The sequence below is a fragment of the Micromonospora sp. NBRC 107095 genome (assembly GCF_030269705.1).
GTDB lineage: Bacteria > Actinomycetota > Actinomycetes > Mycobacteriales > Micromonosporaceae > Micromonospora > Micromonospora parva.
In genome coordinates this window covers 1867362-1925032 of sequence record NZ_BSTU01000001.1, presented here as the reverse complement: position 1 = coordinate 1925032, position 57671 = coordinate 1867362, and the positions used below count along the sequence as shown (strand labels likewise).

Here is a 57671-nt window from a genome sequence, read left to right as displayed (position 1 = left end):
GCACCGTCTGATTGACTGGTCGGCGTGGACCTGCCGATCAACCCGCCGGTCGAGCCGATGCTGGCCAAGAGCGTTCCCAAGCTGCCCACCACGCCCGGGGTGACCTACGAGCCCAAGTGGGACGGGTTCCGGTGCATCGTGTTCCGCGACGGCGACGAGGTCGAGTTGGCCAGCCGGGGCGGCAAGTCGATGACCCGATACTTCCCCGAGGTGGTCGAGCAGGCCCGCCGGCAGTTGCCGCAGCGGTGCGCGGTCGACGGGGAGTTGATCGTGATCCGGCGCGACGGGCCGAGCGGCCAGCCCCGGCTGGATTTCGAGCTGCTGGCCCAGCGCGTCCACCCCGCCGCGTCCCGGGTGAAGATGCTGGCCGAGACCACCCCGGCCGACTTCGTCGCCTTCGACCTGCTGGCCATCGGAGACGAGGCGCTGCTCGACCAGCCGTACCCGCGCCGCCGGGAACGGCTGGTCGAGGCGCTGGCCGGGGTGCGTCCGCCGGTGCACGTCACCCAGGTCACCACCGATCCGGACACCGCCCGGCGCTGGTTCGACGTCTTCGAGGGCGCCGGGCTGGACGGGCTGATCGTCAAGCCGGCCGACCTGCCGTACGAGCCGGGCAAGCGACTGATGTTCAAGGTCAAGCACGCCCGCACCGCTGACGCCGTGGTGGCCGGCTTCCGCTGGCACAAGTCCGGCCCGGTGGTCGGTTCGCTGCTGCTCGGCCTGTACGACGACGCCGGGGTCCTGCACCACGTGGGCGTGAGCGCGTCGTTCAGCATGGCCCGCCGCGCCGAGTTGCTCGACGAGCTGGCGCCCTATCGGGACACCGGCGGCGAGCACCCGTGGGTGCACGGCGACCACGAGCGCGGCCAACGCATCCCGGGTGGGGTGAGCCGGTGGACCGGCACGAAGAACCTGGAGTGGGAGCCGGTGCGCCCGGAACTGGTGGTCGAGGTGGGCTACGACGCGATGGAGGGCGAACGCTTCCGGCACACCGCCCAGTTCGTCCGGTGGCGCCCGGACCGCGACCCCCGGTCCTGCCGCTACGACCAGCTCGACCGGCCGATCCGCTTCGACGTCGACCAGGTGCTACGCGGCGACCCGACGGCCACCGTGGACCGCGCCGCCACCGGCCCGGCGTAGCCTGGCCGTCGACCCGATCCCGGAGGACCACGTGACCCGCACCGCCGACCAACCTCGGATGGCGACCAGCCGCCGGGTCCGTCGCACTCTCGCCGCCTTCGGCGTCGCCGCGCTGCTCACCGCCGGTTGCACGCTGCCGGCGTTCGCGCCGCGCACCGAGGTGGAGGGCGCGGCTGCCCCGACCGGCAGCGCACCCACCTGGCGGCCGTGCCCGGAGGTGCCCGACGAGCTGGTCGGGCGGAGCGCGCCGAACATGCGCTACGAGTGCACCCGGATCGCCGTGCCCCGTGACTGGGGCACCGGCGGTGGGGCGAGCACCGGCCCGGGCGCCGGGGAGACCTTCGAGATCGCCCTGCTGCGAGCCCGGTCCACCAAGCAGCGCGACCGGGTGGGCTCGCTGGTGGTCAACCCGGGCGGTCCGGGCGGGTCCGGCGTCGACACCGCCGTCTACCTGTCCTTCGGCAGTCAGTTCGGCGGGCTGCCCGCGTCGATCACCGAGCGCTTCGACATTGTCGGCTTCGATCCGCGCGGGGTGTCCCGGTCCAGCCCGGTGAAGTGCATCTCCGACGCCGACCTGGACGCCAGCTTCGGTTACGACCCGGACCCGGCGAGCCAGGCGGCATTCGACGGCTTCGTCGGCCTGAGCCAGCGGATCGGGCGCGGCTGCGGCGACCGGTACGGCGACCAGTTGCCGCTGTACGGCACCGAGCAGGCCGCCCGTGACATGGACGCGGTACGCGCCGCCGTGGGCGACGACAAGCTCACCTACCTGGGCTACTCGTACGGCACCCTGCTCGGCGCCACGTACGCCCAGCTGTACCCGCAGCGGGTGCGGGCGCTGGTGCTCGACGGCGCGGTCGACCCACAGCAACGGTTGATCGAGGGCTCGGAGAGCCAGGCCCGCGGCTTCGAACGGGCCTTCACCAACTTCACCACCTGGTGCGCGGCGAACGCGGGCCGCTGCCCGATCGCTCCGGACGCCCGCGCGGCCGTCACCTCGGCCATCGACAAGGCCAAGGTCTCCCCGGTACGCGGGGCGGACGGGCGGGAGGCCACCGCCGGCTGGGTGTTCTACGCCGTCATCTCCTCGCTCTACACCGAGTCGGGTTGGCAGGAGCTGGCACAGGCGATCGACAAGCTTGCCGAGGGCGACCCGAAGGACGTGTTCCGGCTCGCCGACGCGTACGCCGGCCGGGAGGACGACGGGCGCTACTCGAACCTGTTCGACGCCAACCTGGCCATCAACTGCGCCGACGAGACGGAGAAGCCGAGCCGGGAGCAGATCCGGCAGTTGCAGTCCGAGTGGCGCGGGAAGTACCCGCTGTTCGGGCCGGCGCTGGCGGTCGGCATGCTGAGCTGCGTCGAGTGGCCGGGCGGGCGTGACCCGTACCCGACCGGGAAGGCGAACGGCGCGCCGCCGATCGTGGTGGTCGGCACCACCGGCGACCCGGCGACACCGTACGAGCAGACCCCCCGGCTCGCGTCGATGCTGGGCGTCGGCCGGGTGCTGACCTGGGAGGGCGAGGGGCACACCGCCTACCCGCAGACCTCCTGCATCACCGAAGCGGTCGACGCCTACCTGCTCGACCTCACGGTTCCTCGGGAGGGCCTGCGCTGCCCGCCCCGCTGAGCGTTGTGACAGGCTCCCGGCATGACCGATCTGATCTACCGGGAGGCGGTCCGGGCTGACCTGCCCGCCGTCATCGCCCTGCTCGCCGACGACGTCCTGGGCAAGGCCCGCGACTTCACCGAGGTCGACGAGGCGTACGAGCGGGCGTTCGCGGCCATCGACGCCGACCCGCGCAACCAGCTGATCGTGGCCGAGCAGGGCGGCGACCTGGTCGGCTGCCTCCAGATCACCTACATCCCGGGTCTGGGTCGGCACGGCAGCGAGCGGTCACTGATCGAGTCGGTCCGGGTCCGCTCCGACCGACGTGGCCAGGGGTTGGGCCGGGACCTGATGACCTGGGCGATCGACCAGGCCCGGCAGCGCGGCTGCGCGCTGGTGCAGCTCACCACCGACAAGACCCGCACCGACGCGCACCGCTTCTACCTGAGCCTCGGCTTCGTCTCCAGCCACGAGGGCATGAAGCTCGCCCTCTGACCGCACACGGGCTAGGTTCGCCGCCATGAGCCAGCCGAGGAGCCCCGGCAGCCCGCAGCAGCGCCCACCACGGCGTCGGCGTGGTCTGCTGCTCCTGGCGGTCGGGGTGGTGCTGCTGGTGGCGGCGTTCTGGCTGCCCGGGTGGCGCAGCGTATACCCCGACCGGACCGAGGTCGTCCCGGGCGCACGGCTGGCCGGTTGGGCGTTGCCCTTCGCGGTGATCGCCGCCGGGTGCGCGGTGCTCTCGCTGACCACCACGGGGGGTCCCGCTCGTCGGCTGTGGCGGCAGGCCAGCCGCGGGCTGCTCATCGCCAACGCGCTCGCCTGCGGCAGTCTCACCGGCGTGTACTGGTACTTCGAGGCCGAGGATCCCTTCGTCGGGCACGAGCTGCTCTCGACCGCGCCGGGCCCCGGCATCGTGCTGGCCCTGGTGGGCTGCCTCCTGATCCCGCTCGCCGGCGCGCTTCCCGAGCGCCACCAACCCACCAACCAGTTCGGGGGCAAGCAGCCCGGGGGCGACCAGCCCTGACCGGGCGGGGCCGGCGTCGATGCCGGACGGGGCCAGCGCCTCTCCCCCGGGCCCTTTGGAGCTGATGTCGTAAACGATTCACCGCCGCGATTCGGCTACGACATCAGCTCCACAGTGGGCGCGAACACCATGCCCTTCCCGTCGCGCCGGCCGCCCGACCAGCCGACAGCAGCCCTCCGACAGCGGCCAGCCCCCGACAGCGGCCAGCGCCCGACAGCGCCAGCCCTAGGCAGCGCTCAGCCCTCGACCAGGCGTCCGTCGCGCAGCACGAGGACCCGGTCGGCAAGGTCGATCAGGGCCGGGTCGTGCGTGGCCACCAGGGCGGTCATGCCGCGGGCGTGCACCACCGCGCGCAGCAGATCCATGATGGACCGTCCGGTCTCCGAGTCGAGCTGACCGGTGGGCTCGTCGGCGATGAGCAGGTCCGGCTCGTTGGCCAGCGCGCGGGCCACCGCGACCCGCTGCTGCTGCCCGCCGGACAGCTCGTACGGGCGCTGCGCGGCGTGCCCGCCCAGGCCGACCAGTTCCAGCAGCACCGCGACGCGCTCTTCCCGCTCCGCGGCCGGCACCTGCGCCAGCCGCAACGGCACGCCCACGTTCTCGGCGGCGGAGAGGATCGGCACCAGCCCGAAGGTCTGGAACACGAACCCGACGGTGCCCCGGCGCAGCCGCAGCAGCTCCGCCTCCCCGGCGGACGTCACCTCGTGCCCGGCCACCACCACCTGACCGCTGTCCGGTCGGTCCAGCCCGCCGATGAGGTTCAGCAACGTGGTCTTACCGGCCCCGGAGCGGCCCCGGATGGCCACCAACTCGCCCCGCCCGGCGGTGAAGGACACGTCCCGCACGGCGTGCACAGCGTGCTCACCCCGGCCGAAGGTGCGGCTGACCCCACTGACCCGGACCACCTCGTCGGGGTTTGCCGTCAGCTCGCCGCCAAAGCCGGTCGCGCCGGTCACCACCATGTTCCGCCGGCTCATGCCCGCGCCCCCCGCTCCTCCGAGGCCCGGTCGCCGGGCCGTACCTGCACATGGTCGGGCTCCAGGTCGAGCCGGACCCGCTCCTTCAGCGCGAGCGCGTCGACGAACGCCGCCGGCAGCTGCATCCGACCGTTGCGGTCCAGCACCGCGTACTCCTCGCTGACCAGTTCCGTGTTGCCGTCCGCGTCGATCCGGGCGGTCCGGCGTACCTCGGAGGCGGTTCGGCCGTCGCGGATCGCGACGGTCCGGCGGACCTGGGTGGCCACGGCGTGGTCGTGGGTGACGACCACGATGGTCACGCCCAGTTCCGCGTTGATGGTGCGCAGCGCCGCGAAGACGTCCGCGCCGGTCGCCTCGTCCAGCTCACCGGTCGGCTCGTCGGCGAAGAGCACCTCCGGGTCGTTGGCCACCGCCACCGCCACCGCGACCCGCTGCTGCTCGCCGCCGCTGAGCTGCCCCGGCCGCCGGTCGGCGCAGTAGCCCACGCCGACCAGGTCGAGCAGTTCCCGGGCCCGCTCCCGGCGGGCCCGGCGGCTGCGCTTGCCCGCCAACTGCATCGGCAGCTCGACGTTCTCCAACGCGTTGAGGTACGGCAGCAGGTTGCGGCCGGTCTGCTGCCAGACGAACCCGACCAGCTGCCGCCGGTAGCTCAGCCGCCGCTTGGCCGACAGCGAGAGCAGGTCGTAGTCGGCCACCCGGGCGATACCGGCGGTCGGCGTGTCCAGGCCGGAGAGGATGTTGAGCAGGGTCGACTTGCCCGATCCGGAGGCACCGACGATCGCCACCAGCTCACCCCGGTCGATGACCAGGTCGAGCCCCTGCAGGGCGACCACCTCCACCCCCTCGGTCTTGAAGATGCGCACCAGGCCGTCGCAGACGATGTGCCCGCGTAGGCGGTCCTGCCCGCCGGCCCGCTCGGCGGCGCGAAGCGCTGCCCGCTGTTGCAGCGCTGCCAGGTCAGGCACCAGTGGCGTCTGGGCGGTAGCGGTCATCTCAGCTCTCCTCTCCGAGCCGAAGCACCTCTCCGAGGCGCAACCGGCGGTTGTTCAGGGCCTCGACGGCGACCGCGAAGCCGAGGGCGACCGCCCCGAGCGCGAGCACCGCGGCGACCAGACTGGGCTCGAACGCCACCCGGACGGGCACACCACTGGTGAACGCGGACAGGCCGAGCACCGGGTTGAGCAGCAGGGGCAGGACCGCGCCGACGAGCGCACCGGTCAGCACCGACACCGCGACCAGCGGGGTCAACTCGACCAGCAGCAGCCCCCGCCACTGGCGGCGGGACAGGCCGAGGGTGCGCAGCCGGGACAGCACCTGGCCCCGGGACCGCGCGCCGGCCAGCACGGTGAACGCGATGGCCAACAGTCCGAGCAGGGTGCCACCGACGGCACCGCCGAGGAACCCGAAGGCCAGCACCCCGTTCGCCCCGCCCTCGCCGAGATCCCGGCGGACGTCCGCCCGGGTGTCGACGGTGACCCCGATCAACCGTTCCCGACCGGTGACGGCGCCGCTGCGCTGGTAGCGCTCCTGGCCCTGGTCGCCGGCGACGCGCAGCGCTTCCGCGTCCAGTGGGTCCCCGGCAATCAGCAGGCTGGTCGGCACCGGTGTGGTGGTCCGCGTCGGCAGGGCCTGCCAGGGCAGGATCACGAACCGGCTGGCGTTCGCCGCCAGCATCGGGAAACCGGCCTCGGTGCCGGCCACCCGGAACTCGTACCGCTCGCCCTGCACCACGACGAAGGCGGAGTCGGTCAGTCCGGCCTTCGCCAGGTCGGCGGCGATCGCCGGGGAGACGATCGCCGGCAGCGGACCCGGGCCGGGCAGGGCGGTACGCAGCGCGGCCGGAATCGACAGGTCCACCTGAGATTCGTGGGCCACCAGGTCCAACCCCGAGCCGTCGACCAGCAGCACGTCCGTCTGCCCGATGGCGGCGTCGGTGCCGACCTCGTCGGCGGCCAGCCGCTCATCGTCCTCGTACAGCACCCGCGTGACGGCCCGGACCCCCGGCAGACGACCCAACTCGTCGACGGTGTCGGGTGCGAAGCGCTCCCCCCGGATCACCGCGTCGGCGGGCACGAGCTGCGCGGCGGCGCGTTCCCGGCTCGCGTCGACGCCAGCGGCGACGACCGCACAGAACGCGGCGGTGCCGATCGCCAGCACCACCACGACCAGCGGGGCGGCGACCGCCGCGCGGCCGGCGCGGGCCGTGCCGAGGAACGCCACGCTGCCCCGGGTCCGCGCGGCCAGCCGACTGACCAGCAACAACGGCCAGGGGTACGCCCGCAGCGCCACTACCGCCGCGGCGACCGCGAGGAGCACGGGCACCGACACGAGCAGCGGGTCCACCTCGCCGAGGGTCAGCCCCCGTCGGCGCAGCAGCACCGCGGCGAGCCCGGCCAGGAGCAGCAGGGAGATCTCCACGGTGAGTCGACGGGCCGACGGGCGCACCCGAATCAGGTCCCGGCGCGCCGCTCCGCCGGCCCGTACGGCCAACGTCGCCAACGGCAGTGCCAGCGTGACCAGCACGGTCACCGCGATGAGGTACGGCACTGTCGGGTCGGGGGCACCGGGGACCAGGGTGCCCAGCCACCAGCCCAGCACGGCGGCCACCGGAACCACCAGCACCGACTCGGCGAGGCTGCGCCGGGCGCCGGCGGTGGCCCCGCCGCCGCGGGCACGCAGCAGCACGAACTCGGACCGACGCCGTCTGGTGGCGAGCCCTGCCGCGAGCACGATGAGCCCGGCCAGGGTGGCCAGTACGCCGGCCGCGATCACCGCGAGCAGGGTCCGGACCGCGTCGATCTGGGCGGCGAACGCGCGCAGCGGCACGTCGACGCCCTGGGTCAGGGCGAGGTCCGACGGCTGGTTGCGTTGCATCACCTGTAGGCCGTCGATCAGCTGATCCAGCTCGCGGGCGTCGATCCGGTCGACGCCCAGGCGGTACCGCCAGATCGACTGGATCGGCCAGCCCTCCACAGCCCGCTTGTTGAGGGCCGACTGCGCGACGACGCCGGTGATGATGAACGGCTGACCGTCCCCCACCGGTTCGATGATCTGCAACATCTGCGGCAGCGCGTCCCAGATGCCATTCTCGCGGTCGACGGGACGGAACAGTCCGGACACCAGCAGGGGGGAACCGTCGACGAGTTTGCCCTTGTCATCGGTGTTGCCGATGCGCAGTTGGCTGCCGGCGCGCAGGTTGAGTTTGCGGGCCACGTCGACGTCGAGCGCCACCTCTATCGGCCGGTCGGGAACGTACGTCTCGCTCGGCCACGCGCCCTCGACCAGGGTGCCCGCGCCCTGGATCTCGGGCATGGCCCGCAGGCCCAGGTCGAGCAGCAGGTTGCGGGCCGCCAGATCCGGTCCGACCACGCGGGCCGCCTGGGTCTCGACGCTGTACCACCGCTCGGTCACCGCCGAGCGCACCTGCTCTGGCATCTCTGCGGCCAGGGTGGTGAACCGCTCCGCGGCGTTACCCATCGCGGTCCGCTGCGACGGGGCGGGCGCCATGGTGCTGGTGTACGTGAGGTCCCGGCGTTCCGCCGGCTCGCTGGTGAGTTGCGCTCGCAGGCCCTGCTCGGCGAGCCGGTTGACCAGCCGGGGCACCCCACTGATCAGCAGCGTGACCACCAGGGTCAGCACCGCCAACAGCAGGAACTGCCCCCCGTACGCCCGGACCCGCCGGACGGCTGCCCCGACGCTCATCGTTCTCCCCCGATTCGCAGCTGCGCCGCCGCCACCCGCTGACGGATGCCGGTGGCGATGAACGCGCTGAAGGCGAGCGCCGCCAGCAGCAGACCGACCGCGGTCAGGCCGATCGGCACCCAGGGCAGCGCGAACGCCGCCGGGGGGACCGGCCGGCCGGCGGCCGGGGTGAGGATGACCAGTGGGGCCATCGTCGCGCCGACGGCGGTGCCGAGTAGCAACCCGACGCCCACGCCGATGCCGGCGAGGAACGTCTGTTCGGCCAGCAGCGCCCGGGCCATCAGCCGGGGCGTGGCGCCGAGGGTGTGCAGGACCGCGAACTCGCCGAGCCGCCGCCGGGCGGTCGCCCACACGTCCACCATCAGGCCGACGATGGCGAGCAGCACCGCGCCGAGCGCGGCGGCGAGCATCCCGGTACGCGAGCCGCGCCAGTACGGGTCGTCGGCGGCCGCCTCGATGGCCGCCTCCCGGTTGAGCACGGTGACGCCCGGGAGTTCGCTGGCGGCCCGCGCGGCGGCCGTCGCGTCGGCGGCGCCGACCCACCATTCCGGTACGGGTCGCACCGTCCCGTCGCTGCGGATCAGCGCGTCGACCGCCGCAGGCAGGTCCAGCAGCACGCCGGCCGCGGTGGTGGTCGGCACGGCGGTCAGCTCACCGACCAGGTGCACCCGCAACGTCGTACCGGAGAGCGTCAGGTCGGCGGTGTCGCCGACACCAAGGCTCAGTGCGGCGCTTACCGCGGGCGTCATCAGCACCGGTACGGGCTCGTTCACTCCCGCCGGCACGACGGCGAACCGGCTGGACGGCTGTTCGGAGAGTCGCGCGTCGGGAACCATCTCCACCGCGTGGGTTGTGGTGAACCCGTTGGCGGTGGGCTGCACCCGGGTGGGCTCCTCGCCGCGGGTGGTCATCACCCAGTCGCCGGTCAGCTCGACCGGTCGGGTCGTGCCGTCGGCACCGACCGCCGTCAGCCCGTCCATCTGGAGCCGGTACAGGTTGCCGGTGCCCGGCCCACCATCGGCTTCGAACCCCGCCAGCCGCAGTCGCGCCCCACCCCCGGTGGGCAGTTGCACCCTGAACCGGGTGGCCCGGCCGTCGCTGTCGGCGTCGGCTGCCGGCAGCCGCAGGGCGAGCCCGTCGGAGCTGGTGACCAGCAGGGTCACCGCGACCCGGGCCGATCCGGCGCTCCCGGTCACCGGCGTCCGGACGGTGCCGGTGATCGTGCGCGTGTCGGCGGGCAACTCGACGCCCGCGGGGGCCCCGCGCGCGCCGATCATCCCCTGGTACCGCTGCGCCGCTGATCCGTCGGCGAGGCGGTCGGCGAGTCGGACGACGCCCGAGGCGCTGGCCGGGTCGAGGCCGATCACCGTCGCCGACAGGTTCTGCCGGCCGACCCGGAACTCGTCCCGCCACACCGGCAGCACCCGGTCCACGCCCGGCAGCGCGGCGAGCTGATCGACCCGGGTCGGCGGGGCGGCCCCGGCCCGTTCGGTGACCCGGACGTCGGCGCCGACCGTGTAGCCGGCCTGCTCGACCTGGGACCGCTCGCCGGTGCTGATCAGAGACCAGGCCAGGGTGCTGCCGCCGACGGCGAGGGCGAGCAGCAGGACCGGGCCGGCGTGCGGACGCCGACCGGCCTGCCACATGCCGAACATGGTGGCGGTCCAGGGACGACGGTCGACGAACCGCTCCGCGAACCGGGTGAGCGGCGGGAGCAGCCGCAGCGCCAGCACGGCACCGGCCAGCACGCCGAGCGTCGGGGCGGCGATCAGCAGCGGGTCGAGGCCGAGCCGGCCGCCCGAGCCGGCCAGCGGGGAGGCGTAGCGGCGGAGCTGCACCCAGGCGAGCACGGCCAGCGCCACCAGCACCAGGTCGACGCTGGCGCGTTGGACGCTCGCGGCCCGGTTCGGGCGGGATCGGGCCGCCATGTCCGCGACGTACGTCCCGGCGCCGCGCAGCGTCGGCAGGACCATGGCGACGAGACAACCGGCCGCGGTGGCCGCTGCCGCCGCCCAGATCAGTGTGGTGTTGCCGCCGGCGGTGGACAGGTCACCCGACCCGCCGGGCCGGATGTACCGCAGCGCCTCACCGGCGATCAGCGGACCGAGCACGGCGGCCGGGGCGACCACCAGTGTCGCCTCCCGGGCGGCCAGGCCGGCCAACTGCCGACGGGCGGCGCCGCGGGCGCGGAGCAGCGCGGTCTGTGGGCGGCGGTCCTCGTGCAGCAGCGCGGCGACGAGCACCAGCGCGTACCCGCCGAGCACCAGGATGAGCAGCAGCGGGGTGGCCAGCGACGAGCGACCCACCAGGTCGGCGCGGGAGATCCGGTCCAGCAGCTGCGCCATCTTCGTCACCGCCTGCCCGGAGCTGCCCAGTTGGGCGGCCTCGGGCACTGCCGACAGCGCCTCGGTGAGGGCTTGCCGAACGGCGGGCAGGTCGGCGGTGTCGACGCCGCCGAGGTCCGGTTGGGCGAGCCAGGACGCCGACACGGAGCCCGGGAAGGTGGCCGCGAAGTCCGCCGGGTCGAGCGTGAACGGGCCGTACGACGTTCCGGAACCGGCGCTGCCCGCTCCCACGCCGGGGGCCAGCAGCCAGTACGCGTCGGTCGGGTCGCGGGGCCGCCAGGTGCCGGCGAGCACCAACTCTCCCCGTCGTTCGGTGGCCCGGTCCCGCACCGGGACGCGTTCGCCGACGGTCAGGCCGAGGATGCCGGCGACCCGCTCGGGCAGGCTCACCTGGATGGGGTTGGCTCCGGGGCGGGGCCAGGCACCGCTGGTCAGCTCGGCGTGGCCGGCGAGGTCGTCGAGCGTGGCCAGGCTGGCGAAGACCGGCTCGTCGGCGGTACGCGGAATCTGCCCGAGGTCGCCGGTCAGCTCCCGGCCGGTGCCGTACCGGGCGGCGGTGACAACGACCGGGGCGCCACCGAGCCCGGTGGCGAACTCGTCGCGGACCGCCTTGTCCCGGGTTGCGAACTCCGCCGCGTCCCGCCCGCCCGAGCCACTGACCAGTAGGCCGCGCTCCTCGGCGGGCGAGGCGGCGACGAGAGCCCGCTGCCCGGCGTCGACGGCCCGACGGTTGTAGTCGGACAGTCCCGTGACCAACGCGACGGCGACGAGGGCGGCGATCACCGCCGCCATCAGCAACCCGCGCGCCTCCCGGGCCCGCCTCCACACCAGCTTCATCCGACGCCTCCCCTGGCCCTGGCGGGCCGACGACCATCAAGACAGGTCACCCACCGGGAAAGGTTCGCGCCCGTTACTTGATCGTTATTACGGGAGGGTCGGCCGAAGCCGGGCGGCTAGCTGCCGCGCCGAACGTTGCGGATGCCGAACACCACCGAGCCGATCACCAGCAGTACGCCGATGCCCTGCAGGCCCGGGGAGTCGTCGGCCCCGCCGAGCACGACGGCGGCGACGCCGAGCGCCACCCCGAGGACTGCGGCAGCGATCAGGGCGTACCTCATGGGGTTTCCTCCTCCACCCACTCGAGCAGGTCTCCGGGCTGGCAGTCGAGCACCCGGCACATCGCTTCCAGGGTGCTGAACCGGACGGCCTTGGCGCGGCCATTCTTGAGCACCGCCACGTTGGCCGGCGTGAGCCCGACGCGCTCGGCGAACTCACCGACGCTCATCTTGCGCTTGGCCAACTCGACGTCGATGCGGACGACGATGGGCATCAGATCACCGCTTCCAGGTCGCTGCGCAGCGTGGTGGCCTGCCGCAGCAGCGCACGCATCACCACCATGAGGAGCCCCAGCACGGTGACGCCCACCGTCAGGAGGAAGAGCAGGAGGGGCAGTCCCGGGTCGTCCGCGTTGAAGCCGACCCAGAGGAAGACGCCCACCAGCACCACCCAGGCCGCGGCGATGGCCCACACGATGGCATCCACCCACTTCAGGGACGCCTCGGTGAAGATGCGGTCGCTCTTGACCAGGCTGAGCAGCTGCCACGTCGCGACGATGACCACCTGGACGCAGAGCACCCAGAACACCGTCACGGCGGTCGCCGGCCAGCGCAGGTGGGCGTCCTGCGGCGACTGCTCAGCCATGTACGCGAACTGGCCGGGCAGCGAGAGGGTCTGGAACACGACCAGCACCCCGAACAGCACCACGAGAAAGACTCTGAGAGCGGCAACCGCTCGATGCTCAGTAACCATGCATCGAGTTTCGCTCGCTACCTATCGAAAGTCAATCGGTTCGTCAGTTGCCACCTGCCGCGCGGGGCACGTCGGCCGCCGGGGACGGCCTGGCCTTCTGGGGGTGGAACGCCTCGTGCCGGGCCAGCATGGCGACGAAGTCGACGATCTTCCGCTCGCGGGTCTCCGCCCGCTTGACCGCGTTGAGGCGGTGAATGAGGGCGAACCGGTTGGCCTTGGTGAGCACGTCGAACATGGCCTGCGCGGCGGGTTCGGCGGCGATCGCGGCGAGGAGGTCGGCCGGCACCTCGGCCTCCGACGGCGGGGCGTACGCCGCCGCCCACCGACCGTCCGCCTTCGCCGCTTCCACCGCGGCCCGACCCGGTGGCAGCATCCGCCCCTGCTCCTCCAGCCGGGCCACGTTCGCCACGTTGCGTTGCGACCACGAGCTGCGGGACCGGCGCGGGGTGAACCGGATCCACGAGGACTCCTCGTCCCGCTTACGGGCCTGCCCGTCGATCCAGCCAAAACACAGGGCCTCGTCGACCGCCTGCTGCCAGGTCAACGTCGTGACCGTGCCGCCCTTTTTGGTCAGCGCCAGCCAGACACCGGGCGACGAGGCGTGGTTCGCCGACAACCAGGTGCGCAGCGCGTCGGCGTCAGCGACGATCAGCTCGTCCAGCTCAGCGCTCGTCATGCCGGCAGGCTAACCCCCGGGTCCGACAGTCGGTGCCCGCCGTGGGACTCGACCAACGCGTCCGCCACCACGTCGGCGTCGGCGTCGGCCACCTGCGCCGGGTACTCCGGCAGCAGGTCGTCCCAGGCGACCAGCCACGACCCGAACAACTGAGCCTGCCCCTCGGGCCGAGCGAAGAACCAGATGTGCAGGTGGGCGCCGCCGTCGCCGAAGCGGTAGACGTGCGCCCGCGAGATGTGCGGCAGCGCCTGCACGTGGCGGACGATGCGGGTGCTCAACAACCCCAGCTCGGCGGCCAACTCGTCGGGCAGGTCCTCCATGTCGTAGTGCTCGCGCGGCAACAGCATGAGCACCAGCGGGACACCCACGCCCTCGATCCGGATCAACCGCCACCGCTCGTTGAACCAGATCCCTTCGTCCCGCTTACGGCAGGCGTCGCAGTCTGACGGATCCTCGCCGTGCCGCGCCGGCTCCGGGAGCACCGGCGGCCGCAGCGGCGCCACGCGAAGTCCGTCCGGCTCGAACGGACTGATCTCCCACCCGGTCATCCGCGCCAGGGGAAGGCGGTGCTCGTCGTCCGCGGCGGCAACCGCGTGGTCGTAGAACTCATCCGGTCGCATGGCCATGCGCGACAGACTAGTACGACAAGATCCACATCGGCGTGGACCGGCGGCGGCAGCGGCCATGGCGCAGCGGGCAGCGCGCAGCAGCCATGGCGCAGCGGGCAGCGGGCAGCGCGCAGCCCCGCGACCGGCGGCCCGATCGGACAAGACGACTGACTGTCCGGCAGCTCAGGCGGCGGCCACGGGCGGAGATGAGGGCGTTCGGCTACGTTCGCCGGTGGTAGTGGTTGCGGCGCGGGAGCTGCTCGGGGTCGAGCCAGGCCGGCGGCACGAACTCCGGGTGGCCGTCGTCGCCCAGTCGCACCGTCCACTCGCTCCGGTGGACGTGCCGGTGATGGTGGCCGCAGAGCAGGACGGCGTTGTCGAGGCTGGTCGGGCCCCCGTCGGCCCAGTGCCGGATGTGGTGGGCGGCGCACCAGCGGGGTGGCCGGTCACAGCCGGGAAAGGCGCAGCCGCCGTCTCGCAGCACCAGAGCCCGGCGCAGCGGACCGGTGACGAGTCGACGCTGTCGGCCCACGTCGAGCACCTGCCCGGCACCGCCGAGCACGGCGGGCAGGATGACCGCGTCGCACGCGAGTTGGCGCACCGTGTCGGGGGTGAGCCGCAGGCCGATGTCGAGAATGCCGCCACCCACCTGCCGCGCCAGCCCGTCGTAGTCGATGGTGACGACGAGTTGGGCGGGGTCGCCGCCGTTCTCGGGCAACTCGCCGGTGCGCAGCGCCAGCCGACACACGTCCGCGAGGGCGTCGTGGCGGCGCTGCCCGGCGCATCGGGTGTCGTCTGGCCCGGAGGGTGCGCTCAAAGGGTCGATGACGGCACGCAACAGTGTTGCGGCCTCCGCGTCGAGGGTGCCACTGAGCCGTAGCCGCCCGCCGGTCTGCTCGGAGATGGTGACGTGTCGGTCGCGGGTCGCCCGGGCGGCCTCGGCAGCCAGGGCCGCTGCGGTGGTGGCGTCGGCGAGGTCGGGGGCGACATGGTCGAGAATCCGGGTGCCCATCCGACGCAGCAGCGTGGGGTCGAACTGCCTGGCCCACTCGACCAGCACGCCGACCGCCTTGTCGGTCACCTCCGCGCCCGCCGAGGCCGACACCATGGCGGCCGTGTCAGCGATGACCCGGGCCTGCTCCACACTGACCGCCCCGCCCGCCAACGCCTCCCGCACCGCGGGTGGCGCGACGTCGACCGAAGCCGCGAGGCCGACGAGTCGACGCGCGGCCGAGACATCGAGACGTAGGCGCTCACGCAACCACACCGTTGTCGAGGACGCGCCCCGCGTCACCGCGACGCCGCGCCCGTCCAGCTCCCGGACGACCGCCAACTGCACCGCCGCCAGCCGCTGCTGCACCCGGTGCGTGACGTCGAGCGCCTCGATGAGGTCGCGCTCGGAGAGGGCCCAGGCGGCAGCGTCGGCGCAGCTCCCCACCGCCATCTCGGCCCGCACCAACTCATCGATCACCAACAAATTCTAGAACAGGTGTACGACAAAAATCGGCCGTCACAGGCGTGCGAAACCACCGACGTGGCCGCCGCACCGAATGCCCCTCGCCAAGATCCGCACAACATCAGCGATGTTGCTGTCTCCCACCCACCGGAGGCAGCAACATCAGGGAAGTTGCTCGAACCGCGGCGCGGGGAGGCGCAGCGCGCGGAAGCGCGGGCACGGAGGCGCAGCGCGCGGAAGCGCGGGCACGGAGGCGCAGCGCGCGGAAGCGCGGGCACGGAGGCGCAGCGCGCGGAAGCGCGGGCACGGAGGCGCAGCGCGCGGAATCTCGGGCATGAAAGGCCCGCTGGCCCCACCCGGGGAGGCCGGTCAGGGGCCGTCGGGGGTGCGCTTGGCGCGGCTGGGCTGCACCCGCTTGGGCTCGCCGGGCATCTTCGGGTGGTCCGGCGGGTACGGCAGGTCGCCCTGGCCGGCGGCGGCGTCGCGCTCGGCCCACTCCAACAGCGGGGTGATGTCCCACGGTGTGTCGTCGATGCCGGCGTGCGGATCACCGCGCTCGGCGAGCCGGGCCGGGACGGTCCGCAGGTCGAAGTCGTCCGGGTCGACGTCGGGTAGCTCGTCCCAGCTGACCGGGGTCGAGACGGTGGCCCGCGCGTTGGCCCGCAGCGAGTACGCGCAGGCGATCGTCCGGTCGCGCGCCATCTGGTTGAAGTCGACGAACACCCGGGTGCCGCGCTCCTCCTTCCACCAGGCGGTGGTGACCAGGTCGGGGTGGCGGCGCTCCACCTCCCGGGCCAGCGCGATGGTGGCCCGGCGCACCTCGGTGAACGTCCAGCGGGGTTGGATGCGCAGGTAGACGTGCACGCCCCGGCCGCCGGAGGTCTTCGGCCAACCGGTCGCGCCCAGCTCGTCGAGGAGCGCGTGGACCTCGCCGGCGGCCCGCGCCGCGTCGGCGAAGTCGGTGCCGGGCTGCGGGTCCAGGTCGATGCGCAGCTCGTCGGGACGGTCGACGTCGGCGGACCGCACCGGCCACGGGTGGAAGACGATGGTGCCCATCTGCGCCGCCCAGGCCACGTGCGCCAGATCGGTCGGGCAGAGCTCCGCCGCGGTCCGGCCGCTCGGGAAGGTGATCTGGGCGGTCGTCACCCACTGCGGAACTCCCCGGGTGGGCACCCGCTTCTGGAAGAACGCCTCACCCTCGACTCCCTCGGGGAAGCGTTGCAGTGTGGTCGGCCGGTTCCGCAGGGCGCGCATGATCCCGTCGCCGACGGCGAGGTAGTAGTGGAAGACGTCCGCCTTGGTGAACCCCCGCTGCGGGAAGATCACCCGATCCGGACTGCTCAGTCGGACGGTGTGCCCGGCCACCTCGATCTCGGCGGCCGCGGCCTTGGTGCCACCCATCCCGCGACCTTATGCCACGCCCCCGACGTTCGACGTACCGTTGACGGGTGAGTCTTGACGACAACGAGCTGCCCCGTACCGACGAAGAGTGGCGGGTCCGACTGACCCCCGAGGAGTTCCACGTCCTGCGGGAGGCCGGCACCGAACGCCCGTGGACGGGCGAGTACGTGGACACGAAGACCCAGGGCGTCTACCACTGCCGCGCCTGCGGGCTGGAGCTGTTCTCCAGCGACACCAAGTTCGACTCGCACTGTGGCTGGCCGAGCTTCGACGACGCCATCCCGGGCCGGGTCAAGGAGATCGAGGACCGCAGCCTCGGCATGGCCCGTACGGAGATCCGCTGCGCACGCTGCGACAGCCACCTCGGGCACGTCTTCCACGGCGAGGGTTTCACCCCGAAGGACACCCGGCACTGCGTCAACTCGATCTCCATCAAGCTCGAACCCCGCTGACCACGGAGCCACTCACTGCGTACCCCTGAGGAGTTCGATCTCGGCGGTCCGGGACTGTTCGATGCGCCGGGCCAGGTCGCGGACCCGGTCGTCGCGGCCGACGTCGACGTGGGAGCGGGCCAGGTCGGCGGCCGATCGCTGGTGGTCGGCGAGCACCTCGCGCAACACCCGGTCGACGTCCGCGTCCGGCGCGGTCCGCAGCCGGTCGAGCGCGGCGTCGTCGCCGTGCCCGTCGTGGTGGTGTGCTGTCGCGCTGGCGCCCGGCCCTGCCGTGGACAGCCAGCCGCGCATCGTGGTCAGCTCGTCGGCCTCGGTCGCCTCGATGGCGGCGGCCAGGGTGCGCAGCGCCTCGTCGCGCACCCGGTCCCGGGCCAGCCGGACGATCTGCAGGGTGCGTTCGCTGTGCCCGACCATGGTGCCGAGGAACACCACGTCGATCCCGCTCATCGCGTCCCCGTCGGCCGCCGGTCCGACGCCCGCGGACCCGGCCGGCGCCGAGCTGGCCGGGGACGCGGGGGCCGGCTGCGGCAGGGCCGACGGGCTCGACGTGGGTGATCCGGCGCAGGCTCCGCTGAGCAGCAGAGCGGCGACGAGGGACGCCAGCGGGGTACGGCGGGGCATGCCGGTGCTCCGTTCACGCGAGGGCGGCGACACGGGTGCGGCCGTCGGCCGCACCCGTGCGGTCAGACCTGGAGCCAGAGCGCCGGTACGTTCGGCGGCTCCCAGCCCGCGATCGCGGTGTGCGCCTGCCGGCAGCGGTACGTCGCTCCGCCGTAGGTGACCTGGTCGCCGACCTGGTACGCCCGACCGGCCGCCCACGTGCCGCCCTGCGCGGGTGGAGTGGTCGGCGTGGGGGTCGGGGTGGGCCGTGGGGTCGCCGTGGGGGTGGGTGTGGGGGTGGGGTTCGTCCCGCCGCTGCCGATCTGCACGTCGATGCAGGAGTAGAAGGCGTTCGCCGTGTCGGAGATGTTCCACACCGCGAGGATCTTCTGCCGGCCGGTGAAGCCGCCGAGGTTGACGTTGTGCGAGACGGTCGCGCCGGGTTGCTGGCCGTTGCCGTTGACCACGCCCACGCGGGTGTTGCCGATCCAGTACTCCCAGTTGCTGGTGGCGTGCCGGGCGGTGTTCACCCAGGTGAAGGTCAGCGAGCTGCCCACCGTGGTGGCCGGCCAGCCCCGACTGTCGTCGTTGAGGACGGCGAACTGGGCGATTCCGGCGTTGCAGCTGCGCAGACCCTTGGGCCCTTCGACGCTCTGCGGCTCGTACTTGATCTGCCCGCAGTCGGGCACCCGGCCCTGCGCGCAGAGCGCCTGCCGGCTCGGCGGGGCGGAGACGTAGCCGTGCGCCTGCGCGGGGGCGGCGACGGTGAGGGTGGCGGCGACGGCGCCCGCCGCCACCAGCGGAACGATGATTCTTCGACGCATCGGGGCAGCTCCTTCTCCAGGTGCGGTGAGGTGCCCCTCAAGGTAATTTAAACATTGTTAACAGTAAAGACTCTCATCGATAAATACATCGATGGCGACGGTTTTCTTCTCAGAGCCGGAGCAGGCTGCCCCGGTCGTCGACCTGATCGGCGGACTCGTCGTCCAACCAGACGCCGCCGGTGCCGAGGTAGCGGAACCGGTACTCCCCAGGCGGCAGCTTCACCGTCACCGTCCTGGTGCCGTCGCGGCGGGCCACCAGCTCGTGTCGACCCGGCTCCCAGCCGTTGAAGGAGCCGACGACGCTCACCGGGCCGGGCGGGACGTCACGAGGCAGGCAGAAGGTGACCCGGGTCTGGTTGCCGAAGAGCCTGTTGCGCTTGATCACGGTGATCCTCCGGGGGTCGCGGCGGTTCACCAGGCACAACGGGCAACACGCCGACGCCGACACGCCGCCTACCGGCCCGAACATCGACAATCCGCCACACAACTCGCCGGATCAAGAGCAACCTGAAGGCACATGTCCTGATATGGGGGTTTCTCGTGGCAACCTGCGAGGTCTGCGGCAACGACTACTGGATGGCGTTCGAGGTGCACACCGTCAGCGGCGACGTGCACACCTTCGATTCGTTCGAATGCGCGATCCACCGGATGGCGCCCATCTGCGAACACTGCCAGGTCAAGATCGTCGGGCACGGTGTCGAGGTCAACGGCCGTTTCTTCTGCTGCGCGCACTGCGCCCGCGCCGTCGAGGGCGCGGTGGGCGCGGAGGTCCGCGACGCCGTCGGCGCCCGCCCGGCCTGACCGCGCCAACCCGGCCGCGGGCCGACCGGACCATCGGACTGGGGTACGGTCGTCGCCATGCGACCGTTTCTGGGCGTCCTGCCCCCGCCGCGCTCCTGAGCGGAGCGCCGCGCCTCTCGCCGACCGGGTGACCTGACCCCGCTCGGCCATCCTGTCGTACGCGCTCCGTCGACGTCGTCCCCGTCAACGGCTCACCCTTCGGAGCGCTCCCGTGTCCACCACGCGTACCCCGTTGCCGGCCGCCTCGGCCGCCCGCCACGCCGCCCGCAGCGGCCTGATCCAGATCACCGTCACCGGCGTGCTGTGGGGCACCACCGGCGTGGCGGTGCAACTCCTGCGCGAGGGCACCGGGCTCAGCCCGGTGAGCATCGGTTTCCACCGCCTCGCCATCGCCGCGCTCGTGCTGCTGGCCTGCACCGCCGGCCGGCTGCGCACGATCGCGTCCACGCTGCGCGCCGCACCCGTGCCGCTGCTGCTCACGGGCGTCGGCCTCGGCCTCTACCAGGCGCTCTACTTCGCGGCCGTGGCCTGGGCCGGCGTCAGCGTGGCCACCATCGTCAGCCTGGGCCTGGCCCCGGTGCTCGCCGCCGCCTGGGAATCGGTGCACGCCCGCCGGCTCCCCGGCCCACTGCGCCTCGGCACGCTGGTCGCGGCGGTGGCCGGCCTCGTCCTGATCACCGGCGCCACCGGGCAGCCCGGCGCGGCGGCGCCCGCCCCGCTGCTCGGCCTGCTCGCGGCGGCCGGCTCCGGCCTCGGGTACGCGGTGACCACCCTGATCAGCCGCCAGGTGTCGCAGCGCACCGCGCCGATGACCCTGACCACCATCTCCACGGCGGTCGGCGCGCTGACCCTGGCACCGTTCGCGCTGGTCGCCGGGGTCGACCTGCCGGTACGCCTGGACACCGTGGCGCTGCTGCTGCACCTCGGCGTGGTCACCACGGCGGTCGCGTACGCGTTGTTCTACGCCGGGCTGCGCACCACACCGGGCAGCGTCGCGGCCGTGCTGACCCTGCTCGAACCGCTCACCGCCGCGGCGCTCGCGGTGGCGCTGCTGCGCGAACCGCTCCCCCTGCCGGTGATCGTCGGCGGGGTCCTGCTGCTCACCGCCGTGGCCGCCACCTACCTCACGCCCGACCGGGCGGACCGCGGGTGACACCGCCCGACCTACCATCGGTGGATGCCCCAGCAGACCACCGAGATCCGCACGGCCTCCTTCGCCGACCTGAACACCCGCACCTTCCACGACCTGCTCAAGCTGCGCATCGACGTGTTCGTGGTGGAGCAGAACTGCCCGTACCCGGAGCTCGACGGGCGCGACGTCGAGCCGGGCACCCGGCACCTCTGGCTCACCGACGGCGGCGCGCCGCTGGCGTACCTGCGGATTCTGGCCGACCCGGACGGCACCGCCCGGATCGGTCGGGTGGTGGTGGCCCCGTCGGCGCGCGGCGGCGGACACGCCGGCCGGCTGATGAGCGCGGCCCTGGAGGTGGTGGGCAACCGACGGTGCGTGCTGGAGGCCCAGTCCCACCTGGTCGCCTTCTACGCCCGGCACGGCTTCGCGGTCAGCGGCCCAGAGTACGTCGAGGACGGCATCCCGCACACGCCGATGCGACGCGAACCCATTGACGTGTGACGATCAAACTGGCATCGTGCCGGGTAGCGCCGTCGCGGGAGCCAGCGATGAGGCACGGGAGTGGGCGACTCCCGGCGATCCGGGTGTCGACGTCCGACCTCATCCCCCCGGGGGCTCCATGTCCACTCTCACCCGATCACGACGCGTGCTCTGGCTGTTCGCCATCGTGGCGACCACCACGCTCCTGTTGACGACCGCACTGACCACCGTGCTGACCAGGCCCGCCTCGGCGCATGGATCGGTCGTCGACCCGGCCTCGCGCAACTACAGCTGCTGGCAGCGGTGGGGCGGCGACTTCCAGAACCCTCGGATGGCCACCGAGGACCCGATGTGCTGGCAGGCCTGGCAGGCCGACCCGGCCGCCATGTGGAACTGGAACGGCCTGTTCCGCGAGGGCGTGGGGGGCAACCACCAGGCCGCCGTCCCCGACGGCCAGCTGTGCAGCGGCGGACGCACCCAGAGCCCCCGCTACAACGCGCTGGACACCGTCGGCGCCTGGAAGACCACAGCGGTCTCGAACAACTTCCGGCTGCGCTTCTTCGACCAGGCCAGTCACGGCGCCGACTACATTCGGGTGTACGTGACCAAGCAGGGCTTCAACTCCGCCACCCAACCGCTGGGCTGGGGCAACCTGGAGTTGGCCGGCCAGATCGGCAACACCCCGGCCTCGCAGTGGGACCCGGACACCGGTGGCGTCTCGATCCAGATCCCGGTGAGCGCGCCCGGACGCACCGGGCGGCACATCGTCTACACCGTCTGGCAGGCCAGCCACTTCGACCAGTCGTACTACCTGTGCAGCGACGTCGACTTCGGCGGCGGGTCGACCAACCCGCCCACCACGCCCCCGCCGACCACCCCACCGCCCACCACCCCGCCGCCGGCCGGTGCCTGCACGGCGACGTACCAGGTCACCGGTCAGTGGTCCGGTGGCTTCCAGGCCGACGTGAAGGTGACCGCCGGCGGTTCACCCACCCGGGGCTGGTCGGTCACGTGGAACTACGCCAACGGCCAGCAGGTCACGTCGTCGTGGAACGCGACGGTCAGCAGCAACGGCACGCAGGTCACCGCGCGCAACGCCGCGCACAACGGCACCCTCGCCGCCGGAGCGAGCACCACGTTCGGTTTCCTCGGCTCGTGGAACGGCAGCAACCCGGTTCCGCTGGTCTCCTGTACGACGACCAGTTGACCCCCGTCCGGCGCCGCACCCGGGCGGGGGTGCGGCGCCGGCCGGCGGGCGTCAGACCAGGCAGTTGACGATCTCGGCCACCGAGCGGCGGCGACCGGTGTAGAAGGGGACCTCTTCGCGGACGTGCCGGCGGGCGCCGGAGGCGCGCAGGTCCCGCATCAGGTCGACGATCCGGTGCAGTTCGTCGGCCTCGAAGGCGAGCATCCACTCGTAGTCACCGAGCGCGAACGAGGCGACGGTGTTGGCCCGCACGTCCGGGTAGCCGCGGGCCATCTTCCCGTGCTCGGCCAGCATCTCCCGCCGCTCGGCGTCGGGCAGCAGGTACCACTCGTACGAGCGGACGAACGGGTACACACAGATGTAGGCGCGGGCCTCCTCGCCGGCCAGGAACGCCGGGATGTGGCTCTTGTTGAACTCCGCCGGCCGGTGCAGGGCCATCTGCGACCACACCGGCGTCAGCGCCCGCCCCAGCGTGGTGCGACGGAACCGCAGGTACGCGTCCTGCAACGCGTCGCTGGACGCGGAGTGCCACCAGATCATCACGTCCGCGTCGGCGCGCAGCCCGGAGACGTCGTACACGCCCCGGACCACCACGTCCTTGCCGGCCAGCTCCTCGAAGAGGGACTCGACCTCGCCGGTGACGTTGTCCCGCAGCGACGGCAGCGGGGCGCTGGCCCGGAACACGGACCACATGGTGTAGCGGATGCTGTCGTTCAGCTCCCGCAACCGGGCCGCGTTGGTCTGCTCGGTCATCTCGCCGATCCTCCCAGTGCTGTGATAATCTCCTCGGCCGCCGTCTCGCCGGAGCGGACGCAGACCGGGATACCGACGCCGTCGTAACCGGCGCCGGCCAGGGCCACTGTGGGGTGCGCGGCCCGCAACGCCGTCCGCGCGGCGGCGAGCCGGTCGGCGTGCCCCGGCGCGTACTGCGGCAGGGCACCGCCCCACCGCTGCACGTGCCCGTCGACCGGGGCAGGCAACGGGGTGCCGAGCACCGCCGACAGCTCCCGGTGCACGGTGGCCGCCAGGTCCGCGTCGGGGCGCTGAAGCTGCGCCTCCTCGCCGTACCGGCCCACCGAGGCGCGCACCACCGCCAACCCGTCCGGCCGGCGCAGGTGCCCCCACTTGGTGGTGAAGAACGTCGCCGCCTTGATCAGCAACCCCTCGGTGCTCGGCACCAGGAAGCCGGACAGCTCGGGCAGGCGCGGCTGCGGCAACGCCATGGTGACCAACGCGACGCTCGCGTAGTCCAGCGCGCCGACGCCCGCCGCCACCGCCGGCGCGGGACTGGCGAGCAGCCGGGCGGCCGGGCGTGCGGGCACCGCCAGCACCACGGCGTCCACGTCGACGAACTCCGGGTCGCGGGTCGGACCGACGGTGAGCCGCCAACCGGTGTCGGTCGCTGTCAACTCGCGCACCGCCGCGTCGCGGCGGATCGTCGCGCCGCTGGCCGTCACCGCGGCCTCGACCAGGGTGCTCAGCCCGCCGACCAGGGTGCCGAAGACCGGGGTGCCGGGCGCCCGCGGCGCGGCGGCCTGCGCGGCCCGGACCGCGCCGACCAGGGTGTGTTCCACCCGGGCCGCCCGGGCCAGCGCCGGCATCGTGGTGACCAGGGACAGATCGTCGGCGCGGCCGGCGTACACGCCGCCCAGCATCGGGTCGACCAGCCGATCGACCACCTCGTCCCCGAAGCGGGACCGGACCAGCGCGCCCACCGAGACGTCCGCGTCCGGCCCGACCAGCGGCCGGCCACCGTCGGTGTCGGCGTCCACGGCCGGGCGGGCGACAGTGGCCACCCGGTCCAGATCCCCGGGTACGCCCACCAGGGTGCCGCCCGGGATGGGGCGCAGCCCTCCGTCGACGACCAGCGCGGCCTGCCCCACCGTGGGGTGCACGATCCTCTCGGCCAGCCCGAGCCGGCGGGCCAACGCCACCGCCGCGCTCTCGGCGCCCGTCGGGTCGCGCATCAGGAACGACTCCGCGCCGAACTCCACCGGCTGACCGGCCAGTTCCCCGGTGCGCAGCTTGCCGCCCAGCGCGCCGGACTGCTCGTACACGGTGATCTCGGTGCCGGCCGGTGCACGGTCGCGCAGGCGGACCGCGGCGGCCAGCCCGGCGATCCCGCCGCCGACCACCGCCACTCGCCAGGGCTGCCGCGTCACCTTCTAGCCCTGGTCGGCCCGGCGGCTGGACAGTTCGTGCACCAGCGCGACCACCCGGGTCAGCACCTCCGGGTCGGTCTCCGGCAGCACCCCGTGGCCGAGGTTGAACACGTGCCCGGGGGCCGCCCGGCCCTGCTCCAGGATGCGGCGCACCTCGGCCTCCACGACCGGCCACGGCGCGAGCAGCACGCACGGGTCCAGGTTGCCCTGCACCGCCTTGTCCGGGCCGATCCGGCCGGTGGCCACGTCCAACGGCGTCCGCCAGTCGACGCCGACCACGTCCGCGCCGGCCTCGCCCATCGCGCCGAGCAGTTCGGCGGTGCCCACCCCGAAGTGGATCCGTGGCACCCCGGCGCCGGCGAGTCCGCTGAGTACGGCTGTCGAGTGCGGCAACACGAAACGGCGGTAGTCGGCCTCGGAGAGCGCGCCGGCCCACGAGTCGAACAGCTGCACGGCGGAGACCCCGGCCTCGATCTGCACCCGCAGGAACGCCAGCGTCACCTCGGCCAGCCGGGCGCAGAGCGCGTGCCACAGCTCGGGGTCGCCGTACATCAGGGCCTTGGTCTTCGCGTGGGTGCGCGACGGCCCGCCCTCGACCAGGTAACTGGCCAGCGTGAACGGCGCACCGGCGAACCCGATCAGCGGGGTGTCGCCCAGCTCGACCACCAACTGCCGGACGGCCTCGTCCACGTACGGGACGTCGTCGCGGGTGATCGGGCGGATCCGCTCCACGTCGGCGGCGGTGCGGATCGGCTCGGCGACGACCGGGCCGGTGCCCGGCACGATGTCCAGGTCGATCCCGGCCGCGGCGACGGGCACCACGATGTCGCTGAACAGGATGGCCGCGTCCACCCCGTGCCGGCGCACCGGCTGGAGGGTGATCTCGGTGACCAGCTCCGGTCTGCGGCAGGACTCCAGCATCGGCACGCTCGCCCGGATCCCCCGGTACTCCGGAAGGGAGCGGCCGGCCTGGCGCATGAACCAGACCGGGGTGTGCGGGACGGGCCGACGTCGGCAGGCCCGGATGAAGGGCGAGTCGGCCGGTCCGCCGGGGCGGGAATCTCCGTCTCGGGCGACAGTGCCCGTGGTGTCCGTGGTCATCGCCGCAATCGTGCCACGCCCACCACCGGAAACCGGGTGGGGGTGAGAGGAAGGGCACCGTTCCTTACGCCCGGCGCCCTTCATGAGCGTCGGCGCGCCGTCGAAGCGGGCGACGGACGGCGGCATAGGCTGCCGACATGGCCCCCCCGATCGCGCTCCCGGAGACGTTCGCCCGCGCGGTCGCCGGGCTGCGGGCGGCCGCCCCCCGGCCGGAGATCACCCTGGAGGAGGTCGGCGCTCCCCAGCGGCTGGCCCCGTACGCGTTCGCGCTCTCCGCGACGGTGCTGCGCGACGACGACGAGGTGGCGACCGGTCGGCTGATCCTGCTGCACAACCCGGCCGGGCACGAGGCGTGGCAGGGCACCCTGCGGCTGGTCACCTACGTGACCGCCGAGTTGGAGGTCGACCTGGCCGCCGACCCGCTGCTGCCCGGGGTCGGCTGGACGTGGCTGACCGACGCGTTGGACGCCCAGGGCGCTGGCCACCGCGCGATCGGTGGGACGGTGACGCAGACCATGTCGACCCGGTTCGGCGATCTTGCCGGGCCGCCGACCATCGGTGACATCGAGATCCGCGCGTCCTGGACACCGGTCGACGACGACCTGACCCCACATCTGCTCGGCTGGTGCGCGCTGCTCGCCTCCACCGCCGGCCTCCCCCCGCCCGGCGTCACCGCCCTCTCCGACCGCCGTCCCGCCGGCGCGGCCTGATGGTCGGCAGCATGCGGCAGGACACTTCGCGGACACCTGATCGACACACGCCGGACCGGCTGCACCCGTCGGATCTCCGCGCGCACTAGGGTTGTCAGGTGACCGACGAACCACCCCTGCGCCGTCGGCCCACCGAGGAACTTCCGGGAAACGCGCCCCAGCACCCGCCGTCGGCCCAGCCGCAGCCGGCGGGCGAGGGGGCCGACCCGATCGACGGTGGGCCAGTTCCGCTGACCGCCCCGCGTGACGGCACCCCCGATCCGGTGGCCGCCCCGGCCGAGCTCGCCGAGGTCGTGGCCCGCTTCGCGGCGGGCACCGGCCCGGTCGCCCTGGACGCCGAACGCGCCTCCGGCTACCGCTACAGCCAACGCGCGTACCTGGTGCAGCTGCGCCGGGCCGGTTCGGGCACGGCGCTGATCGACCCGCTGCCGCTGCCCGACCTCAGCGCGCTGGACGCGGTGATCGGTGAGGCCGAGTGGGTTCTGCACGCGGCCAGCCAGGATCTGCCCTGCCTGGCCGAGGTGGGGCTGCGCCCGCGCCGACTGTTCGACACCGAACTGGCGGCCCGGCTGGCCGGCTTCGAACGCGTCGGGCTGGCCGCGCTCACCGAACAGCTGCTCGGATTCACCCTGGAGAAGCACCACTCGGCGGCCGACTGGTCGAGCCGACCGCTGCCCGAGTCGTGGCTGACGTACGCCGCCCTCGACGTGGAGTTGCTCACCGACCTGCGGGACGCGCTCGACGCGGAGTTGACCCGACAGGGCAAGTCGGCCTGGGCCGCGGAGGAGTTCGCCGCGCTGGTCCGCACCGGGGCCCGTCCGCCCCGGGTCCGCGCGGAGCCGTGGCGGCGCACGTCGGGCATCCACCGGCTGCGGGGGGCGCGGGCGCAGGCCCGGGTCCGCTCGATGTGGTACGCCCGGGACCAGATCGCGGCCCGGCGGGACGCCGCTCCCGGGCGGGTGTTGCCCGACTCGGCGATCATCGCCGCGGCGGAGCTGGACCCGAAGGACGAGAAGACCCTGCTGACCCTGCCCGGCTTCGGTGGTCGGTCGGTCCGTCGGCTGGCCCGCACCTGGCTCGCCGCGCTCGACGACGCCCGGCAACTGCCGGAGGATTCCCTGCCGGTCTCGCCGGCCGTGGAGGGCCCGCCTCCGCCGCACCGCTGGGCCGAACGGGACCCGGTGGCGGCGGGTCGGCTGGCCCGTTGCCGGGAGGTCGTGATCCGCATCGCCGGTGAGCACAACCTGCCGCCGGAGAACCTGATCACCCCGGACTCGATCCGCCGGCTGGCCTGGACCCCACCGGAGGAGATCACCCCGGAAACGGTGGCGGAGACCCTGCGCGGCCTCAACGCCCGCGAATGGCAGATCAAACTCCTCACCCCCGACCTAACCGAAGCCCTGACCCCATCCCCCTAACCCCACCCACCACCCCCAGCCCGCGTGATCATGGAGTTGACGGGCCTCTGGGAGATCCACAGCCCCGTCAACCCCATGATCGTCGGAGGCTGGACGGGTGGGTTGGCGGTCGGGAGGTGTGGGGTGGGCCACAGGTGGGGGTGGCGACGGGTTGGTTACTGGCGAGTAGCATTCGAGGGAAACGTGCCCGTGTCGGCGACCCTTGTTCGGTCCGGCGTGCCCTCCCGGCGCGACGGCCGAATCATGGTCGATTAGGAGGCTCAAGTGCCCCGTGAAGTTCGCGACGTCGTCTTCGTCGACGGCGTCCGTACCCCGTTCGGCAAGGCGGGTGGCATGTACGCCAACACCCGCGCCGACGACCTGGTGATCCGCTGCATCCGGGAACTGCTGCGTCGCAACCCGCAGCTGCCGCCGGAGCGGGTCGAGGAGGTCGCCATCGCGGCCACCACCCAGATCGGCGACCAGGGCCTCACCATCGGCCGCACCGCCGCCCTGCTGTCCGGGCTGCCCAAGACCGTCCCCGGCTTCGCCATCGACCGGATGTGCGCCGGCGCGATGACCGCCGTCACCACCGTGGCCAGCGGCATCGCCATGGGCGCGTACGACGTCGCCATCGCCGGTGGCGTGGAGCACATGGGCCGCCACCCGATGGGTGAGGGCGTCGACCCCAACCCGCGCATCGTCGCGGAGAAGCTGGTCGACCCGTCCGCGCTCGTCATGGGCGCCACCGCGGAGAACCTGCACGATCTGGTCCCGCACATCACCAAGGAGCGCACCGACGCGTTCGCGCTCGCCTCGCAGCAGAAGACCGCCAAGGCGTACGCCAACGGCAAGCTCCAGGACGACCTGGTCCCGATGTCGATCCGCGACGCCGAGGGCGGCTGGGGTCTGGCCACCGTGGACGAGGCCCCCCGGGACACCTCGCTGGAGAAGCTGGCCACCCTGAAGACCCCGTTCCGCCCGCACGGCAAGGTCACCGCGGGCAACGCGGCCGGCCTCAACGACGGCGCCACCGCGAGTCTGCTGGCCGACGAGGCCACCGCCCGCGAGCTGGGCCTGCCGGTCGCGATGCGGCTGGTGTCGTTCGGGTTCGTCGGCGTCGAGCCGGAGGTGATGGGCGTCGGCCCGATCCCGTCGACCGAGAAGGCGCTGCGCCTCGCCGGGCTCAGCATCGACGACATCGGCCTGTTCGAGCTGAACGAGGCGTTCGCCGTGCAGGTGCTCGCCTTCCTCGACCACTTCGGCATCGCCGACGACGACGCGCGGGTCAACCCGTGGGGCGGCGCGATCGCCATCGGCCATCCCCTCGCCTCCTCCGGCGTGCGGCTGATGACGCAGCTGGCCCGCCAGTTCGCCGAGCACCCCGAGGTCCGCTACGGCCTCACCGCGATGTGCATCGGCATCGGCATGGGCGGCACTGTCATCTGGGAGAACCCGCACTGGACGGAGGGCAACAAGTGAGCGCGAGGAGTGAGCTTGCGAGCCCCGCAGTCGCGAACGAAGGAGGCGCTGTGAGCGCGCTCGCCGCACCGAACGAGGTCGTCACCAGGGCGCTGCTGCGCCAGGTGAACGTACCGGGGCTGGACCGGCCGGCCGCCCTGATCACCCTCGACAACGGCTTCGACCACACCAAGCCGAACACCTTCGGGCCGGGTGGGCTGGCCAGCCTGGACGAGGCGATCAGCGCCGCGCTCGCCGCCGACCCGGCGTTCATCGCGGTCACCGGCAAGCCGTACATCTTCTGCGTGGGCGCGGACATCGTCGGCCTGCCGCAGCTCGCCGACCGCGCGCAGGCGCTGGAGATCGGCCGGCTCGGCCACCGGGTCTTCGCCCGGCTCAAGGACAGCACCGTTCCCACGTTCGCGTTCGTCAACGGCGCGGCGATGGGCGGTGGCCTGGAGCTGGCCCTGCACTGCCATTACCGGACGCTCTCCGGTGGTGCGGCGGCCCTGGCCCTGCCCGAGGTCTCCCTCGGTCTGGTGCCCGGCTGGGGCGGCACCCAGCTGCTGCCGAACCTGATCGGCATCCCCGCCGCCACCCAGGTGATCATCCAGAACCCGCTGATGCAGAACAAGATGCTCAAGCCGAAGCAGGCCGCCGAGCTGGGCATCGCGGACATCCTGTTGGAGCCGGCCGACTTCCTGGAGCGGTCCCTCGAATGGGCCGCCGGTGTGGTGCGCGGCCAGGTCACGGTGACCCGGCCCGAGGTCGACAAGGACATGTGGGCGGGCGTGCTCTACTTCGCCCGGGAGACGCTGAACCAGCGGCTGCACGGCGCGGTTCCGGCCGCGTACAAGGCGCTGGACCTGCTGGAGACGGCGAAGGACGGCGACTTCGCCGCCGGCACCGCCGCCGAGGACGAGGCCCTCGCGGACCTGGTCTTCTCCGAGGAGCTGCGCAGCGGCCTGTACGCCTTCGACCTGGTGCAGCGGCGGGCCAAGCGCCCGGCCGGCGCACCGGACAAGGGCCTGGCCCGCACGATCACCAAGGTCGGCATCGTCGGCGCCGGCCTGATGGCCAGCCAGCTGGCGCTGCTGTTCGCCCGCCGCCTCCAGGTGCCGGTGGTGATGACCGACCTCGACCAGTCCCGGGTGGACAAGGGCGTCGGCTACGTGCACACCCAGATCGAGAAGGCCGTCACCAAGGGCCGGATGGACAAGAACACCGCCGCCAAGCTGTACGGCCTGGTCAGCGGCACTGTCGACAAGAGCGCCTTCGCGGACGCCGACTTCGTCATCGAGGCGGTCTTCGAGGACCTGGGCGTCAAGAAGCAGGTCTGGGCCGAGCTGGAGAAGATCGTCTCTCCGGAGGCGGTGCTCGCCACCAACACCAGCTCGCTGTCGATCACCGAGATGGCCGCCGAGCTGGAGCACCCGGAACGGGTGGTCGGCTTCCACTTCTTCAACCCGGTGGCGGTGCTGCCGCTGCTGGAGATCGTCCGGGGCGAGCGCACCGACGACGCCACCCTCGCCACCGCGTTCGCGGTCGGCAAGCAGCTGAAGAAGTCCAGCGTGCTGGTCAAGGACGCCCCGGCGTTCGTGGTCAACCGGCTGCTCACCCGCTTCCTGGGCACCGTCTTCGCCGCCGTGGACGCCGGCACCCCGCTGGACGTGGCGAACAGCGCACTGGACCCGCTGGGCCTGCCGATGCGCCCGCTCGCCCTGCTCCAGCTGGTCGGGCCGGCCGTCGCGTACCACGTGGGCGGCACCCTGCACGCCGCGTACCCGGACCGGTTCGGGGTCAGCGAGAACCTCAAGCGGATCGCCGACTCGGGTCAGCCGATCGTCGTCGACGACCAGGTCAACGAGGACGTCGCCAAGCTGCTCGTGGTCGGTGACCAGCCGCTGACCGCAGAGCAGGTACGGCAGAACGCGCTCGACGCGCTCGCGCAGGAGATCCGGCTGATGCTGGACGAGGGTGTGGTCGCCGAGGCGCAGGACATCGACCTGTGCATGATCCTGGGCGCCGGTTGGCCGTTCCACCTGGGCGGCGTCACGCCGTACCTGGACCGGACCGGCACCTCCGAGCGGGTCACCGGGCAGCGGTTCCTGCCGCGCGGCGCGGCGAGCCTGCCGGCCTGACCGATCGCAGAAACACCGTCGCGGTGGTCGGACGTCCACGAAGGACAGTCCGACCACCGCGATTCGTCGCGCGGGTCGCGTGCGACCTGCTGAGGTTTAGATCTCCCGCTGCACGTGGTAGGCATATCCAACATCGGTGCACCGGTAGTTGGTGTCGTTGTTGACCCCTGACATTGCGGCCTGAGTGGAACAGGTGACCAGCCCGACAGGCGTGTGAGGGTAGCTCGACACAAAGACCCAGGCCGCCTGAGCAGGCGAGGCGACGGCCACCAGTGCGGCAGTCAAGGCCACGGAAGTGATTGCGGTCCGGACAACAGTCCTCTTCATACCAGTCCCCGATTCCTCAAGAGCAATCAACGCCAACCAAAAGTATTCGAAGGACGTCAATTGCCTGCAACGTGTTAACGGTGATGAATTTTTATCACGGTCCCTCGGGGCGGTCAAGCGTGCGATGGGCGATGGTGGTTACCTGACACATCGGAGCACGTCACAGCGCCATCAAGGGACGGGGCAGCGGGATGACCCACGGCTGCGGTAGCATTCGACCTGACAGGGCTCGCCGCAACAATACTGTCCGCTCGGTTCGTGGTGCATTTTCCCTGACCGCGAGGGTTGCAAGTGTTTGGATCTTACGCTAGCGCTAACGTTATTCTTCGCCGGCATAGCAGTTTAGTGTCGCGCACGAGGTGGTGGGATCCCTCATAGTGCATGCCCGACGGCCTACACAGCAATCCCGGCCCCCTGGTCGAGCTGTGGTCGATTCTGCCAACGCCGGTCTTCCATTGCAGGCAACTCTGAACTCGTTACCCCAGGGGCATAACCCGGCCTGATCAATCGGGTGTCGACCATTCGCTTCTCCCCTAAGCGGGCAAGCGCTCAGGCCGTAACTACCGGCGCCGCCGCTCCCCAAAGTTGGCTAGTGTCGTGAGTCGTTAATTCAGCGGAAGATAGCAGGCTGTCGGTAGCCACATACCGCGGCCGAATTAACGACTCAGGACACTAGAGAGCCGAGCCTGGCCCGCTCGGCGGTGAGGCGCGCTGCGGCGACGGGAACACCGAGAGCGTGCCGTTGGGCATCTGCGTCTGGGCCGACCGGGGCAGCCTGGGCATGGTGGTGATGTACGTCAAGTCCGCCGACCAGGCCAAGGCCGAGTTCACCGCGATCCGGGGCCAGGTCGAGCAACAGTCCTGAGCCGTACGAGACAGTGGGCCCCGGCCACCCCTGTGGTGACCGGGGCCCACGCCGTACGTCGACTGTCAGGCCGGTTCGGCGACCTCCGACGCGGCCAGCGCTGCCGCCGCGGCCCGCGCCGCTGCCGCCGCCGCCCGCTCGGCCGCGTTGCCGAGCACACAGAACTCGTTGCCCTCCGGGTCGGCGAGCACCACCCAGCCACCGCCGGTCGGGCTGACCCGGTCGGCGACGAGCGTCGCGCCGATGCCGAGCAGTCGCTCGACCTCCTCGGCGCGGGTCCGGTCGGCGGGTTGCAGGTCAAGGTGCAGCCGGTTCTTCACCGTCTTGCCCTCGGGCACGGCGATGAACAGCACCTCCGGGCCGCCCGGCGGCAGGAGCATCGCCTCCGGGTCACCGGGGAAGTCGTCGGGCTGCCGGGGGCAGTCGAACACCTGCGCCCAGAAGCCGGCCAGCGCGTACGTGTCGGAACAGTCGATGCTGATGTTGTGGATCGTCGAGCTCACTGGTGGTCCTCCACGGTGGTGATGGCGACACGTTCGCCGGCGCTGCGGAGCACGCAGAACTCGTTCCCCTCCGGGTCGGCGAGCACCGCCCAGCCCGTTCCGTCGGCAAGCCGTCGGTCGGCGACCATCGTGGCCCCGAGGCCGAGCACCCGCTCGACTTCCTCGTCCCGGGTCCGGTCGACCGGTTCCAGGCAGATGTGGACCCGGTTCTTGGTCACCTTCTCCTCCGGCACCTCCTGGAAGAACAGGTGGGGGGTGGTGCCGCCCGGCGGCACCACTGCCGCCTCCGGATCACCGGGGGCGTCCTCGTCGTGCCGGGCGTAACCGAGCACCGCCGACCAGAAGCCGGCCAGGGCGTACGTGTCGTGACAATCGAAACTGATGTTGCGGATCCGTGGATACACGGGTGGTCCTCCATGTTCGGATGAGGACGCTCCGCCGCCCGGAGTCAGCCTGCGAAGACCAGGGGTGCGGAGCCTTGACTGGTGGACATCGACGCACCCCCCTTCACTCTCTGAGCTGACTCGGTGATCTTGCCAGCGGGTGAGCGTCGCGCGCAACCCCGTTCAGCCGGCGGCGGGCACCGCCGGGGTGTCCGCCGACGGCAACGTCACCGTCACCTCCAGACCACCGCCGGGCTGCGCGACCACCCGTACGGTGCCGCCGTGCGCGTCGCAGACCGCCCGGACGATGGACAGCCCCAGACCGGACCCGCGAGCGCCGGTGCGTTCCCGGCCACCGCGCCGGAACGGCTCGAACAGCCCCGGAACGTCGGCCTGGTCCACCTCGAAGCCGGTGTTGCCCACCACCAGCCAGGACCGTTCGCCGTCGGTGCCGGTGCGCACCCACAGCCGGCCGTGCAGGTGGTTGTAGCGGACCGCGTTCTCGATGAGGTTGCCGGCCAACCGGTCCAGCAGGCCGGGGTCGCCGACGACCGGCGCCGGCTTCAGCGACGTCTGCACCCGCAGGCCGATCCGTTCCACCTCGCGGCGCATCGCCGACAGGGCGTTGGCGGTGCCGGCGGCGAGGTCGCACTCCGTCCGCCGACCCAGCCGCCGACCGGCCTGTGCCTCGCTGCGCGCCAGCACCAGCAGCGCGTCCACCAGGCTGTTGGCCCGCTCGGAGGCGTCCCGGACCACAGTCGCCATCCGCCGGTACTCGGCGGCGTCCGCCTCGTCGTCACTGAGCGTCACGTCGATCTCGGTGCGCATCACGGCGAGCGGGGTACGCAGCTCGTGCGAGGCGTTCGCCACGAAACGTTTCTGCGCCTCGAACGCGGACGCGATCCGGTCCAGCATGTCGTCGAACGTCTTCGCCAGCTCGGCCACCTCGTCGTCGGCGCCCGAGTAGCCGATCCGCTGGTCCAGGGTCGCCTCACCGAGCCGCTGCGCGGTCGCGGTGACCTGGTGCAGGGGGCGCAGCGCCCGACCCGCCACCGCGTACGCCCCGGCCACCCCGACCACGCTGATCGCCAACAGCGCCACCAGGCCCTTGGCCAGCAGCTCCCCCGAGGCGGCGTCGACCAACTGCCGCTGCCACTCGCCGGCGTCCAACTCCCGGCCGTCGGAGAGCAGCACTGTCGTGCCGGGCACCAACTCGTCGGTGGGGCGCAGCGCGTCGCGGACCAGCAGCCACGCCAACAGCACCAGGATCGCTCCGGCGCCGATCAGCAGCACCCCGTTGAGCACTGTCAACCGCAACCGCAGGGTGGGCCGCAACCGGCGACTCACCGTGCCACCTCGGTTCGCGACTGCGGGGCTCGCACACCCGGCTCACTCCTCGCGCTCACAGATTTACCTCGGCGGTGCGGTAGCCAGCGCCGACCACCGTCTCGATCAGCGGCGGGTCGCCGAGCTTCTTGCGCAGGGTCATCACGGTGACCCGGACGATGGTGGTGAACGGGTCGGTGTTGGCGTCCCAGACCCGTTCCAGCAACTCCTCACTGGAGACCACCGCGCCGCGCGCCTTGAGCAGCTCACTGAGCACCCCGAACTCCTTGTTGGTGAGGTCCACCGGCACTCCGGCGCGGGTGGCCACCCGGCGGGCCGGGTCGAGCACCAGGTCGGCCAGTTCGAGCACCGGCGGCGCCGCCGGGGTCGCCCGCCGGCCCAGCGCCTGCACCCGGGCGACCAACTCGTCGAAGGCGAACGGCTTGGGCAGGTAGTCGTCCGCGCCGAGCTGCAACCCCTCCACCCGGTCGGCCACCGTGCCGCTCGCGGTGAGCATCAACACCCGGGTCAGCGCACCGGAGGCCGCCAGGTCCGCGCAGATCTGATCGCCGTGCACGCCGGGCAGGTCGCGGTCGAGCACCACCACGTCGTACCGGGTGACGAAAGCGGCCTCGTGGCCGGCGTCGCCGTCGTACGCCACGTCGACGGCCATCCCCCGCTTGCGCAACCCGCGCGCGATCGCGTCGGCGAGGTTGCGCTCGTCCTCGACCACCAGTACCCGCATCCCGGCCTCCTCGCTGCTGACCACCGACAACCTAGTGCCGCCCGGCAACCATCGTCCCCCGCCGCGGGCACCGGTCGGCGTTGCGGGCCTCCGCCGCGTACGCGATGCTGGCCGGCGGCACCGAGCGACGGACGGACCTGGCATGACCACTGCGGCACCGACCATCCGGCGGGACATCGCCTACCGGGGTTTCCACCTGCCGGCCGACACGGCCACCGGCAGCGGCGACGGCCTGCGCGCCGGTGATCGGGGCCTCACCCTCGACGGCGGTGACCAGCGGGGCACCTGGACGTCGCCGCCGGTGCCGGTCGGCTTCGCCGTCGCCGAGGTGGTGCCGTCCTGGACGGCGGACACCCCGGACGGCTGTTGGATCGAGGTCGACCTGCGCGGTTGGCACGCCGACGCGCCCAGCACCGACTGGTACCGGCTGGCCCGCTGGGCCGCCGGCGACCACACGGTACGGCGCACGTCGGTGCCCGGCCAGCGTGACAGCGTCGCCCGGGTCGACACCGACACCCTGATCGTCACCGGGGCGACGGTCACCGGTTGGCAGGCGCGGGTGACCTTGTGCCGGCCCGCCGGCAGCCCGACCGGCCCGGTGCTGCGCAGCGTCGGCGCGGTCGCCACCGGGCCGACCTCGACCGACCAGCGGCACGAGCGGGAACCCGCCTCGACCGCCGCGCGTGGGATCGTGCTGGACGTGCCCCGCTACTCGCAGCGGCTGCACGCCGGCCAGTACCCGCAGTGGGGTGGTGGCGGCGACTCCTGGTGCAGCCCCACCTGCACCTCGATGGTGCTCGCCTACTGGGGCGCGGAGCCGACACCGGACCACTACGCCTGGGTGCGGCCGTCCGGTCCCCGACCGGTGGTGGTGCACGCCGCCCGACACTGCTACGACCACGCGTACGCCGGGGCCGGGAACTGGCCGTTCAACACCGCGTACGCCGGCCTGCACGGGGTGGACGCGTTCGTCACCCGGCTGCGGTCGCTGGTCGAGGCGGAGGCGTTCATCGCCGCCGGCATCCCCCTGATCGTCTCCGCCGCGTTCCGGGCCGGCGAGGTGCCGGGGCTCGGGTACGACACCGGAGGGCACCTGATGGTGCTGGTCGGCTTCACCGCCGACGGTGATCCGGTGCTCAACGACCCGTACGCCCCGGACGACGACGCGGTCCGCCGTACCGTGCCTCGGCAGGGGTTCGAGGCGGTCTGGCAACGCGGCAGCGGCGGGGTGGCGTACGTGCTGCGACCCGCGTCGGTGCCCCTGCCCCCGTCGCCGGCCCAGGCCAACTGGTGATCAGTCGGTCAGTTTCCAGAGCTGGTACGCACCGGGCGCGGCGACACTGCACACCAGGTAACCGGTGACCGCCTGACAGTCTCCGGTGGCACGGGGCAGCACGTCCACGACCCGTGTCTTCGCGGCGCCGACGTCCAACTCGCCGACGAGCACCCCACCGTCGGGATGCCGACGGATACCGACCAGCCGGCCGACACCGAGTTGGTACAGCTCCCACCGGCCCAGGTCGGCCAGCTGCCGGCCGGTCAGCGCGTCGAGCACGATGTACTGCTCCAGCGGCCCGATGCCGCTGATGTTGGCCATCAGCCGGCCGTCGGTCGACCAGGCCCACCCCCACCGGCTGCTGCGCCAGCGCACCTCGCCGGTCGCCGGATCGAGTGCCTGCAACTCGTTGTTGCCGGTGCGCAGACACAGGACGGGGCCACAGTCCAGCGTGAAGTCGACGTTGACCCGGGTGCGGGTCCAGCGTCGGTCGAGCCGGTCCACTCCGTACGCGGTGACCGTGCCCGAGCCCCTGTCGACGGCCAACAGCAGGTCGTCGATCAGGTCCAGTCCGATCGGACCACGGTCGGGCGGGCGCAGGTCGGCACGGGCCAGCACCGCCCCGGTGATCGCGTCGCGTACCTCGACCGGCCCGTCCAACTGGTTGAGCACCACCCGGTCCACTCCGCGCTCGCTGCCCCGCACCGTCACGTCGGCGGTGACGCCCGACAGCTGCCAGCGCACCGTGCCGCAGCACGGATCGACAGCCCGCACGCTGGACGGTTCGGTCTCGCCGCCGCTGCGCAGCAGCAGGTTGCCGTCGGTCAGCTTGGTGACGGTGCCCGGCTGCTGCCAGCGGTACGCCCCGGTCGCCCGGTCCAGCGCGATGGTGCGGGTCTCCCGACCCTCCGGGCCGATCTCGTACCCGGTGGTCAGCAGCATCCCGTTCAGCGACGTCATCCCCCAGTACCGGGCCTCCGCCGACAGCGGCACCTGCCAGACCGGCTCGCCGTCGGGCAGCCGGTACGCGGCCAACCGCCCCTGCCGCCTCGGACTCGTCGGCTCCATCACCAGCAGGAGGTCACCATCGATCATGACGTCGGATCCGGGCCTGGCCGGCAGCGTCACCGGGGCCGGGCGCGAGGGCGACACCGCGCCGCCGGCGAGCGTGACCAGCCCGAGCAGCACGACCAGCGCGCAGCGCACCGTTCGACCGTGGGCGCGGGGCGGGCGGGGCAGCGGGTCCGGGTCCGGGCCGTGCCGCAGTACGCCGAGGTCGATCACCGAGTCGCTCACCGCGTCAACCTCCACAGGGCGGTCGTGCCGTCCAGGCGCTGGCAGAGCAGCACCGGCAGGGACGCCTGGCAGCTGCCGGCGATGCCGGGCAGCACGTCGACGATCCGCGCTCGGCCGGCCACCAGGTCGAGTTCGGCGACGACCATCCGACCGTCGTCGCCCCGCCGTACACCGACCAGCGGGTCGTCCGCGCCGAGCACGGGCATCAGGCTCCACCCGCCCAGGTCGGTCCGGACCTGCCCGGTCGCCGCGTCCCGCACCGAGTACCCCCGGCCGGGCACGGCCATCAGCAGCCGGCCGGACCGGACGTCGGCCAGCACGTCCTGGCCCGGTTCCGACCAGCGCACCGCCCCGGTGGCCGGGTCGAGCACCTGGAGGCCGCCGGTCTGCGGGACCGCGCAGAGCAGACCGCCGCAGTCGAGCACGTGCGACACCAGCGTCACCTCGGCCGTCCACAGTGGTGCCAGGTTGGCCAGCGTGAAGCTCACCAGCCGGGTGCTGCCGGGCGGGACGAGCAGCAGCAGCTCGTTGACGACCTGCACCCGCTGATACGCCGACCGGTCGCCGGGCAGCGTGTCGATGCTGCGCAACAGCTGGCCGCTGCCGGCGTCGTGCACCTGCACCTCGCCGGTCGGTTGCAGGAGCACGAAGAGGTCGACCCGGCCCGCCCGGTCGTGGTGGTAGGTGGGGCTGGCGGCCGGCGGAATCGGCACCGACCAGAGCACCCGGCCGGTGTCGGGCGCGACACCGCTCACCGCGCCCGACCCGTCCTCCCGTGCGTCGGTCAGCAGCAGGCCGCCGTCCGCTGTCGGTTGCAGCGACCCCGGATGCTGCCAGCGTTGCCGGCCGGTCGCGGCGTCGAAGGCGGTGGTCTGGAACACCCGGTTCGGGGCGCTGACCGCCGTGGCCAACACCAACCCCCGCTCGACCCGGACGTCGAGGTAGTCACCGGTGCGGGCCACCGGAGCCTGCCACCGCCGTCGCACGGCGGCGCCGGTCGGTGCCGGCTGGGCGTACGCGCTCAGGTACCGGTCACCGTCGGGGATCGGCGGATCGACCACGAAGACGCTCTCCGCGGCCAGGTACGCCGTGGCCGTCCGGGACGCCGGCACCACACTCACCGTGCGCTGCGCCCACGGGGCGGCGGCGGCCAGCACCACCAGGCTGAGCAGCAGCACCGCCGCACCGTGCAGCGGGCGAGCGGCGGCACGCGGGCCGCGGACCGGCGGCGCCGACGTGGGCTCGTCCCGAACCTCGCCCAGCTCGATGATCGACAACGACCGTCCTTCCGTCACCAGGTGAGGCTGGCCGACGGGTCACCGTCCGGCAAACCGACCGTCAGCGCACCGGCCCGGCAAAAGCGACGGAACCCCGCCTGTACGATGGCGCGTCGTGGCTGTGCCGGTGGTAGACCCTTCGCTGAATCCCCTGACCGACGCCGACCCGGCCGAGGTGGAGCCGACACGGCGGCCTCGACGCCGTCCGGCCCGAACCGACCTGTTGGCCCTCGGAGCCTATGTGCTGCTGGGCGTCTTCGTCTGCCTCAACTACTGGGGTGACGTCAACGGTCGGGTCTCCTCGCACCTGCCCACCGATCACAGCTGGTTCGAGTGGTTGTTCGCGCACGGCGCGTACTCGGTGCGCCACCTGGAGAACCCGCTCTTCACGGCCCGGCAGAACGCCCCGGACGGGGTGAACATGATGGCCAACACCTCGCTGCTCGGGGTGACACTGCCGCTGGCTCCGCTGACCATGCTGCTCGGCCCCCAGGTGATGTACGCGCTCTATCTGGGTGCGGCGCTGGCGGCCACCGCCGGCACCGGGTACTGGATGCTCTCCCGCCACCTGGTGCGTTCCCGGGCGGCGGCGTTCGTCGGCGGCGCGTTCCTCGGCTTCGCGCCGGGCATCATCCACCACGCCAACGGCCAACCGAACTTCGTGTCCAACTTCCTGCTCCCGCTGATCGTGGTGCGGGTGCTCACCCTGGCCGAGCCGGGCCGGTGGCGGCGCAACGGGCTGGTGCTCGGGGCGCTGGTGGCGTACCAGATCTTCATCAACGAGGAGATGTTGCTGCTCACCGCGCTGGCCTGCCTGGTCATCGTGCTGGCGTACGCCGTGCAGCGGCCGCGGGCCACCCGGGCCGCCGCCGGCACGTTCCTGGCCGGGCTCGGCGTCGCCGGTGGGCTGGCCCTGGTGCTCACCGCGTACCCGATCTGGTTCCAGTTCAACGGCCCGCAGTCCTACCGGGGCCTGCAGGGCGGCGTGTTCCACAACTGGGGCGAGGACCTGGTCGCCTTCGTCACCTTCGCTCGGGACACCTGGGCCGGTAACCCGGAGGTGGAGAAGACCATCGGCCTGACCGAGCAGAACACCTGGTTCGGTTGGCCGCTGGTGCTGCTCTCGCTGGTGGCTCTGGTGCTGCTGGTGCGCCGGTCGCTGGCCGCGCGGATCGTCGCGGTGCTCATCGTGGTGTTCAGCGTGGCCGCGATCGGGCCGTGGGTGCGTTTCAACGGTGTGGAGACCGACATTCGCGGCCCGTGGTCGTACGTGTCGGACGACCTGCCGCTGGTCGAGATGATGATGCCGACCCGGTTGACGCTGGTGGTCGCCGCCGCGGTGGGCGTCCTGCTCGCGTTGACCTGGGACGCCGCGTACCGGCAGGGACGCCCGGTGGCCGACCGGCCGAGGGTGCCGGCCCAGCGCGCGGGCGACGCGGCCCCGGCGGCGTCCGCCGACGAGCCGGCCGCGCCGGTCGCCGCGCGCCGTCGGTGGCTGCGCCCGGTGGGGTACGCGGCGGTCGCCCTCGCCGTGCTGCCGCTCTTCCCCCGGCCGCTGCCCGCCCAGCAGATCGACCCGCCGCCGCACTTCATCAGCGCGGGCGGTTGGCGGCCGTACGTGCCGGCGGGCCGGACCCTGGTGCCGGTGCCGATCCCCAGCAACGTGCACGGCCTGCCGACGCTGCGCTGGAGCGCGCTGACCGGGCAGGAGTTCCCTGTCCCGGGCGGCTACTTCATCGGCCCGAACGAGCTGGGCGAGGGGGTCTTCGGCGCGCCGAACCGACCGACCAGCTCGCTCATCTACTCCACCATGGACAAGGGCGCGGTTCCGGAGCTGACCGACGAGAACCGCCGCCAGGCCATCGAGGACCTGCGGTTCTGGCGGGCGTCGGTGGTGGTGCTCGGGGCACACCCGCGCGAGGCGGTGCTCCGCGAGCTGGTCACCGGCCTGATCGGGCCGCCGCAGCGGGTCGACGACGTCTGGGTCTGGGACGTCCGCCCGCTGGTGGGTTAAACGCGCTCCCGCACGTCCCACACCCACCCGCCGTCGACCGGCCGACCCGGGCCGAGCAGGTCGTCGACAGTCCGGCGGACCGGGTCGCCGTGCTCCAGCTGACCGAGGACGACCACTGCCGCCCGCCAGTGCCGCAGGTCCTCGATGGCCTGTCGACGGTCGGCGTCGCTGAGCGGTGGCACCGCGCCGGTCTCGGCCACCCGGCGCAGCAGCACCGAGGTGGGCCGGTCCGGCGCGCCCCAGCGGGCCGTCGGGTCGTCCGGGCCACTGGGGCCGATGAAGTAGCCACCAGGCGCGGGGAACGCCAGACCGGTACGGGCCGACCAGAGCATCACCGGGCTGCGCCCGGCACCGGTGACCGGTGGCACCGCGACCACCGTCCGGCCGGGCGGCACCAGCGCACGCCAGTCGCCGTCGGCGACGAACGCCGGCACCGGCGCGACCGGCACCACCCGGATCGGCGTCGGCGCCAGGGGCAGCAGCGCGGCGGCCACCGCCCCGGCCCACAGCAGCCGTACCGGCAACCCCGGCGCGGGCGCCGGGTGCGCGGCGCGGACCCGGTCCACCGAGAGCGCCACCAGCACACCCAGCACCGGTACGCAGACCAGCGCGAACCGGGCCGGCACCGCGAGGTCGAGCAAAGGCAGCTCCGCGACCAGTCGGTACGGCCCCGGAAGGCCGGTGGCGTTGCCGTTCAATCGCACCGTCGTCCCGAGCGAGAGCAGGGCGAAGACCACGGCGCAGCCGGCCAACGCCCGGACCAGTGCCCGTCGCCACAACCAGATCACGATCACCACGGCGAGCACCAGCAGACCCGGGCCGAAGAACGAGTTCTCCTCGGTCGGGTTCGGCGAGAGCAGCCCCGGCAGCCAGTCGTCGCCCAGCACGGTCTGCCGGGCCGACGCGGTGAACGAGGCGACGTCCAGCTGGAAGCCCTGCGTGGCGAACGCCATCCCGGTGTAGTGCTGCGGACCGTGGAACTGGAACCACAACGGGTACGCCAGCGGAACCGCCGCCACGCCGGCCGCCACCGCGAGCCGACCGAAGAGGGCCGGCGCGTGCCGCCGCGCGGCAACCCGGTCGGCGAGCGCGTACGCCAGCGCGAAGACCCCGGCCGCGAGCACCAGGAAGACCAGCACCTCCTCGCCGATGAAGACCTGCCAGACGAGCAGCAACCCGAGGCCGACGCCGGGCCGCCACACGTCGTCCCGTGCGACTCCCGAGGCGGGCCGGAACACCAGGGCGAGGATCGCCGGCACCAGGAACTGCGCGGCGATGTGCAGGTGGGCGCCCGCCTGAGCGACCATGCCCGGGGCGAAGCCGCAGATCAGCCCACCCACCGCAGCCGCGGCCCGGGTGCCGACCAGCCGACGGCGCAGCAGCACGTACCAGGCGACGGCCGTCCCCGCGAGGCAGCAGACGACCGCCACGCAGAACGCCACCTGCGAGCCGAGGAGCAGTGTGACCGGGGTGAGCGGGACGCCCAGGCCGAGCACCGAGGTGTTCGCCATCAGGTTCACCCCGTCGGGCGCGTTCAACCCCGTGCTGAACAGCGGGTTCTCCCCCGCGACCACCGCATGGGCCGCGTGGGCCAACATCCACTCGAAGAGGATCTGGTCACCCGCCTGGTGGAACAACCGCCACGGGTGACCCCACTGCCCGCTCGTCACCACCACCGCGAGGCCCAGATAGCCGGCCACCACCAGCGCGTCCCGAAGCCAGGCCGGACGGGACGTGCCGACCGTCGCCGGCGACAGGGGGTTCGGGGACGTCGTCCCGGCGGTCATCAGACCGAACGGTCGCTGAGCGCCCGGACGTCCCAGACCCAGACATCCAGCTCCTGGCGGCCCGGGCCGACCAGCTCCTCGACCGTCCGCCGCAGCGGCTCGGCGTTCTGCTGCCGCACCGGCAGCACCAGGATCGCCGCCCGCCAGTGCCGCAACTCGTCGGTGAAGCGCCGACGCTGCCGGTCGTCGAGCTTGGGCGTACGCCCGGTGGTCGCCACCTCCTCCAGCATCTGGCCCACCCCGCTGGGGCGACCGCCGAACCGGCCCGGGTCACCGGTGTTGCCGTTGCGGGGCGCGAGGAAGTAACCGCCGGGGATCTTGAAGTCGAGGTTGGTGGCCGCCGCCCAGCGCATGCCGTGCGTGTTGCCCATGCTGGGCACCGGGATCGGCACCAGCGTCTGATCCGGCCCGACGTACGCCCGCCAACGATCGGCGGTGATGAAGTCCGGCACCGGGGGCCGGGAGACCATCCGCAGCGGCATCGGTGCGATCGGCAGCAGCGCGAAGGCCAGGCCCGCGGCGGTGAGCACGCGGACGGTACGGCGGTCGGCCGGGCGCAGCGCCCAGGCCCGCTCGACGGCGAGAGCGAGCAGCAGACCGATCACCACGCTGGTGATCAGACCGAACCGGGTCGGCACCACCGCGTCGAGCAGCGGCAGATGGACCAACCACTCCCACGGCCCGGTGATCAGCTCCCGGTCCCACCAGGAGACCCGCTCGCCGAGGGAGAGCACGGCGAAGAACAGGCCGGTCACCGCGAGCGCCCTGACAATCAGCTCCCGGCGCAGCCAGACCACGATGCCGATGGCGAGCATCGACAGGCTCCAGCCGAAGAAGGCGTTCTCCTCGGAGTAGTTCGGCGCCAGGTTGGCGTTGGCTCGCTGGTTGCCGCCGAGGGTGGGCGAACCGGGGGCGAAGAAGGCGGCGATGTCGTTGCCGTAGTCCTGCACCGCGTCGCTGAGCCCGTGGTAGGCCATCGGCCCGGCGAACTGCACGTAGAGCGGGTACGCCAGCAGCGCCCCGGCCAGCAGGGCGCAGGTCAGCACGCCGGCGCCCAGCGGCCGCCACGCCGCCCGCCACCGGGCCGGCTCCTGGGCGAGCACCGCCAGCAGGAAGACACCGCAGGCCAGTGCCGTGAAGAGCAGGATCTCCTCGTTGATGAACGCCTGGATGGTGACCAGCACGGCGAGCAGCGCCCCGTCGCGAACCGGCCTACCGGAGCGGGTGAGCACCAGCACCCGCCACACGATGAACGGCAGCAGAAACTGACTGATGATGTTCGGGTGCCAGCTGGCGTGCGAGAGCATCGCCGGCGAGAACCCGCAGAACCAGCCGCCGACCGCCGCCGCCAGCGGGGTGCGCACCAGGTGGCGGGAGAGCATGAGGTACCAGGCCATGGCGGTGCCGGCGAGGCCGAGCGTGACCAGCACCACGAAGGAGACCGCCGGTCCGAAGAGCAACGTCACCGGGACCATCGGGATGCCCAGCGCCAGCACCGCCGTGTTGGCCATCAGGTTGACGCCGTCGGGGTAGTTGAACTGCTCGGTGTAGAACGGGTACTCGCCGTGCAGCACCACGCGTACCGAGTGGGCGAGGAAGAACTGCACCTGAGCCGGGTCACCGGTGTAGAGCGAGGCCACCCGGCCGGACGGGTCCAGCCAGATCCGGCTGGTCACCCAGAGCGCGGCCAGCAGAAACAGCCCGCCCACCGCCAGGTGCTGCCGCCGCCGGGTCCACCGCACCCCTGTCGACACCGCGCCCCCGGCCGGCGCTTCGGGCTCGGCCGGAACTTCGGGCGCTGCCGGTGTTCCAGGCTCTGCCGGCGCCTCGGACTGTGCCGGCGCTTCGGGCGCTGCCGGCGCGTCGGGCTTTGCCGGTGTTTCGGGCGCTGCCGGGGTCTGCGCCGGGTCCGTGGTGGGGGCGGTCAGCGCGGGCGGGCCGGTCAAACGGCCGACAGGTGTGCGGTAACTCACCAGGTCGGCGGAGTCGGCTGCCGCCTCCGTGTGCGGCGCGGGCAGGGCGCGGGACTCGGCAGGCGTCACAGTCGGCGGAGTCTACCGGAGCAACCAAAACGCCCTAAAGCCCCGGTGGTGTCCATTGTGGCGGATCGGGTGACGGCCACCTGAGGCACCGCACCGGACATCTCGTACTATGGCGCTTTCCGACAGCGACGGCGAGGCGATCGGGGGCGGGCCAGGTGACTCCAGGCCGTCGGTACGGCAGGGCGCTTCCCGTCCTGCTGAGCGCGCTGCTGGCAAGCACGGCCTGCGGTCCGGTGGCCGAGCGGAAGCCGCAGGACCTGCGGGTCGGGTACGACAGCCTGGACGGCGCGCTGACGGTGTGGCCGCCCCGCGGCGACCTCTCCGGCGACGCCGCGGCGACCGCGGCGGTCACCGCCGCCGTGCGGGACTGGCGGTCGCCGGCCGACGACCGCGCGCACCTGCCCTCGTCCGGCATCCTCTTCTCGGGTCGCGTCGACGGCGCCCCGGTGGCGCTGGTGGCCGCCGACGTGCCCGGCGAAAGCGCCTCCTGGCTGCTGCAACTGACTCGCGAAGGTGACCGGTACGAGGTCACCCGGGCCGCCGAGTACACCGACCCCGGTTACCTCGTCTACTCCGACGTGCTGCCCGTGCAGACGACCGGCGGCCGGCGCTACCTGGTGTCGGCGCGGGTGCAGACCCTCCTCGGGCCGCAGGACCGGGCGTTGACCATCGCGGACGGCCTCAGCGCACCGGTCGATGTGCCGTCCTGCACTGCCGTCGGCGTGACCGCGACCCTGCGCACCACGGAGTCGCTGCCCCGTGGGCGGGCCGCCGACCGGCTGCTCGACCTGGGCACCGGCACCGCCGATCCCCGTTACCCGCTGGTCCGCGACGAGTCCGGCACCGGCCGGCGTGCGCTCACCGGTCTGGACACCTGCGCGCTGGCCGGCGACCGGGGCCCGTTCGGCAGCATCCCGCGCCGGATCGGCGACCGGGACGCCCCACGCTCGGTGCCGACCTCCTGGCCGATGGCGAAGCTCACCGTGCGCTCGCTCGGCGAAATCGCGCTCGGCGGCGGCGAGGCGGCCGAGTTGCAGCAGCTCAGCTGGGACACTGACGCCGGCGCGATGACGGCGGTGATCTACCGACCGGCCGACGGGAGCGCAGCGGTCGTCTCACCCGCCGACCGGGCCACCCCGTTGCAGGCCTACCAACTGCCGGTGCCCGGCCAGCCGCTGGTGGTGTTGAGCTGGCGGCCCACCCGGGACAGCTCGCTGTCCGTCCCGCCGGGCACTCCCCTGCTGGTCGAGCGCCCCGGCCTGGCGGTCATCCCGACCCCGTCGCGCTCCCAGACCTACAGCCTCGCCAACAACGACAAAACCCACTACCGCTCAATCTCCCCCCGCTAACCCCACCCCACCCCCACCCCACCCCACCCCACCTCCCTTACCCCCCACCCCCTCGCCCCCTCTCCCGCCCCGCGATCTTGCACTTTCTGCGGCGACAAATCGGGGCTCAAGGGGCATTACGTCAACCGAAGGTGCAAGATCGGCGAGCAGGACGAGGGCGAGCAGGGCGAGGGTGGGTAGACGCGACGGCGGGCGCCCCGTGCGGCGGCGCCCGTCGTCGTGTGCGGGTCAGTTCTGTGCGGCCGCGTCGCTGGCGGTGAGGCGGTCCGGGGTGGCGTCCAGGCTGGAGATCCAGCCGGTGACGTCGCGGGCCACGTCCTGGGCGGTCAGGCCCAGGTCGGCGAGGATCTGCGCGCGGGTGCCGTGCGGGTGCCACTCGGCCGGCACACCCAGGTCCTTGAGCGGCACCCGGACGTCGGCGTCCCGCATCGCCTGGGCGAGCGCGTCACCCACACCGCCGACCCGGACACCGTCCTCGACGCTGACCACGAGCCGGTGGCGGGCGGCCAGGTCGACCAGCTCCGCCGGGACCGGACGCACCCAGCGCGGGTCCACGACGGTGACCCCGTAGCCCTGCTCGGCGACCCGGGCGGCCACCTCCATGCCCAGTTGGCCGAAGGAGCCGACGGCGACGAGCAGCACGTCGGTACGGGCGGACTCGGCCAGCACGTCGACCGGGCCGACCCGGCGCAGCGCCGGCAGGTCCGCGGCGACGGTGCCGGTCGGGAACCGCACCACTGTCGGGCCGTCGTCGACGGCCAGCGCCTCGCGCAGCTCCTCGCGCAGGGTGGCGGCGTCGCGGGGTGCGGCGATCCGCAGCCCCGGCACCACACCGAAGACCGACATGTCCCAGATGCCGTAGTGGCTGGGGCCGTCCGGGCCGGTGATGCCCGCCCGGTCCAGCACGAAGGTCACCGGCAGCTTGTGCATCGCCACGTCCAGCAGGACCTGGTCGAAGGCGCGGTTGAGGAAGGTGGCGTAGACAGCGACCACCGGGTGCAGCCCGCCGAGCGCCAACCCGGCCGCCGAGGTGGCGGCGTGCTGCTCGGCGATGCCCACGTCGTACACCCGCTCGGGGTACTTGCGGGCCAGCTTGGCGATGCCGGTCGGCTCGGCCATCGCGGCGGTGATGCCCACCACGTCCGGACGCTCGTCGGCGACGGCGAGCAGCTCGTCGGCGAAGACGTGCGTCCACTTCACCGCCGGGGCGGCCAGCAGCGCGCCGGTCTCCACGTCGAAGGCGCCGCCGGGGCCGTGCAGGCAGTCCGCCTCGTCCTCCTCGGCCGGGCGGTAGCCGTACCCCTTGCGGGTGACGGCGTGCACGATCACCGGGCCGCCGAAGTTCTTGGCCGCGCGCAGCGCCGCCTCCACCGCCGCCACGTCGTGCCCGTCCACCGGGCCCACGTACTTGATGCCGAGGTCCTCGAACATGGCCTGCGGGGCGACCGCGTCCTTGATGCCCTTCTTGACGGCGTGCAGCACCTCGTACATGGGCTTGCCGACCAGCGGGGTGGAGCCGAGGGCGTCCTTGACGGTGTCGAGGACCTTCTCGTAGCCGGGGTTGAGGCGCAGTGAGGAGAGGTGGTCGGCCAGGCCGCCGATGGTCGGCGAGTACGACCGGCCGTTGTCGTTGACCACGATGACCAGCGAGTTGCCGGCGGTGGCGATGTTGTTCAGCGCCTCCCAGCACATGCCGCCGGTCAGGGCGCCGTCGCCGACCACCGCCACCACGCTGCGCGCCTCGCCCCGCAGGGCGTACGCCTTGGCCAGGCCGTCGGCGTAGGACAGCGCGGTGGAAGCGTGCGAGTTCTCGATGAGGTCGTGCTCGCTCTCGGCCTGGCTGGGGTAGCCGGAGAGGCCACCGCGCTGGCGGAGCTTGTCGAAGCCGGCCTGACGCCCGGTAATGATCTTGTGTACGTACGCCTGGTGGCCGGTGTCGAACAGGAGCCGGTCCCGGGGGGAGTCGAAGACGCGATGCATGGCGAGCGTCAGCTCGACCACACCGAGGTTGGGCCCGACGTGCCCGCCGGTACGGGACACCTTGGTGATCAGGAAGTCCCGGATCTCGGCGGCGAGGACGTCCAGCTCCTCGCCGGACATCCGCTTGACGTCCTGCGGACCGCGAACCGTCCCCAGCAGCCGGCCGTGGTTGGCCGTGTCCTCTTCAACACTCATGACCGGAGAGTCTATCGGCCGCCCGGTACTCCGCAGCTCGGCCCGAGCCCCGGCCACCCGGGCCGGACGGGGAGTTGGCGGCTGAGCAACCGGTCAGGCGCCGTCCCGCTGCCCTCGGGTGGCCGGTGACACTCCCGCTCAGGCCGGCGGGAGCAGCAGCCCGACCTGCTCGACGTGCTGGGTCATCGGGAACAGGTCGAAGCCCCGCAGCGCCGCCAGCCGCCACCCGAGGTCGGCGAAGGTGCGCACGTCCCGCGCGAACGCAGCCGGATCGCAGGCCACGTACGCGACAGCCCGCGGGCCGGCGGCGGCCAACGCGCGGACCACCGGGGCGCCGGCCCCGGAGCGCGGCGGGTCGAGCACCACCACGTCGACCGGGCCGGTGATCCGTCGGCGGGCCAGCGCGGTCTCCACCCGCGCCGCGACCACCTCGACGGTGGGCAGGTCGGCGAGGTTCTCCCGGGCGGCGGCGACACCCTGCGCCGCCGCTTCGACAAGCGTCACCCGCCCGGTCGCGCCGACCCGTGCGGCCAGCCCGGCGGCGAACAGCCCCGCACCGCCGTAGAGGTCCCAGGCGATCTCGCCCGGCTTCGGATCCAGCATCTCCAGCACCGCGGTGGCGAGGGTGTCCGCCGCGGCCGGGTGCACCTGCCAGAACGCGGACGCGGGCAGCGTCCAGTCCCGTCCGGCGGCGACCTCGCGGACCTCGGTCGGGCCACTGACCGGGGTGGGCGATCCGTCGCGCAGCTCGGTGACTGTCACGTCCCCGCCGGTGCTGGCGACGGTCTCCACCGCCTCGGCGGCCGGCCAGCGCGCGCCGGTGGGGGTGAGCACCGGCAGCTCCTGGATGGCCGGGTGGGCGATCCGGCACCTGTCGATCGGCACCACCTCGTGCGAGCGGTGCTTGAGCAGTCCGGCCCGGTCCGCGCCGTCGACCGCGAAACGGACCCGGGATCGCCAACCCAGCAGCCCGCCGGGCAGCGCCTCGACCCGGACGCCGAGCTCGTCGAGTTCGGCGTCGGTGAGCCCGCCGAGGCGGACCAACTGCTCGCGCACCACGGCCGTCTTCCAGGCCAACTGTGCGGCCGGGGCCACGTGCTGCAGGTCGCAGCCACCGCAGGCGCCCGGCTTCGCGTACGGGCAGGGTGGCTCGACCCGGTCGGGTGAGGGGTCCAGCACGGTCACCGCGTCGGCCCGGACGAACCCCTTGTGCACCTCGGTGACCTCGGCGATGACCCGTTCGCCGGGCAGCGCGTGCCGGACGAAGACCACCTGCCCGTCCACCCGGGCCACGCAGTGCCCGCCCGGGGCGACCGCGTCGACGGTCAACTCGACCCGGTCCGTCTCGGCCAGACCCCGCTCGGCGGCCGAGGAACCCGACGGCGACGGCGTCCGAGGTGTCGCGGTCCGACTGCCCGGCTCAGTCACTGGTGTTCCCCCTCGTCGCACTACTTCCGCGCTGCTCACCCTCGCCGGACGGCGCGGAGACCACCGGCGGCACGGCGACCGGTGGTGGGACGGCGCTGCGCGGCCCGCGCGCCGGGGTCCGGGACAGCGTGGCGTCCAGCCGGTCCAGGTTCTTGCTCGCCGTCGACGCGAGCTGCCACGGCACGCTGACCACCATCACCCCCGGTTCGAAGAGCAGCCGGCCCTTGAGGCGCAGGGCGCTCTGGTTGTGCAGCAGGTTCTCCCACCACCGGCCGACCACGTACTCCGGAATGAACACGGTGACCACGTCCCGGGGCGACTTGCGGCGGGTGGAGGCGACGAAGTCCAGGATCGGACGGGTGATCTCCCGGTACGGCGAGTCGATCACGGTGAGCGGGATGGCCATCTCCCGGCGCTCCCATTCGGCCTGCAGGTCCCGGGTGTCCGACTCGTCCACGTTGACGGTCACCGCGGTCAGCGTGTCCGGCCGGGTGGCACGGGCGTAGGCGATGGCCCGCAGCGTCGGCTGGTGCAGCTTGCTGACCAGCACGATCGCGTGGTTGCGGGCGGGCAGCACGGCCCGGCCCTCGTCCGGCGGGGTCAGCTCCACGGCGATCCGGTCGTAGTGCCGGCGGATGGCCAGCATCAACACGTAGATCACCGCCATCGCGGCGATCGCGATCCAGGCGCCGAGCAGGAACTTGGTGATCAGGACGATCACCAGCACCGTGCCGGTCATGCCCGCGCCGAACGTGTTGATGGCCCGCGACCGGTGCATCCGGCGACGCGCCTCCGGGTCCCGCTCGGTCCGCAGGTGCCGGTTCCAGTGCCGGATCATGCCGGCCTGGGAGACGGTGAACGAGACGAACACCCCGACGATGTAGAGCTGGATGAGTCGGGTCACCTCGGCCTGGAAGCCGACGATCAGCACGATCGCGAAGAGGGCCAGGAAGACGATGCCGTTGGAGAACGCCAACCGGTCGCCCCGGGTGTGGAACTGCCGGGGCAGGTAGCGGTCCTGGGCGAGGATCGAGCCGAGCACCGGGAACCCGTTGAACGCGGTGTTGGCGGCCAGGAACAGGATGAGGGCGGTCATCCCGGCCACCACGTAGAGCAGGATCGACCCGGACCCGAAGACCGTCTCGCCGAGCTGGGTGGTGACCGTCTTCTGCACGTACCCCTCGGGGCCGGCGACGATCTGCAGGCCCGGATCCTCGACGAACTGCAGGTGGGTCAGCCGGGCCAGCCAGATGATGCCGACCAGCATGCTCACCGAGATGCTGCCGAGCAGCAGCAAGGTGGTGGCGGCGTTGCGGCTCTTCGGCGCCTTGAACGCCGGCACCCCGTTGGAGATCGCCTCCACGCCGGTGAGCGCTGCGGCGCCCGAGCTGAACGTCCGCAGCAGCAGGAAGATGAGCGCGAAACCGGTCACACTGTGCTCGGCCTGGATGACCAGGTCGGCGCTCGGCGCGCGGAGTTCGTCACCCAGCACGAAAACCCGGAACAGCCCGGTGAGCAGCATCCCGCCCATCACGATGACGAAGCCGTAGGTGGGGATGGCGAACGCCGTGCCCGACTCGCGCAGACCGCGCAGGTTGACCGCGCTCAGCAGGACCACCGCGCTCACCGCGATCAGGACCTTGTGGGTGGCCACGAACGGCACCACCGAGCCCAGGTTGGCCACCCCGGAGGAGACCGACACCGCTACCGTGAGCACGTAGTCGACGAGCAACGCGCTGGCCACCCCGACGCCGAATTTCGGGCCCAGGTTGACGGTGGCCACCTCGTAGTCGCCGCCACCGGACGGGTAGGCGTGCACGTTCTGCCGGTAACTGGCCACCACGGTGAGCATGACCACGACCACGGCCAGGGCGATCCACGGCGAGAAGACGTACGCGGAGGCGCCGGCGATGGACAGGGTCAACAGGATCTCGTCGGGCGCGTACGCGACGCTGGACAGCGCGTCGGAGGCGAAGACAGGCAGCGCGATGCGCTTCGGCAGGAGGGTGTGCTGCAGCCGGTCGGACCGGAACGGTCGACCGAGCAGGAGCCGCTTCAGCAGCGAGGTGGGACTGGCCACGAACGCCAAGGGTACGACCACCACGGCGGAGGCGCGGGGGTGGGCGATCACGGCCGCACGGCACGGCGGGGTACGGTCGGTCCCCGCTCGCGACCGGGACGTGGCAGGCTCGCACTCGGAAGGCCACCGGCAGCGGGAGTGGTGCGCACCTTGGGAGGGACAGCGTGCACGTCGTGATCATGGGGTGTGGTCGGGTCGGGTCGACCCTCGCCCACAGCCTGGAGTCCCGAGGGCACTCGGTGTCGGTGATCGACCAGGACGCCGACGCCTTCCGCCGGCTCGGCCCCGACTTCGCCGGGATCACGGTGACCGGGGCCGGTTTCGACGGCGAGGTGCTCCGGCAGGCCGGCATCGAACGCGCTGACGCCTTCGCGGCGGTGTCGAGCGGCGACAACTCCAACATCATCTCGGCCCGGCTGGCCCGCGAGACGTTCGGCGTGTCCCGGGTCGCCGCCCGCATCTACGACCAGCGCCGGGCGCAGGTCTACGAACGGCTGGGCATCCCCACCGTGGCGACGGTGCGGTGGACGGCGGACCGGATGCTGCGACACCTGGTGCCGGAGGGCAACGTGGAGATCTTCCGCGACCCCACGAGCACCGTGTCGATCGTCGAGGTGCCGGTGCACAAGGACTGGATCGGTCGACCGGTGCGGACCCTGGAGGACGCGGCCGGAGCGCGGGTGGCCTACCTGATCCGCTTCGGCATCGGCACGCTACCCACCGGCTCCACCGTCCTGCAGGAGGGTGACCAGGTGTTCATGCTCGTCAGCGACGACATCGTGGCGACGGTCACGTCGGTGGCGGCGACGGCGCCGGAAGGAGGGCACTGACCATGCGAGTCGCCATCGCGGGCGCGGGCAACGTGGGCCGCTCGATCGCCCAGGAGTTGATCGACAACGGCCACCAGGTGATGCTGATCGAGCGCCAGCCCAAGATGCTGCGCCCGGACCGGGTGCCGGCCGCCGAGTGGGTGCTGGCCGACGCGTGCGAGCTGACCAGCCTGGAGGAGGCCGACGTCGCCGGGTGCGACGTCGTGGTCGCGGCGACCGGCGACGACAAGACCAACCTGGTGCTGTCGCTGTTGGCCAAGACCGAGTTCGCGGTGCCCCGGGTGGTCGCCCGGGTCAACCGGGCCGAGAACGAGTGGCTGTTCACCGAGCAGTGGGGCGTGGACGTCGCGGTGAGCAAGCCGCGGGTGATGGCTGCGCTGGTCGAGGAGGCGGTCACCGTCGGCGACCTGGTCCGGCTGATGACCTTCCGGCAGGGCGAGGCGAACCTGGTCGAGATCACCCTGCCGCCGACCGCCCCGTACGTGGGTCAACCGATCCACGCGGTGCCGCTGCCCCGTGACTCCGCGCTGGTGGCGATCCTGCGCGGCAAGCGGGTCCTGGTGCCGAGCCCGGACGACCCGATCGAGGCCGGCGACGAGCTGATCTTCGTCTGCACCGCCGAGGTGGAGGACGAGGTCCGCGCGGTGATCCTCGGGGCGGACAGCGTCGAACGGACCCGCGGCTCCCGCTGACCGCAGGGCCGCGCTGAGCGGCCGGGTGGCCCGGCCCCGTCAGGCGCTGGGCAGCGGGGCCGGCGACGGCTCCCGGGTGACCCGGCGAACCGTCCAGACCGTGATCAGCAGCAGCAGCGCGTACGGCGGGTAGCCCAGCGCCAGCCGGGCCACACCCAGCGCGGTGTCCTGGTGGGCCAGGTAGAGCCCGGCCTGCACGCCCACCTTGGCCAGCCAGACCACACCCCAGAGCACCGTGAGCTGGGTGAAGGTGCGGACCAGCTTCGGGTCGCTGCGCCACTCCGAACGGCCCTTGGCGACCAGCACCGACCAGATCCAGCCCACCAGCGGCTGCCGGATCGCGGCCGAGATCAACAGGGCGACGCCGTACCCGATGCCGTAGAGGATGCCGGGGAGGTAGAAGTCACGTTCGTTGCCGGTGCGCCACGCGATGGCCGCGCCGACACCGACACCGAAGAGCCCGTTGACGGCGTGCCGGACCGGCCGGCGTTGAGCCAACCGCACCACGGCGATCAGCACCGCGACGGAGACCGAGGCGATCACCGCCGGCCGCAGCTCGCCGATGATGTTGGCGAGGACGAAGACGACGACCGGGATGCTCGACTCGACCAACCCGCGCCAGCCGCCGAGCTGGTCGGCCATCTGCTCGGCGATCGTCGGCAGCCGCTCCTCGTCCTGAGGGCCCGTCTCGGGCTGTGCCGCCCGGTCCTGTCCCGTCGTCATCGCCGGCCTTCCGTCCGCAGTGTCGTCACTTGGGCGAGTCCAGCTCGTAGTAGGGGTTGTAGATGACCTTGCGGTCGTCGCGCACCGCCACCCGGCCACGGGCGGTCAGGTGCCGGCCCGGCTCGATCCCGGCGATGTGCCGCCGACCCAGCCAGACGAGAGTGACCACGTCACTGCCGTCGTACAGGTCGGCCTCGAGGGTGGGCAGATTGGTGCGCGGGGTGTAGACCACGGTGCGCAACCGACCGGCGACCGAGACCAACTGCCCCCGGGAGCACTGCTGGGCGGGGACCCCGCCACACTCGGCGCTCTCCCGACGCAGCTCCTGCGCCTCGATCTCGGCCTCGCTGGCGGTGAACCTCTGCAGGATGCGCCGCAGCGACACCCGGCTCTCGTCGGCCGTCATGACCTCCGCGTCACCCTCTCCACGCTCGCCGTTCCCGGCCGGCCCCGGCGGCGCCGGAACCGTCCCGCCAGCGTACGCCGACGGGGCTGGTTCCGGCGGGCCGGTGCGCGCGGGTCAGACCTGACGCGGCGCGGCGGCGGCGTCGCCCGCCTCGGCCGCAGCCTGGTCGGCGACCTCCCGCGGCAACCGCAGCGGCAGCGGCTCGCGGACCGGCTTCGCCTCCTGCCCACGGTCGACCACCAGGCCGTCCAGGCACTCGACGAGCGGCCCGCCCAGGGCCGGGTCGGTGGCCACCGGGCCCTGGAACACGCCACGGACCATCCAACGCGGCCCGTCGATTCCGACGAACCGCAGGTTCGTGGTGCCGTCCTGGGTACGCACCTGGGCGTGCAGCTCCGGGCCGTACTCGCCGGCGACCTCCTGCGCGCTCGCGCCGTCGCGGAGCAGCGACTGCCGGATCTCCTCGCGCACCTCGTCCCAGATCCCCTCGGACCGGGGTGCGGCGAAGACGCCCAGCTGGAGCGCGTTGTCGCCGTGCACCAGCACCACCTGCTGGATCACACCCTGCGGGTCGGCCTGCACCCGCACCTCGACGTCGGCGATCGCCGGGATGTGCAGGCTGCCGAGGTCGAGGCGCTGCACGTCGTCGTAGCTCTCGGAGATGTCGTACGGGCCGCGCTCCAGCGTCGGCGCCGCATCGCCCTGGTCCGGGACCTGGGTGCCCCGCTCGTCACGGGTCTGCCGCTCGGCGTCGGCCCGCTTTCGGGAGAAGATCACTGCGCCTGCCCTCCGCTGTTCACACTCACCCTGCCACCTCTTCCGTCTGCCCGCGGCCCGGCTCGTTCGGCCGCCGCTCGACCCGGTCCTGGCCCGTCGGCGACGGCACCAGCCCGGCGTGCCCACCGGTGGACCCGTGTCCACCGGTCCCACGCCGGGACGCGGGCAGCTCGACCACCGGCTCGAACCGCGCCCGTGCGACCTGCTGGACCACGAGCTGCGCGATCCGGTCGCCGCGGGAGATCTTCGCCGGCACATCCCGATCATGATTGATCAGGTTGACCAGGATCTCACCCCGGTAGCCGGCGTCGACCGTACCGGGCGCGTTGAGCACCGTCACGCCGAGCCTGGCCGCCAGACCGGAGCGCGGATGGACCAGGCCCACGTACCCCTCGGGCAGCGCGATGGCCACCCCGGTGGGCACCAGGGCACGACCACCGGGCGGCAGCTCCACGTCCGCGGCCGCCACCAGGTCGGCCCCGGCGTCGCCGGGATGGGCGTACGTGGGCAGCGGCAGCTCGCTGTCGAGCAGCTGCACGGGCACGGGTACGACGTCGGTCACGGGTCCCCTCTTCCGTCCGGTTCGCGGGGTGACCCTGCCATCCTGCCGGTTCGTCGCGCCGCCGTGCGCCGTACCCTCGCAGGAGTGAGCATGTCGTCCTCCCCGTCCGCCGATCAGCCGGCCGTCGCCGCCCGTGCGGCGTACGCCGAGCGGCTGGATCTGCCCTGGTGGCTGTGGCTGGCCGGGCTGGTGGCCGCCGCGTTGCTGGCCGTCGAGATCTGGATGGGCGCCTCCGGCGTCCGCGCCTGGCTGCCGTTCGTCGTGCTGGTGCCGCTCACCGCGGCCGGGCTGTGGTGGCTGGGCCGGATCCGGGTCGGGGTGGCCGATGGCGAGCTGCGGGTGGACGACGCCCGCCTGCCGGTACGGTTCGTGGCCGACGTGGTGCCGCTGGACGTGGCCGGCCGACGTGAGGTGCTCGGCGTCGGCGCGGACCCGCTCGCCTTCGTGGTGCAGCGACCGTGGATCGGCGGCGCCGTGCAGGTGATTCTCAACGATCCGGCGGACCCGACCCCGTTCTGGGTGGTGAGCACCCGCCACCCGGTCGAGCTGGCCGAGGCGGTGCTGACCGCACGCGACGCCCTGACGCCGTCCCACCCGACGGCGGGCGAGCTGGCCTGACCCGACGGCCGGAAGGTCCGCTCAGACCGGACGACGAAGGCGGGCTCAGGTGCCGGCCCGGACGGCGGAGGCGCGCTCAGGTGCCGGTCGGCGGGCCCGGGAGGGCCGTCGGTGGCGCGGGCCGGGCGATGCCCCGCCGACGCAGGTCGACCTGGAGTTGTTCGGCCATCTGCTGAGTGGCCCGGCGGTTGAGGAAGCTGGCCACCGCCGCGCCGGTCAGGAACGGCCCGAGCGTGGTGAGGTTGCGACCGAACCGCCGCAGCAGCATGTCGCGAAGTTCCTTGCGGGCGGCGGTGCCGAGGATCGCTCCCACTCCCACGCCGGGCACCATCGGGTTGACGCCCCGCTGGGTGGCCCAGGAGTGCACCAGGGCGACCGCCCGTTGGCTGCCGCCGGTCGGTAGGGCCACCCCGTGGATCTCGTGCAGCTCGCCCACCAGTTTCAGCTCCACCGCCACCACGGCCACGGTCTCGGCGGCGAGCAGCACCGGCGCGGAGAGCAGGGTCGGGGCGACTGTCCACTCGACGGCGGCGACACCCCCGCCGGCCGCGCCGATCGCGGCGGTGGTCCTCGACGCGTTGCGGATGAGCCTGTCGGCCAGGGCGGCGTCGTCCAGGCCGGGGAAGTGCCGGCGCAGGGCGTCCAGGTCCCGTACCGGCACGTGCGGGGCGATCTCGGCGACGGTGTCGACCATCCACCGCACGGCGGCGCGGGGCTTGAACAGGTCGGAGACGCCTCGTGCGCGGGCCTGCCCGACCATCCGGGTCAGCAGTTGGCGGCGCCGGGCCGGCTCGATGTCGTCAGCTGTCAACGCCGCGACGGTGGCACCGAGGTCGTCCGTGCCACGGGTGGCACCGAGGTCGTCCGTGCCACGGGTGGCACCGAGGTCGTCCGTGCCACGGGTGGCACCGAGGTCGTCCGTGCCACGGGTGGCACCGAGGTCGTCCGTGCCACGGGTGGCACCGAGGTCGTCCG

Annotated in this window: 53 protein-coding genes; 20 read left to right on the top strand and 33 right to left on the bottom strand. The window is 72.8% G+C overall.

The window, feature by feature from the left end; all coding sequences use genetic code 11:
- Positions 1-24: 24 nt before the first annotated feature.
- The 4 genes from QSK15_RS09045 to QSK15_RS09030 are packed head-to-tail and all read left to right on the top strand — an operon-like array spanning position 25 to position 3773.
- On the top strand, positions 25-1140 hold the full coding sequence (locus QSK15_RS09045) for an ATP-dependent DNA ligase (protein ID WP_285793726.1): 1116 nt from the start codon (positions 25-27) through the stop codon (positions 1138-1140).
- Positions 1141-1198: 58 nt separating this feature from the next.
- On the top strand, positions 1199-2770 hold the full coding sequence (locus QSK15_RS09040; protein ID WP_285794368.1) for an alpha/beta hydrolase: 1572 nt from the start codon (positions 1199-1201) through the stop codon (positions 2768-2770).
- A 21-nt stretch (positions 2771-2791) separates the two neighbouring features.
- The gene (locus QSK15_RS09035) at positions 2792-3244 is read left to right on the top strand and encodes a GNAT family N-acetyltransferase (RefSeq protein ID WP_285793725.1); all 453 of its coding nucleotides are present in this window, start codon (positions 2792-2794) and stop codon (positions 3242-3244) included.
- A 25-nt stretch (positions 3245-3269) separates the two neighbouring features.
- On the top strand, positions 3270-3773 hold the full coding sequence (locus tag QSK15_RS09030) for a hypothetical protein (protein ID WP_285793724.1): 504 nt from the start codon (positions 3270-3272) through the stop codon (positions 3771-3773).
- A gap of 236 nt (positions 3774-4009) precedes the next feature.
- Here QSK15_RS09030 and QSK15_RS09025 read toward each other — a convergent pair whose 3' ends face one another.
- The 11 genes from QSK15_RS09025 to ligD all read right to left on the bottom strand — a co-directional run bounded on the left by QSK15_RS09025 (position 4010) and on the right by ligD (position 16747).
- Positions 4010-4735, bottom strand: coding sequence for an ABC transporter ATP-binding protein (locus QSK15_RS09025; protein ID WP_285794367.1), 726 nt, complete (start codon positions 4733-4735; stop codon positions 4010-4012).
- Positions 4736-4746: 11 nt separating this feature from the next.
- Positions 4747-5742 (bottom strand): ABC transporter ATP-binding protein, encoded by a 996-nt coding sequence (locus QSK15_RS09020; protein ID WP_285793723.1) that lies wholly within the window; start codon positions 5740-5742, stop codon positions 4747-4749.
- A 1-nt stretch (position 5743) separates the two neighbouring features.
- Positions 5744-8452, bottom strand: a complete 2709-nt coding sequence (locus tag QSK15_RS09015) for an FtsX-like permease family protein (protein WP_285793722.1) — start codon at positions 8450-8452, stop codon at positions 5744-5746.
- A complete protein-coding gene (locus QSK15_RS09010; RefSeq protein ID WP_285793721.1) occupies positions 8449-11634 on the bottom strand; it encodes an FtsX-like permease family protein in 3186 nt (1061 codons plus the stop codon). The genes QSK15_RS09015 and QSK15_RS09010 overlap by 4 nt, the downstream gene beginning before the upstream one ends.
- Before the next feature lie 116 nt (positions 11635-11750).
- On the bottom strand, positions 11751-11915 hold the full coding sequence (locus QSK15_RS09005; protein WP_285793720.1) for a hypothetical protein: 165 nt from the start codon (positions 11913-11915) through the stop codon (positions 11751-11753).
- Positions 11912-12127, bottom strand: a complete 216-nt coding sequence (locus tag QSK15_RS09000; protein ID WP_030336216.1) for a helix-turn-helix domain-containing protein — start codon at positions 12125-12127, stop codon at positions 11912-11914. Before QSK15_RS09000 ends, QSK15_RS09005 begins: the two co-directional genes overlap by 4 nt.
- Entirely contained in the window at positions 12127-12561 is a 435-nt protein-coding gene (locus QSK15_RS08995) for a DUF2975 domain-containing protein (RefSeq protein WP_285793719.1), read from the bottom strand. Before QSK15_RS08995 ends, QSK15_RS09000 begins: the two co-directional genes overlap by 1 nt.
- An 88-nt stretch (positions 12562-12649) precedes the next feature.
- Positions 12650-13282: a YdeI/OmpD-associated family protein gene (locus QSK15_RS08990; RefSeq protein WP_285793718.1), complete on the bottom strand. Its 633-nt coding sequence runs from the start codon at positions 13280-13282 to the stop codon at positions 12650-12652.
- Complete coding sequence (locus QSK15_RS08985; protein WP_285793717.1) at positions 13279-13908, bottom strand: HIT family protein; 630 nt, start codon at positions 13906-13908, stop codon at positions 13279-13281. Before QSK15_RS08985 ends, QSK15_RS08990 begins: the two co-directional genes overlap by 4 nt.
- A 202-nt stretch (positions 13909-14110) precedes the next feature.
- On the bottom strand, positions 14111-15361 hold the full coding sequence (locus QSK15_RS08980) for an HNH endonuclease signature motif containing protein (RefSeq protein WP_285793716.1): 1251 nt from the start codon (positions 15359-15361) through the stop codon (positions 14111-14113).
- Between the two features lie 354 nt (positions 15362-15715).
- On the bottom strand, positions 15716-16747 hold the full coding sequence (ligD, locus tag QSK15_RS08975) for a non-homologous end-joining DNA ligase (protein WP_285793715.1): 1032 nt from the start codon (positions 16745-16747) through the stop codon (positions 15716-15718).
- 47 nt (positions 16748-16794) lie between these two features.
- Here ligD and msrB point away from each other — a divergent pair, with 47 nt between their 5' ends.
- Positions 16795-17199 carry a peptide-methionine (R)-S-oxide reductase MsrB gene (gene msrB / locus QSK15_RS08970; RefSeq protein ID WP_285793714.1) on the top strand — a complete coding sequence of 135 codons (405 nt, stop codon included), beginning with the start codon at positions 16795-16797 and terminating at the stop codon, positions 17197-17199.
- Between the two features lie 12 nt (positions 17200-17211).
- Here msrB and QSK15_RS08965 read toward each other — a convergent pair whose 3' ends face one another.
- The 3 genes from QSK15_RS08965 to QSK15_RS08955 all read right to left on the bottom strand — a co-directional run bounded on the left by QSK15_RS08965 (position 17212) and on the right by QSK15_RS08955 (position 19008).
- The gene (locus QSK15_RS08965) at positions 17212-17820 is read right to left on the bottom strand and encodes a DUF305 domain-containing protein (RefSeq protein WP_285793713.1); all 609 of its coding nucleotides are present in this window, start codon (positions 17818-17820) and stop codon (positions 17212-17214) included.
- A gap of 62 nt (positions 17821-17882) precedes the next feature.
- Complete coding sequence (locus tag QSK15_RS08960; protein ID WP_285793712.1) at positions 17883-18623, bottom strand: lytic polysaccharide monooxygenase; 741 nt, start codon at positions 18621-18623, stop codon at positions 17883-17885.
- Between the two features lie 109 nt (positions 18624-18732).
- Positions 18733-19008: an isoamylase early set domain-containing protein gene (locus QSK15_RS08955; protein ID WP_285793711.1), complete on the bottom strand. Its 276-nt coding sequence runs from the start codon at positions 19006-19008 to the stop codon at positions 18733-18735.
- A gap of 155 nt (positions 19009-19163) precedes the next feature.
- Here QSK15_RS08955 and QSK15_RS08950 point away from each other — a divergent pair, with 155 nt between their 5' ends.
- The 4 genes from QSK15_RS08950 (at position 19164) to QSK15_RS08935 (ending at position 22243) form a co-directional block, all read left to right on the top strand.
- On the top strand, positions 19164-19424 hold the full coding sequence (locus QSK15_RS08950) for a metallothionein (RefSeq protein WP_030336232.1): 261 nt from the start codon (positions 19164-19166) through the stop codon (positions 19422-19424).
- A 211-nt stretch (positions 19425-19635) separates the two neighbouring features.
- A complete protein-coding gene (locus QSK15_RS08945; protein WP_285793710.1) occupies positions 19636-20577 on the top strand; it encodes a DMT family transporter in 942 nt (313 codons plus the stop codon).
- A gap of 24 nt (positions 20578-20601) precedes the next feature.
- Positions 20602-21057: a GNAT family N-acetyltransferase gene (locus QSK15_RS08940; protein ID WP_285793709.1), complete on the top strand. Its 456-nt coding sequence runs from the start codon at positions 20602-20604 to the stop codon at positions 21055-21057.
- Between the two features lie 118 nt (positions 21058-21175).
- A complete protein-coding gene (locus tag QSK15_RS08935) occupies positions 21176-22243 on the top strand; it encodes a lytic polysaccharide monooxygenase auxiliary activity family 9 protein (RefSeq protein WP_285793708.1) in 1068 nt (355 codons plus the stop codon).
- A 51-nt stretch (positions 22244-22294) separates the two neighbouring features.
- On the opposite strand, the gene hemQ is transcribed toward QSK15_RS08935, so the two are convergent.
- Genes hemQ through hemE form a run of 3 tightly spaced genes read right to left on the bottom strand, consistent with a single transcriptional unit; the run spans position 22295 to position 25506 of the window.
- On the bottom strand, positions 22295-22996 hold the full coding sequence (gene hemQ, locus QSK15_RS08930; RefSeq protein WP_285793707.1) for a hydrogen peroxide-dependent heme synthase: 702 nt from the start codon (positions 22994-22996) through the stop codon (positions 22295-22297).
- Entirely contained in the window at positions 22993-24405 is a 1413-nt protein-coding gene (gene hemG / locus QSK15_RS08925; protein ID WP_285793706.1) for a protoporphyrinogen oxidase, read from the bottom strand. The genes hemQ and hemG overlap by 4 nt, the downstream gene beginning before the upstream one ends.
- A 3-nt stretch (positions 24406-24408) precedes the next feature.
- A complete protein-coding gene (gene hemE, locus QSK15_RS08920) occupies positions 24409-25506 on the bottom strand; it encodes a uroporphyrinogen decarboxylase (protein ID WP_285793705.1) in 1098 nt (365 codons plus the stop codon).
- A 137-nt stretch (positions 25507-25643) separates the two neighbouring features.
- On the opposite strand from hemE, the gene QSK15_RS08915 reads away from it, so the two are divergent.
- The 5 genes from QSK15_RS08915 to QSK15_RS08895 all read left to right on the top strand — a co-directional run bounded on the left by QSK15_RS08915 (position 25644) and on the right by QSK15_RS08895 (position 32407).
- Positions 25644-26216 (top strand): DUF3000 domain-containing protein, encoded by a 573-nt coding sequence (locus tag QSK15_RS08915; RefSeq protein ID WP_285793704.1) that lies wholly within the window; start codon positions 25644-25646, stop codon positions 26214-26216.
- A gap of 98 nt (positions 26217-26314) precedes the next feature.
- Positions 26315-27634, top strand: coding sequence for a ribonuclease D (locus QSK15_RS08910; RefSeq protein WP_285793703.1), 1320 nt, complete (start codon positions 26315-26317; stop codon positions 27632-27634).
- A gap of 264 nt (positions 27635-27898) precedes the next feature.
- The gene (locus QSK15_RS08905) at positions 27899-29095 is read left to right on the top strand and encodes a thiolase family protein (RefSeq protein ID WP_285793702.1); all 1197 of its coding nucleotides are present in this window, start codon (positions 27899-27901) and stop codon (positions 29093-29095) included.
- 50 nt (positions 29096-29145) lie between these two features.
- On the top strand, positions 29146-31215 hold the full coding sequence (locus QSK15_RS08900; RefSeq protein WP_285793701.1) for a 3-hydroxyacyl-CoA dehydrogenase NAD-binding domain-containing protein: 2070 nt from the start codon (positions 29146-29148) through the stop codon (positions 31213-31215).
- Between the two features lie 1063 nt (positions 31216-32278).
- Positions 32279-32407 carry a hypothetical protein gene (locus QSK15_RS08895; protein ID WP_280940617.1) on the top strand — a complete coding sequence of 43 codons (129 nt, stop codon included), beginning with the start codon at positions 32279-32281 and terminating at the stop codon, positions 32405-32407.
- 65 nt (positions 32408-32472) lie between these two features.
- On the opposite strand, the gene QSK15_RS08890 is transcribed toward QSK15_RS08895, so the two are convergent.
- The 4 genes from QSK15_RS08890 to QSK15_RS08875 form a co-directional block, all read right to left on the bottom strand.
- Positions 32473-32910 carry a VOC family protein gene (locus QSK15_RS08890; RefSeq protein ID WP_051708917.1) on the bottom strand — a complete coding sequence of 146 codons (438 nt, stop codon included), beginning with the start codon at positions 32908-32910 and terminating at the stop codon, positions 32473-32475.
- Positions 32907-33314, bottom strand: coding sequence for a VOC family protein (locus tag QSK15_RS08885; RefSeq protein WP_285793700.1), 408 nt, complete (start codon positions 33312-33314; stop codon positions 32907-32909). Before QSK15_RS08885 ends, QSK15_RS08890 begins: the two co-directional genes overlap by 4 nt.
- A gap of 162 nt (positions 33315-33476) precedes the next feature.
- On the bottom strand, positions 33477-34640 hold the full coding sequence (locus tag QSK15_RS08880) for a sensor histidine kinase (protein WP_051708918.1): 1164 nt from the start codon (positions 34638-34640) through the stop codon (positions 33477-33479).
- 55 nt (positions 34641-34695) lie between these two features.
- Complete coding sequence (locus QSK15_RS08875) at positions 34696-35364, bottom strand: response regulator transcription factor (RefSeq protein ID WP_030338119.1); 669 nt, start codon at positions 35362-35364, stop codon at positions 34696-34698.
- A 142-nt stretch (positions 35365-35506) separates the two neighbouring features.
- Here QSK15_RS08875 and QSK15_RS08870 point away from each other — a divergent pair, with 142 nt between their 5' ends.
- A complete protein-coding gene (locus QSK15_RS08870; protein ID WP_285793699.1) occupies positions 35507-36658 on the top strand; it encodes a C39 family peptidase in 1152 nt (383 codons plus the stop codon).
- Here the strand turns inward: QSK15_RS08870 and QSK15_RS08865 are convergent, their stop codons facing one another.
- Positions 36659-37936, bottom strand: coding sequence for an outer membrane protein assembly factor BamB family protein (locus QSK15_RS08865; protein ID WP_285793698.1), 1278 nt, complete (start codon positions 37934-37936; stop codon positions 36659-36661).
- Positions 37933-39231: an outer membrane protein assembly factor BamB family protein gene (locus QSK15_RS08860; RefSeq protein ID WP_285793697.1), complete on the bottom strand. Its 1299-nt coding sequence runs from the start codon at positions 39229-39231 to the stop codon at positions 37933-37935. Before QSK15_RS08860 ends, QSK15_RS08865 begins: the two co-directional genes overlap by 4 nt.
- A 103-nt stretch (positions 39232-39334) precedes the next feature.
- Here QSK15_RS08860 and QSK15_RS08855 point away from each other — a divergent pair, with 103 nt between their 5' ends.
- A complete protein-coding gene (locus tag QSK15_RS08855; RefSeq protein ID WP_285794366.1) occupies positions 39335-41227 on the top strand; it encodes a DUF6311 domain-containing protein in 1893 nt (630 codons plus the stop codon).
- Here QSK15_RS08855 and QSK15_RS08850 read toward each other — a convergent pair.
- Both QSK15_RS08850 and QSK15_RS08845 read right to left on the bottom strand, forming a co-directional pair.
- Complete coding sequence (locus QSK15_RS08850) at positions 41224-43014, bottom strand: DUF6311 domain-containing protein (RefSeq protein WP_285793696.1); 1791 nt, start codon at positions 43012-43014, stop codon at positions 41224-41226. The genes QSK15_RS08855 and QSK15_RS08850 overlap by 4 nt on opposite strands.
- The gene (locus QSK15_RS08845) at positions 43014-44768 is read right to left on the bottom strand and encodes a DUF6311 domain-containing protein (protein ID WP_285794365.1); all 1755 of its coding nucleotides are present in this window, start codon (positions 44766-44768) and stop codon (positions 43014-43016) included. The genes QSK15_RS08850 and QSK15_RS08845 overlap by 1 nt, the downstream gene beginning before the upstream one ends.
- Positions 44769-45211: 443 nt before the next feature.
- Between QSK15_RS08845 and QSK15_RS08840 the strand changes: the two genes are divergently transcribed.
- Positions 45212-46405, top strand: coding sequence for a hypothetical protein (locus tag QSK15_RS08840; protein WP_435817714.1), 1194 nt, complete (start codon positions 45212-45214; stop codon positions 46403-46405).
- A 228-nt stretch (positions 46406-46633) separates the two neighbouring features.
- Here the strand turns inward: QSK15_RS08840 and dxs are convergent, their stop codons facing one another.
- The 3 genes from dxs to QSK15_RS08825 all read right to left on the bottom strand — a co-directional run bounded on the left by dxs (position 46634) and on the right by QSK15_RS08825 (position 52088).
- Positions 46634-48580 (bottom strand): 1-deoxy-D-xylulose-5-phosphate synthase, encoded by a 1947-nt coding sequence (gene dxs / locus QSK15_RS08835; RefSeq protein WP_210866650.1) that lies wholly within the window; start codon positions 48578-48580, stop codon positions 46634-46636.
- Between the two features lie 138 nt (positions 48581-48718).
- Positions 48719-49933, bottom strand: coding sequence for a class I SAM-dependent RNA methyltransferase (locus QSK15_RS08830; protein ID WP_285794363.1), 1215 nt, complete (start codon positions 49931-49933; stop codon positions 48719-48721).
- A gap of 67 nt (positions 49934-50000) precedes the next feature.
- On the bottom strand, positions 50001-52088 hold the full coding sequence (locus QSK15_RS08825; protein ID WP_285793695.1) for an APC family permease: 2088 nt from the start codon (positions 52086-52088) through the stop codon (positions 50001-50003).
- A 164-nt stretch (positions 52089-52252) separates the two neighbouring features.
- Between QSK15_RS08825 and QSK15_RS08820 the strand changes: the two genes are divergently transcribed.
- Together QSK15_RS08820 and QSK15_RS08815 are read left to right on the top strand one after the other, a co-directional pair.
- Positions 52253-52918, top strand: a complete 666-nt coding sequence (locus tag QSK15_RS08820; protein WP_285793694.1) for a potassium channel family protein — start codon at positions 52253-52255, stop codon at positions 52916-52918.
- Between the two features lie 2 nt (positions 52919-52920).
- Positions 52921-53610 (top strand): potassium channel family protein, encoded by a 690-nt coding sequence (locus QSK15_RS08815; protein WP_285793693.1) that lies wholly within the window; start codon positions 52921-52923, stop codon positions 53608-53610.
- A 39-nt stretch (positions 53611-53649) separates the two neighbouring features.
- On the opposite strand, the gene QSK15_RS08810 is transcribed toward QSK15_RS08815, so the two are convergent.
- From QSK15_RS08810 to dut, 4 genes are all read right to left on the bottom strand, one after another.
- The gene (locus QSK15_RS08810) at positions 53650-54333 is read right to left on the bottom strand and encodes a DUF3159 domain-containing protein (protein WP_285793692.1); all 684 of its coding nucleotides are present in this window, start codon (positions 54331-54333) and stop codon (positions 53650-53652) included.
- 25 nt (positions 54334-54358) lie between these two features.
- Positions 54359-54739, bottom strand: coding sequence for an OB-fold nucleic acid binding domain-containing protein (locus tag QSK15_RS08805; protein ID WP_285793691.1), 381 nt, complete (start codon positions 54737-54739; stop codon positions 54359-54361).
- A 114-nt stretch (positions 54740-54853) separates the two neighbouring features.
- On the bottom strand, positions 54854-55516 hold the full coding sequence (locus tag QSK15_RS08800) for a DUF3710 domain-containing protein (protein ID WP_285793690.1): 663 nt from the start codon (positions 55514-55516) through the stop codon (positions 54854-54856).
- 25 nt (positions 55517-55541) lie between these two features.
- Entirely contained in the window at positions 55542-56078 is a 537-nt protein-coding gene (gene dut, locus QSK15_RS08795) for a dUTP diphosphatase (RefSeq protein ID WP_285793689.1), read from the bottom strand.
- 84 nt (positions 56079-56162) lie between these two features.
- Here dut and QSK15_RS08790 point away from each other — a divergent pair, with 84 nt between their 5' ends.
- Positions 56163-56696, top strand: a complete 534-nt coding sequence (locus QSK15_RS08790) for a DUF3093 domain-containing protein (RefSeq protein ID WP_502889523.1) — start codon at positions 56163-56165, stop codon at positions 56694-56696.
- Between the two features lie 76 nt (positions 56697-56772).
- On the opposite strand, the gene QSK15_RS08785 is transcribed toward QSK15_RS08790, so the two are convergent.
- Positions 56773-57671 (bottom strand): hypothetical protein (locus QSK15_RS08785; protein WP_285793687.1); only part of this gene is annotated, 899 nt, incomplete at its 5' end.

Coding starts and splice junctions, on each gene's coding strand:
- QSK15_RS09040 (WP_285794368.1), top strand. CDS start 1,199: ATGGCGACCAGCCGCCGGGTCCGTCGCACTCTCGCCGCCTTCGGCGTC.
- QSK15_RS09035 (WP_285793725.1), top strand. CDS start 2,792: ATGACCGATCTGATCTACCGGGAGGCGGTCCGGGCTGACCTGCCCGCC.
- QSK15_RS09030 (WP_285793724.1), top strand. CDS start 3,270: ATGAGCCAGCCGAGGAGCCCCGGCAGCCCGCAGCAGCGCCCACCACGG.
- QSK15_RS09025 (WP_285794367.1), bottom strand. CDS start 4,735: ATGGTGGTGACCGGCGCGACCGGCTTTGGCGGCGAGCTGACGGCAAAC.
- QSK15_RS09020 (WP_285793723.1), bottom strand. CDS start 5,742: ATGACCGCTACCGCCCAGACGCCACTGGTGCCTGACCTGGCAGCGCTG.
- QSK15_RS09015 (WP_285793722.1), bottom strand. CDS start 8,452: ATGAGCGTCGGGGCAGCCGTCCGGCGGGTCCGGGCGTACGGGGGGCAG.
- QSK15_RS09010 (WP_285793721.1), bottom strand. CDS start 11,634: ATGAAGCTGGTGTGGAGGCGGGCCCGGGAGGCGCGCGGGTTGCTGATG.
- QSK15_RS09005 (WP_285793720.1), bottom strand. CDS start 11,915: ATGAGGTACGCCCTGATCGCTGCCGCAGTCCTCGGGGTGGCGCTCGGC.
- QSK15_RS09000 (WP_030336216.1), bottom strand. CDS start 12,127: ATGCCCATCGTCGTCCGCATCGACGTCGAGTTGGCCAAGCGCAAGATG.
- QSK15_RS08990 (WP_285793718.1), bottom strand. CDS start 13,282: ATGACGAGCGCTGAGCTGGACGAGCTGATCGTCGCTGACGCCGACGCG.
- QSK15_RS08985 (WP_285793717.1), bottom strand. CDS start 13,908: ATGGCCATGCGACCGGATGAGTTCTACGACCACGCGGTTGCCGCCGCG.
- ligD (WP_285793715.1), bottom strand. CDS start 16,747: ATGGGTGGCACCAAGGCCGCGGCCGCCGAGATCGAGGTGGCCGGGCAC.
- QSK15_RS08965 (WP_285793713.1), bottom strand. CDS start 17,820: ATGCCCCGCCGTACCCCGCTGGCGTCCCTCGTCGCCGCTCTGCTGCTC.
- QSK15_RS08960 (WP_285793712.1), bottom strand. CDS start 18,623: ATGCGTCGAAGAATCATCGTTCCGCTGGTGGCGGCGGGCGCCGTCGCC.
- QSK15_RS08940 (WP_285793709.1), top strand. CDS start 20,602: ATGCCCCAGCAGACCACCGAGATCCGCACGGCCTCCTTCGCCGACCTG.
- QSK15_RS08935 (WP_285793708.1), top strand. CDS start 21,176: ATGTCCACTCTCACCCGATCACGACGCGTGCTCTGGCTGTTCGCCATC.
- hemQ (WP_285793707.1), bottom strand. CDS start 22,996: ATGACCGAGCAGACCAACGCGGCCCGGTTGCGGGAGCTGAACGACAGC.
- hemE (WP_285793705.1), bottom strand. CDS start 25,506: ATGACCACGGACACCACGGGCACTGTCGCCCGAGACGGAGATTCCCGC.
- QSK15_RS08915 (WP_285793704.1), top strand. CDS start 25,644: ATGGCCCCCCCGATCGCGCTCCCGGAGACGTTCGCCCGCGCGGTCGCC.
- QSK15_RS08875 (WP_030338119.1), bottom strand. CDS start 35,364: ATGCGGGTACTGGTGGTCGAGGACGAGCGCAACCTCGCCGACGCGATC.
- QSK15_RS08870 (WP_285793699.1), top strand. CDS start 35,507: ATGACCACTGCGGCACCGACCATCCGGCGGGACATCGCCTACCGGGGT.
- QSK15_RS08850 (WP_285793696.1), bottom strand. CDS start 43,014: ATGACCGCCGGGACGACGTCCCCGAACCCCCTGTCGCCGGCGACGGTC.
- dxs (WP_210866650.1), bottom strand. CDS start 48,580: ATGAGTGTTGAAGAGGACACGGCCAACCACGGCCGGCTGCTGGGGACG.
- QSK15_RS08815 (WP_285793693.1), top strand. CDS start 52,921: ATGCGAGTCGCCATCGCGGGCGCGGGCAACGTGGGCCGCTCGATCGCC.
- QSK15_RS08810 (WP_285793692.1), bottom strand. CDS start 54,333: ATGACGACGGGACAGGACCGGGCGGCACAGCCCGAGACGGGCCCTCAG.
- QSK15_RS08805 (WP_285793691.1), bottom strand. CDS start 54,739: ATGACGGCCGACGAGAGCCGGGTGTCGCTGCGGCGCATCCTGCAGAGG.